We start from the raw sequence: 53,728 nt of genomic DNA, 5'->3' as shown, positions 1-53,728 counted from the left end.
ACATGCTGAACGGCGCCGAAGTCGTGCTGTCGGCCGGGCCGGTCGTCGATGCCGTGCAGGCGAGCGCCGCGATCCCCGGCGTGTTTCCGCCGGTGCGCATCGGCGGCCTGGAACTCGTCGACGGCGGTGTTGCGAACAACACGCCGATTTCGGTGGCGGTCGCGCTCGGCGTCAAGCGGATCGTCGTGCTGCCGGCCGGGTTTACGTGCGCGCTGCGCGCGCCGCCGCGCAGCGCGATCGCCCACGCGACGCATGCGTTGACGCTCGTGATCGCCCGGCAACTTGTGCGCGACCTGGAGCACTACGCGACCCGCGCGCAAATCCACGTCGTGCCGCCGCTGTGTCCGCTCGACGTGTCGCCCTACGATTACACGCAGTGCGCGCAACTGATCGACCAGGCCGCGCACGAGACGCGCGCGTGGATCGACCATGGAGGACTGTCGAAAAGCACGATCCCGGGCGCGCTGCGCGAGCACGATCACGCGCCCGCGCACTGACGGACCAGACGCTTCGATCCGGCATGCGGCCGCGCGGTCCGCCCGTTCCCGCGCCGGTGTTTCACGGCGCCGGCCAATTATCAAACTTGTACCACCGCTTTGCCGCGCATTTGAGTTTCTGTCCGATATCTCGCGCCCCGGCGGACTCATAGAATGTCGATTGAGCTATAAATAGCTTGATCGGGAACGCCGAACCCAACGGGCGGAGGGCGGCGCCGATGCAGCCTGCCGGATCCGCCGGAATCATTGGAAATACGTATGGGGAAATTCAGTGTCCGCACCGTCTTCGCCTATGACTTGCCGTTGACGCTGGCGGGGATGGAACATGTTGCAGGCAGCGCCTGCGCAATCGATCTGGTCGGCGTGTACCCGAGCGTCGACGAAGCGGTTGCATCGGTCGGCAACGTCGACTGCGACATCGCGCTCGTCGATTACTCGACGCGCGGCGATGGGCAGATGGACACGCTGAGCCTGCTCGACTTCCTGCGGCAAGCGTGTCCACGCGTCGGGATCGTCGTGCTGGTCACGCACGAGCGCCCGGTGGTCGTCCGATCGATCCTTGCGCGGGGCGCATCGAGCGTCGTCAGCAAGCTCGACGACGTCGGCCACATCGTCACCGCGATCCATTCGAGCTACAGCGGCGGCCGCTACCTGTCGCCCGCGGTCAGGCACACGCTCGAGTCGGTCGACGCAAGCGAGGGCGCGCCGAAGCTGTCGCCGCGCGAAATCGAAGTGATCCGCCTTTATCTGGCCGGCATCCCGATCAAGACGATCGCGCAGCGCCTGAACAAGGGCAAGCAGACGGTCAGCGCGCAGAAGATCAGCGCAATGAAGAAGCTCGGCGCGGCAAACGACGTCGAGCTGGTCAGGCGCGCCGCGTGTCTCGGGTTGCGCGGCGGTGTGAACGGCAGCGGCTCGGCGCCGGCGTAGGTGCCGGCGCAAGTGCTGGCGTAAGTGCTGGCGTAAGTGCCGGGCGAGGGCGGCGCGCTGCGGCGATCTGCGCCGCCGCCAGTGAAGCGGCGCGCCGCGTCAGGCCGGCAGCGCAAACCGCGTGACCGCGTCCCGCAGCGCTTCCGCCTGGTCGCGCAGCGAATGCGCGGCGGCCGCTGCCTGTTCGACAAGCGCCGCATTCTGCTGCGTGACCTGATCCATCTCGCCGACCGCGCGATTGACCTGCTCGATCCCCGCGCTCTGTTCGCGCGACGCGTGGCTGATCTCGTCGAGGATCTCGTTCACGCGCCGCACCGACTGCACGATCTCGGCCATCGTCCGGCCCGCGTGGGTGACGAGCGTCGCGCCGTGCTCGACGGTTTCGTTCGACGACACGATCAGCGACTTGATTTCCTTCGCCGCCGTTGCCGAGCGCTGCGCCAGCGAGCGCACCTCGGCCGCGACGACCGCGAAGCCGCGGCCCTGTTCACCCGCGCGCGCGGCTTCGACGGCCGCGTTCAGCGCGAGGATGTTGGTCTGGAACGCGATGCCGTCGATCACGCCGATGATGTCGCCGATCTTGTGCGAGCGGTCGGTGATCTCGGCCATCGTGCGCACGACGTCGTCGACGACCGCGCTGCCGCGCGTCGCGACTTGCGCGGCCTGGTCGGCAAGCGATGCCGCCTGCGCGGCGCTGTCCGCGTTCTGCTTCACGTTCGCAGTCATCTGGTCCATGCTCGACGCGGTCTGCACGAGCGCGGCTGCCTGTTCCTCGGTGCGCTGCGACAGGTCCGTATTGCCCGCGGCGATCTCGCTCGCGCCGACGTTGATGTTCTCGGTGCCGAGACGCACGCGCGACACCATGTCGATCAGTCCGCCCTGCATCGTGTGCAGCGCATGCAGCAGGCTGCCGCGGTCGTGCTGTTTCACGTCGACGCGCGCGGTCAGGTCGCCTTGCGCGATCCGCTGCGCGGTTTCGAGCGCGGTCTCGAGCTCGCCGCCGAGGTTCGCGCGCACGCTCTTCAGCACGAGCACCATCACGAGCGTCGCGATCGTGCCGAGCACGGTCGTCATCGCCAGCCAGCGGCCGACGCTCGCGATGACGGCCGTCTGCACGTCGTCCATGTACATGCCCGTCACCAGATACCAGCCCCACGGCGCAAAACGCTGCACGGCGCTCGTCTTGTCCTGCGGCTTGTCCGCGCCCGGCTTCGGCCACAGGTAGGCGACGAAGCCCTTGCCGCCGTCCTGGTTGCCGGCCTTCACGATCTCGACGAACAGATGCCTGCCGGTCGGGTCGGTGAAGCCTGACACGTCCTTGCCGTTCAGGTCGGTCTTGATCGGATGCATCACGATCACCGGCTTCGAATCGTTGATCGAGATGTAGCCGTCGGCGCCGTAGCGCATCGCGGCGATCGCGTCGAGCGCGCGCTGCTTCGCGTCGGCTTCGGACATCACGTTCTGCTGCGACAGCTTGTAGTAGTGATCGGCGACGCTCGTGGCCTGGGCGACCAGCGACGCGAGCTGGTCGCGGCGATCCTCGATCATCGATGCGCGCGTGTGCCATGCGCCGAGCCCGGCGATCACGAGCAGGCCGAGCCACAGGATGGCGATCATCGAAGCGAGTTTCTGGTTCAGGGTGAGATTGCGCATGGTCGGTCTGGTCGGTCGAATCGGAGAAGCGCGCCGTTTGCGGCGTGACGGGTTCACTGTTTGACGGCGCTCGGGGCGCGCGGGTGTATGCGGGAAATCCCTAGGTAGCGCGCATGGCGGCGTCGGGCGGGCGACGCATGTGACGTTCGCGGCCTCATGGTCGCGTTACGCGCGAGGTTTGCGGTCGAGACGGTCGCAGCGCGGGAGAGTGGTGGGAGGGGATGAACGGCGGGCGCGCGCACCTGCCCGGCACCAGGCTGGTGCGTGCGGCGACGCTGGCGGGCCGAGCGCGGAACGGCGCTTAGGGCTCGTTCGCGAGGCCGTTGTCAGTGTGAATAGCCCTAAATCGGATCCTTGCTGGGCGGGCCTTCCGGTTGCTGCGGATTGTCGTGATGGTGGCCCGGCGACGGCGGTGTCAGCGGATCGCCTTCCGGATCGCGGTTCGGGTCTGCCGGCGGCTCGGGCAGCGGCGTCGTATGGTCGGTCATGGCTGGCTCGCGGAAGGGGGGCGCGGCGGCTGCGCAGTGTGCCTGCGCCTCGTTCCGTTATAGGCAATCGGACACGCGATTGCACCGGGATTCGCGCGGCGGCCAGCGCAAGCCCGTCATGAGCGGGAACAGGCCCTTCCGTAGTATCTAACCGCGCCCGAGGTCGGCCGGCATGTCGACATCGCGCAGGATGCCGGGATCGTCGACGTCGAGCAGCGTGACGGGCTCGCGGGCGAACAGCACGCGGGCGCCGGTGTCGCCGTCGAGCGCGGCGAGCGCGTCGTAATGGTGCGGCCCGAATCCGACCGGATGGCCGCGCGTGCCGCGATGGACGGGTGCGACGATCGACGCGTCGTCGGTGTCGAGCACGCGGGTGACGGCTTCATAGGTGGCCGGCGCGATCCATGGCATGTCGCCGAGCGCGACGAGCCACCCGTTCGCGTCGGGGCTCGCGCGCACGCCGGCGGCGAGGCTCGCGCCCATCCCGCGCTCGGCGTCCGGCGCGAAGATGACGGTGCAGCCGGCTTCGTTCAGCAGAATCGCGAGTTTTTCGGCGCCCGGACGGACGACGGCCGTCACGTCCGCAGTGGCCGCCGCGAGCCGCCGGGCGGCAGCGACCGCGACCGGCGTGCCGTCGGGCAGCAGCGCGAGCAGCTTGCTTTGCAGGCCGCTCGGGTCGAAGCGCTGGCCGAGACCGGCCGCGAGGAGCACGCCGGTGGCGAGTGATGCATAGGTCATCGGCGCGGAGTGAGGAAAGCAGGTGCGTCGATTGTGCGTGAGCGGGCGGGGATGGGCAAGTGCGCATTGCGGCGCGCCGACGCCGGCGGTTGTTCGCGACGTCTTTGCTGCGTAACCGGGGCGGCGGAAGACGCTGCCCGCCTTGCTCGCGTGCTTGCGGTGATCTAGATTTTTTCTATCTGGGTGCTCAGGCGGGAGGGACTGCCATGGAACTGAGCGTAGAACGTGTCGATGTCTGGGCAGCGACCATCGAGGACAAGCCGGGCGGCCTCGCGACAGTATTAAGCGCCCTGCGGGATGCCGGCGCGGACTTGCAGTTCGTCGTCGCGCGCCGCGCGTCGGACACGCCGGGCAAGGGGATCGTGTTCGTCGCGCCGCTGCTGGGCGATGCGGTGATCCGCGCGGCCAGCCAGGTGGGGTTCAACGTCACCCCGAGCCTTCACTCCGTCCGCGTGATGGGTCTGGATCAAATGGGCATCATCGCGCAATTGACCCAGATGCTCGGTGACGGAGGGATCAATCTCCGTGGCGTCTCGGCTGCCGTGCTTGGCTCGCAGTTCATTGCCTATATCGCGGTCGATTCGCTGGGCGATGCCGAAAAGGCGATGGACATCCTGCAGAGGGCCTGAAGCGCTTCGTCCGGGCGGTGGGCTGGCTGGCCAGCCGCGGGGCACGCGTTTCTGGGCGTCGCGTGGCCCCGCCACTCGGCTCAGGTATCCGCCCACCGTCGCAACAGGTTGTGATAGATCCCGGTCAGCGCGATCACGCCCGGGTCGTGCGCGCCTTTGTCCGCAGAGAGCTGCTGGATCTGCGTATCGAGCTGGAACAGCAGCGTGCGATCGGCATCGTCGCGCACCATGCTCTGGATCCAGAAAAACGACGCGACGCGCGCGCCGCGCGTGACTGGCGTCACGTGGTGCAGGCTCGATGCCGGATAAAGGACGAGATCCCCGGCCGGCAGCTTCGCGCGATGCACGCCGAAGGTATCTTCCACACATAGCTCGCCGCCGTCATACGCGTGCGGCGCTTCGAGAAACAGCGTCGCCGACAGGTCGCTGCGCACGCGGAAATCCGTGCCGCGCAGCAGCCGGATCGCGTTGTCGACGTGCGTGCCGAACGCTTCGCCGCCTTCGTAGCGATTGAACAGCGGCGGAAACACCTTGAGCGGCAGCGCCGCGGAAAAGAACAGCGCATTGCGCGCGAGCGCATCCTGGATCGCGTCGCCGACCGCGCGTGCCGCGGGTGAGCCTTCCGGCAACTGGCGGTTGCGCTTCGCGAGCGCCGACTGCGCACCGGACGTCGCATTGCCGTCGGTCCATTCGGCATGGTCGAGGATTTCGCGGCATTGTGCGACCTGTGCTGGGGTCAGCACGCCGGGAATGTGCAGCATCATGATATGGATTCCGGATCGTTCGTCTGAAGTTTCGATGCCGCCGCGCGGAACGCGTCGAGCGGGGAGGCCGCGAGGTGTGCGACCATCTTCGCGACGAACGCGGGCGTCGCGGTTGCCGGCACGCGCGCGATCCACGCGAGCGCGTCGTCGATTCGGCCGCGCTCGGCGAGCAGCCGCGCGTAGTTGAACTGGCCGCGGAAATCGCCCGCAACGGCCGCGCGGCGATAGTGATCGAACGCGGCGTCGGCATCGGCCGCGACGATCCAGCCGTCCTCGTAGAATCCGCCGATCAGGTTGATCGACTTCGCGTGGCCGAGTGCGGCCGCGCGCCGGAACCAGTCGAGCGCTTCGGCGCGATTTTCGTCGACGCCATTGCCGAGCGCGAGTGCGGTCGCGTAGTTGTACATGCCCCAGTCGAGCCCTGCCTGCGCGGCGAGCCGGTACCAGTAGACGGCGACCGGCGCGCAGACGGCGGTGCCCCAGCCGAACTCGTAGCAGCGGCCGAGCATGTTCATCGCCATCGGGTGATTCGCCCGCGCGGCATGGCGGAACCACGTGAAGGCAGCCGCCGGATCGCGCGGCACGCCGTGGCCGTCGAGCAGGTATTGTCCGTAGACGGCCTGCGCTTCGACGATGCCGTTGTCGGCCGCCGCCGCGACCCACGCGGCGGCGCGCTCGGGCGGCCCGGCCAGAATCGCGGCGAACGCGCGCGGCGACACCGACGCGAGCGCCTTCAGCGACACGGTCTCCATCGATCAGTAACGCGCGTTCAGCGTGACGAATGCCGAGCGGCCCGGCGCGATCGACGCGTAGTGCGCCGGATACGCCTGATCGAAGTACGTGCGGTTGAACAGGTTGTTCACGTTCAGCTGCAGGTCGAGCTTCTTGTTGATCCGGTACTGCGCCATCGCATCGAAGCGCCAGTACGACGGCACGGCGCGCAGGTTCGCGGGGTCGCCGAACACTTCCGACATATAGAACGCGCCGCCGCCGACCGTGAACTTCGGCGTCATGTCGTAGTTGCTCCACATCGTGAAGCTGTGCTTCGGCGTGTTCGGGAAGCGGTGGCCGTCGTTGGCGGCGTCCTTGCCGTTGTCGCGTAGCTCGCTCTTCATGTACGTATAGCCGCCGAACACCTGCCACTGCTTCGTGATCTGGCCCGCGACGCCGAGCTCGAGACCCTGCACGCGCTTGTTGCCGACCATCGCGTACTGGTTGTTCGGCAGCGTCACGCGCGCGTTCGTCGTATCGATCTGGAACAGCGCGGCCGTCAGCGCGAGCTTGTCGTTCAGCACGTTCCACTTCGTGCCGAGCTCGATGCTGCGGTTCTTTTCCGGCGACATCTGGTCGGCGTTCGGGCCGACGCCGCCACGGCCCGGTGTCAGCGACTGCGACTCGCTGCCTTCGCCGAGCAGCATGCCGGCCGGCGTCGACGACGTCGCATACGACGCATAGATGCTGCCGTTCTGAGCGGGCTTGAACACCGCGCCGATCTGCCAGTTGAACAGCGTGTCGTCGCGCGTGTAGGTCTTGCCGCCGTTCTTCCGGGTGTCGGTGAAGCGGGTCGAGTAGTCGTCGACGCGCACGCCGGCGTTGATCTGCCAGCGCGGCGTCAGTTCGATCGTGTCGAAGCCGTAGATGGATTTCGTCGTGGTGCGCGCATGCGCGTAGTCGTTGTCGCGCGAGATCGAGCCGGCCCACGGATCGGCCGGGTTCGGCGACCACAGGCTCGTGCAGTTATAGCTCGACGGCGCACCGATGCCGTTCTGGCAGATCTTGCCGGTATCCGTTGCAACGGTGTACGAATCGCGCTTGCCCCATTCGCGCGACAGCTCGATGCCGGTCGTGAAGCTGTGCTTGAACGGGCCGGTGCGGAATTCGCCGAACAGCTCGGTCAGGTTCGCGATGCTGTTGATCGCGCTGTCGCGGTTGTTGTTGCGGCGCCAGACCTTGCCGTTGATCACGTTGCCCTGGCTGTCGTCCGGCTGCGTCCAGATGTAGTCCTGCGTCGATTCCGTATAGCGCGTCGTGTTGCGGATCGTCAGCGACGGCGTGATGTCGTGCTCGATCTTCAGCGTGCTGATGTCCGACGTCGTCTTGCGGAAGTCGCGGTCGATCAGGCCGTAGAAGTTGTGGCGGTCGACCGGCGCCGGATAAATCGTGCCGACGTTCGCGGGTTTGTTCGACGCCGTGTAGAAGTACGGGATGCCGCCGTCGGGCATGTCGTTGGTGGACAGGTGGTAGTAGCTCGCGGTGACGCGGGTCGCCGTGCCGAGGCCGAAGGCGATCGACGGTGCGATGCCCCAGCGCTCGTTGTTGACGGCGTCGCGGCCGGCGACGTCGTTGTTGTGGCTCATCAGGTTCAGTCGGAACGCGGCGTGATCGGCGAACTGCCAGTTGCCGTCGGCCGTGAAGCGGCGATAGCGGTCGGTACCGAAGCCCGCGCTCGCGGCGGCCGTCGTGCCGAGGTGCGGGGCCTTCGTGATGAGGTTGATGCTGCCGCCCGCGCCGCCGCGGCCGCCGTAAGCGCCGTCCGAGCCTTTCGTGATCTCGACGCGCTCGGTGTTGAAGATCTCGCGGGTGGTCGCGCCAGTGTCGCGCATCCCGTCGACGAAGATGCTGCCCTGCGTGTCGTAGCCGCGGATGAACGGCCGGTCGCCGAGCGGGTTGCCGCCTTCGCCGGCGCCGAACGTGATGCCGGGCGTGGTGCGCAGCGCTTCGGTCAGCGTCGACGCGCCGCTGTTCCGGATCAGTTCCTGCGGGATGACAGTGACGGATTTCGGCGTGTCGACGAGCGGCGCGGTGAATTTCGCCGACGCGGAGAAGTCGGCCTTGTAGCTTTGCTCGGCCTTACCCTTGATCTCGATCGGCGCGAGATGACCGTCGCTGCCGGCGGGTGGCGTACCGTCGGCGAACGCCGGGGTCGCGGCAAGCACGCTGCACAGGGTGGTGAACTTACCGAGCTTCAGCTCGTCAGGGCGGGACTTCATCAGCGCTTCGACCTCGTCTGGTGTGGCCCGGGCGCGATCGCTGCAAGAACGTTGACGCCGCCGGGAATTATTACGATTTGGTTTCAGGCGGCATTCTATGTAATTTTTTATTAAATGAGAAGCGTTCGTGTTCGCGTTTGAGCGGAAGTATTGAGGAATGTTGCGGATGAGTTGACGGGGCGGGGCGACTGAGGCGTCGGCCAATTGGCCGAGTGGGACGAGATCGGCAGAAGGGTTAGAGTGATCGAGTCATGGTGCCTACTCGATTGATAGCAAAATGCTAGAATGAATGCATTGAAAGCATTTCGATGGAGTGCATCATGCCGGTGATTACCGTCCGAAATTTGCCTGATGAAGTGCATCGCGCCCTCCGAATTCGTGCGGCCAAGCACGGGCGCAGTACGGAGGCGGAAGTGCGTGACATTCTCGAACAAGCGGTTCGTCCGGAAGGGCGTATCAAGCTGGGAACGCTGTTGGCGGAAATCGGGCGGGAGGCAGGGGGCGTCGAGCTCGACGTCCAGCGTGACAAGACGCCAACTGAGCCGATGAGCTTCGAATGATCCTTGTTGATACGAACGTTGTTTCCGAGCCACTGCGCCCTGAGCCGTGTGAAGCGGTGGTGGAATGGCTCGACGCCCAAAACGTCGAGACGTTATTTCTCGCGGCGATCAGTCTTGCTGAAATGAGATTTGGCGTCGCGGCGTTGCCTGAAGGGCGGAGGCGAGACTGGATGCATCAAAGCGTCGAGCATCGTGTTGTGTCGGTGTTTCGAGGCCGGATCCTGCCGTTCGATGAGGCGGCCAGTAAAGCGTATGCGAATATTCGTGCGCGTGCCCGTGCCGCAGGGAGCGCGATTGCGCCTGCCGACGGCTATATTGCCGCCACTGCAGAGGCGAATGGCTTGATCGTTGCGACGCGCGATACCGCTCCGTTTGAGGCGGCGGGTCTTCGGGTGATCAATCCGTGGGCCTTGTAGCCCGTAGTTGCAGACTGGCGGATCGTCGCCAAAACTAAAAGAGCGCCGTCCAGTCCGGCGCTCTGTCTGTCGAATGTGTGCGTCCGGCCTGAAGTGGCAGCAAGCCGGGCGCGATGTTCGTCGCTTCTCAATCAATCCCGTGAAACACCGCATCCTCCGGCCCGAGATACGCGGGCGGACGCCACGTCGCGTCGCGCATCGAGTGCTGCACGAGGTTCTCGACGCCGAGCAGCACCGCGAAGATCGCCATCCGCACCGGAATCCCGTTGTCGGTCTGCCGGAAGATCGCGAGGCGCGGGTCGCGGTTCAGGTCGACCGACAGGTCGTTCGCGCCCGGGCGGCTGTCGCGCGGCAGCGGGTGCATGATCAGCGTGTCCGGCCCGCAGACGGCATCGACGAGCGCCTGGTTGATCTGGAAATCGGGCGTATAGCCTTCGAACGACTCGTCGGTGAAGCGCTCCTTCTGGATCCGCGTCGCGTAGACGACATCCGCGCCCTTCAGCCCTGCGGCGAGGTCGTGCGTCTGTTCGATCACATGGCCGTTCGTCGAGATCTGGTCGACGATGTACGCAGGCATCTCGAGCGTCGGCGGCGATACGAGCGTGAACTTGAGCCCGCGATACAGCGCGAGCAGCTTGACGAGCGAATGCACGGTGCGGCCGTACTTGAGGTCGCCGACGAGCGCGATGTGCGCGCCGTCGACGATCTTGCCGAGCCGCGAGAATTCCCGCTGGATCGTGTACAGGTCGAGCAGCGCCTGGCTCGGATGCTCGCCGGGACCGTCGCCGCCGTTGATCACCGGCAGGTTGGTTGCGCGCGCGAATTCGGCGACCGAGCCTTTCTCGGGATGGCGGATCACCAGCGCATCGACATAGCCGGACATCACGCGGCTCGTGTCGTAGATCGATTCGCCCTTCGCCATCGACGAGAACGTGAAGCCGGTCGTGTCGCACACCGAGCCGCCGAGCCGGCAAAACGCCGCGCCGAACGACACACGGGTGCGCGTGCTGGCCTCGAAGAACAGGTTGCCGAGCACCGCGCCTTCCAGTACGCGCGAAATCTTGCGGCGGCGCGCGATCGGCTGCATCACGTCGGCGACGCGGAACAGCGCCTCGACCGAATCCCGCGAGAACTGGTCGACCGACAGCAGCTGCGGCTTGCCTTCGAACAGGAACTGCTTCGCCAGCCCTTGTTGATCTACGCTTTGCGTATAGTCGCCGCCGTCCGGCGCGGACCGATCGACGATCTCCGATACGAAGCGCTCGACGATCTCCGGCATCCCGCGCGACTCCTGCGAATCGTCGGGAAGCAGCCACGTATCCAGCGCGCGCCGGCTGACGCCGATACGGTTCGCGAAGGTTTCGCGGGTCATGTTGAGGCGGCGCATCGCGTCGCGGAGGAAGGCTTGCTGCGGAACGGTCATCGGCGGTACCTCGCGGGAAAATATACGCGGTGCGTATATTAGTTCGAAGCCGGACGAAGTCAAGGAAAACTTGCAGGGATCGTGGTGCGGTACCCGCGACACCCGTCCGGTCCGGACTGGCGCGCCACGGCGGTCTCCGTATAATCAGGTCAGGCCCCGTCGCCTGCCTACCGCAGGGCGCCATGTCGCCGATGATTCATGATTCGCCCGTTCGGGCTTACCGACTCGAAGGAGATGGAGAATGACGCGTACGATTGCTGCAATGCTGCTGGTGGTGACCGCCGCGCTTGCCGGTTGCAATACGATCGCCGGCGTGGGCCAGGATATTTCGAAGGGCGGGCAGGCGATCAGCGATACGGCGGAAAAGGCCAAGTAAGCCACCGACGTTAGCCGCGATCCTCGACGAGACGCGACGAGCGCCGTGCTGTTCCCCGGAGAGCGGGGCAGCGCGGCGCTTTTCTTTTGTGGCAAGTGAGGGGCATTCGTCCGGCCAGGCGGTGCTTATGCCGATCGCGTGCCCGGCGTGCGCGAAGGGGCGGCACGCCGTCGCGTGGCGCCGACCAGCATGCCGGCAATGACGAACGCGATGCCGGCAAGCCGTGTCGCGGTCAGTGTCTCGCCGAACAAGGCGACCGCAAACAACACGGCCGACACGGGCGCGACCGCGGTGAACAGTGCCGCCTCGGTGCCGCTCGTGCGCGCCGAACCGGCGTACCAGGCCAGGTAGCCGAGCACGGTCGGCACCAGCGCGTAGTATGCGATCGCCGCGGCCGCGTCGGTCGTCCAGCCTGCGGTGGCCACATGCCATTCGAATGCCGCCGGAACCAGCGCGAGCACGAAGCCGAGACCGGACATCGCCGTCGACAGCGTGAGCGGCGCGAGCGGCGCGGCGAGCCGTCGGTTGAGCAGGATGAACACGGCTTCGCATGCGACGGCGGCCAGCACCAGCACGTTGCCGGCGAGCGTCTGTAGCGACGGCAGCGCGTGGCCGGGCGTGAACGTGACGAACAACACGCCGGACGTCGCGAGCGCGGCGGCCGCCCAATCACGCGGCGTCTGCCGTTCGCGCAGCACGACCGCTGCAATCAGCGTCGACATCGCCGGCAGCGTGCCGAGCATCACGCCCGCTTCGAGCGGCGACGACAGCCGCGTGCCGCAGATCAGCAGCACGGTGTAACCGACGCCGCCGGCCGCGGCCTGCACGACGAGCAGCACCGCGTCACGCAGCGAGAGCCGCGGCCAGCGCAGCCGCTGCATGCGCATCAGGGCGAACAGCAGCGGCGTGGCGATCAGGAAACGCAGCGCGGTCGCCGTGAACGGCGGCAGACCGTCGGCGGCGATGCGGCTCGCGATGACGGTGCTGCCGACGCCGGTCATCGCGGCGGCGAGATAGAGGTAGCCGCTCAGTCGTGTCTTCATGCCGCGCATCGTCGCGCGGTGACGGGGCGTGCGTCTTGAAGGAAATTGCAGCTTGAGGGGGATGCAATCGGGGTGGTGCGGCGAAAGAAAAGGAAGCGAGGGAAGCGGACAGGCAAGGGAGGCGAAGGAACGAACCGGGGGGCGCTGTAGCGGCCGGATCCGGATCGCGGCCCGGCGGCTCCTTCGCCGGCTACCGCAGCGCCTGCGCGAACTGCCCGGGCGTGATGCCGAACTGCCGCGCAAACGCCCGCGTCAGGTGGCTCTGGTCGGCGAACCCCGCTTCGGCCGCCGCATCCGCGATCGGCCGGCCGCTCGCGAGCAGCGCGCGGGCGAGCCGCGTGCGCGACTGGATCAGGTACGCATGCGGCGTGATGCCGACTTCGCGCGCGAAGCCGCGCAGCAGCTGGAAGCGGCTCACGCCGCTCAAATCCGCGAGCTCGGCGAGCGACACCGGCGCGGCGGGCGCCGCATCGAGCCGTTCCCGCGCCGCGTGGACCGCGGGCGCGACGCCCGACTGCGGCAGCACGCGGCTCGCATGCCGCGCCAGCAGCCCCGCGACGAGCGTCACGAGCGCTTCGTCGCGCGCGAGTGGTGCTTCGTCGTCGCCACCGACGATGTGCGCGTACAGCCGGCTTACGGCCGCGGCCAGCCGCGCATCGCGCACGGCCGGATGCGCGAGCTCGACGCCGCCGAGCCCTTCGTCGGCCGCGACGCCGGCGACGAGCGCCGGCGCCAGGTACAGCATCCGCCAGCTCCGCTGCGCGTGCGTGCCGAGCGGCGCGCCGTCGTGCATTTCGCCCGGATTCACCATGATCGCGTCGCCGGCCAGCGCGTCGACCTGCCCGCGTCCGCTCCACGACCGGTGCGCGCCGCTGACGATCATGCCGACCCCGAATTCGTCGTGCGCATGACGCGGGAACGCGCGATCCGAATCGAGGCTGATCGCCTCGATGCCTTCGCTTGTACGGCGGTAGTGGGTGACACGATGCATGCGCGCTCCTCGCACGCCGGCCCTGGCGCGGAACTCACGCACTTTAGCGCGTTCCGGCGGCGCGCGCCCTTCATCCTTTTGGCCGATACCGCGCGCGGCGCGCTGCCCGCACCATGTGTGTGAGCAGCGTACATGGCCCGCCGGGCCTGAAGCTGCACGGGAGACGGCAGGTGGAACGACAGGATCCGGTATTCATTCAGGTGGGCGCGCTCGCGGACGGCTTTGCGCCGGACGCGAACATCCTCGCGCCGGTCGATTCGCTCGCGGGCCAGACGCTCACGCTCGACCACGCGTCCGGCGCATCGCGCATCCATACGTTCGAGCCGCGCGCGTTGCAATGGCGCGACGCGGCGACCGATGCGCATGGCCACGAGCCTTGCCGTGTGACGCGGCTGCGCAAGGGGCTGTACTTCGTCGACTACGTCGATTCGGCGGCGCGCGCGAGGTCGGTGAGCCTGGTGATCGACCTGGAGAACGGCGTGTGGACATCGGTGAGCGGCACGTTGCCGACCGAGGCGGACACGCACGTCGACGCGTTCACTCGCGTGGCGCGCGGGCTGCCGCTGACGGGCGTCGACGTCGCGTTCCGTCACGGCACGCTCGGCGGCCATGCGCGGCCGGGGCCGCTGCATGCGCCGACCCGCGAGCTGATCGGCAAGCGGACGATGTACCGCTACAGCCCGACCGAATGCTACGAGCACATCTACCTGAACGAAAACTTCTACGCGTGGCAATGCCTGGAAGGCGTCGAGCGCGGGCTGGCCGACGTGGACCGTTGTCACTACATCAAGCTCGCGGACGCGCTGTATCTGTTCGTGTGGCGCGAGAAGGTGATCCCGACGCTCGGCGTCGTGCTGATCGACCTCGCGCAGCGCAAGACGGACGGCAAGATCTTCGGCTATCAGGGCGGCGACTTCGGCTCGCTGTCGAATTTCCCGGTCGGCGCGCATGCGCACGTGCTGAACGAAACGCTTCATCCGCTCGACGGCGAGGCCGGGCAATGAGCGTCGTGCTCGGCAGCGGCCGCCTCCGCGCCGATTTCGCCGGGCGCGTCGTGCTCGTCACCGGGGCCGCGCAGGGCATCGGCGCGGCGATCGCGCGTCGGTTCGCGCAGGCGGGCGCGGTCGTCGCACTGGCCTGGCTGGCTCAGGCAGCGTTGCCGGCGGTCCTGCGCGCGGGCGCCGGCAATGAAGACGCCGGCGTCCGCGCTACAGCCAGCCGTTTCCGATGAACTCCATGATCGAGTAACGGCGGTTGTCGAGATCGTGGCGACGAACGGCGTCGACGATGCACGACACGCCGTCCGCATAAGGCGACGCCCCGTACACGCGGGATTCGAACTGCAGGCTGCATGCGCCGTCTTCGATCCGGATCTGGTGGTACGCATGACGCGCGAGTTCGTCAGCGGGGATGCGAAGCTCGTCACGCTGGACCGCCGGGTCCCGAACGGAGCGGATCGCGTCAGGCGGCACGCCGAGCGACTGGCCGATGCTGACGGCGGTTCCCGGCACCGAGGTCTTCGTCGCCTGATGCGACTCGACGACGCTGATCGCGCAATCGCGAAAGAGGTGGCCGCTCGCTTCGAGCATGCTCATGAACTTGAGCATCAGGATGTTCGTGTTCGGACACAGCACGACCGGGAAGTCGTGGGATCCGGTCTCGAGCCCGGAGCCCGTGGACAGCTCGATGAGCGGCGAGCACGTCGCCCGGCATGCGGCGATGACTGCGGGAAGGGCGCGGCCCGAGCCGGCGTGCACGACGATCGACCTGACGTCGATGTGACCGTCGGCGGGCCACGGTATGACTTGGTAGGTATTGTCCAGCTTGTGCGAGCGGAGCAACTCGGTCGCCAGCTTGCCGGATCCCACGACGAGCACTTGCATGAAATTGATCGGTTGAGGGTCGATGATTGATTCGGTGGGACCGTTGCGCGCCATCTGTTGAAACGGCGCGCGGCGCAAACGGCCCGACCGGTCCCGGCATTATGCCCGGACGCCGGCCATCACCGGCGTTACGCCGTATGCTTGCGTCTCGGGGCGCGTCACGCATGACGCTGCCGCATTGAAGCGACAAAGGAGATGGAATCGATGGAAACCGGCACGATTGACAAGGTGATTGCAATTACGGGCGGGTTCGGCCAGCTCGGCCTCGCGACGGGGGCGTGGCTGGGCATACGCGGTGCGCGCATCGCGCTGATCGGACGGGGCGCGGCGCCGGCGGCGGATGCGCTGCCCGCCGGCCTCGGCGGCGCGCGCTGTCTCGGCGGCGTGGATCTCGTCGACGCGCAGGCAGCCAGCCAGGCGCTTGATGCCGTGCATCGCGAATTCGGCCGGCTCGACGCGCTGCTCAATATCGCGGGCGCATTCGCGTGGGAAACGGTGGCCGACGGCAGCGCGGCAACCTGGGACCGGATGTATGAACTGAACGTCAAGACGGCACTGAATGCGTCGAAGGCGGCGCTGCCGCATCTGTTGAGCGGCCCGGCAGGACGGATCATCAACATCGGCGCAGGCGCGGCGCTCCACGCGGGGCCCGGCATGGGCGCTTATGCGGCCGCGAAGGCGGGCGTCGCGCGGCTGACAGAAGCGCTTGCGGCGGAATTGCGCGAGACGACCGTGACGGTCAACGCGATCGCGCCGAGCATCATCGACACGCCGCAGAACCGCAAGGACATGCCCGACGCGGATTTCACGCAGTGGGTTCAACCGCACGAGATTGCGGCGACGATCGCGTTCCTGCTGTCGGTTGACGCGCAGGCGATTCGAGGCGCGACAATTCCGGTGAGCGGGCAGGTCGCGTAGGCTGGTCTGGCGCCGCAATGACGCCCCGCCGTTCACGCAAGGTTGATTTTCAGGCGCCTGATCGGGGGCCGAAACGGCGCGTCAGCCGGGGTCGTATCCGCATGGGTGCAGCCGACAGAAAAATGTGAATTATTCGGTCCCGGCGTATACATTTCGATGGCTTTCCTCCGTCGTCACGACGGCGGCATGCAGCTTGCCGCCGCGTTTGCCCCAACCCGGACAGGAGATTCGCCATGTCGATTCAGAAGATCACGCCTTTTCTCTGGTACGCCACGCAAGCCGAGGAGGCCGCCGCTTTCTATGCGGGCATCTTTCCGGACTCGCGTGTGGTTCGGGTCACGCCGGTGCCGAGCGCCGGCTCCACGAAGCTCGTCGAGTTCGTGCTCTTCGGGCAGCCCTTCTTCGCGATGAGCGCTGAACGAGGCGAGTCGTTCAGCCACGCGATTTCCTTGTTGGTCAATTGTGCCGATCAGGCGGAACTCGACCGCTACTGGAGCGCCCTTCTCGAGGGCGGCGGTTCGGCCGACGGCTGCGGCTGGCTGAGAGACCGCTTCGGCGTTTCGTGGCAGATCGTTCCGGCCGATCTCATCCCGATGATGGCCGACCCCGATCCGGCGAAGGCGAAGCGCGTGGCCGAAGCGATGATGCAGATGACGAAGTTCGACGTCACCGCGCTGAAGGCTGCCTATGCGGGGGCAGCGGACTGACGGATACTCCTGTCCGTCGGTGTGCCGGTCGGCCGCGAGCCGATGCGTGCGTCCGATCTCGCGGAGATGGCCTGCATCCTCGGCGGCGTGTTCCTGCTGCAGTACCGCGGGCCGCTGAAGCCGGGGCTCCGGCTGCGGGCTTCGAATTCGGAGTAACGGGACGATGCGTGTGGGGCGGTTAGCGGTGCGTGATGGTTACGCCTACAGCGGCTGGCGATCAGCCTCCGAAGCGCCCGGCCGGATCGACCTATACTGACCGCTCTACGTCAGCGGATCACACAGTGCCGAAAAAACCCTCCGAGGATTCGCCTCCCGACGATCCGCGTCCGACACCGCCACAACAGCCGGAACTCGAGGATTGCTGCAACAGCGGATGCTCGCCCTGTGTGTTCGATCTGTACGAAGACGCGATGGAGCGCTACCGGGCCGAGCTGGCCGCGTGGGAAGCGCGCCACGCGAAACGCAAGCCGCGCGGATGAGCGGCGCGCGTTTGCCGTCGCGTGTTCAACAACGTCACATCTGCACATGCCGCCGCCGATGCCCGGAGAATGGGAGCAGTGACGCAGGCGCGCGAGGTGCTCGGAAGGCAGTTGCTGGTGTGACGCGGCATTCCTTGGGCGCCACCGTCATTCCGGCTCCCCGTCGACATACGCGCGCAACCCCCGCACCAGCGCATCGAACGTCGCACGGCAGCGCGGGCTCGTGCGCAGGTCCTCGTGCATGACGACCCACGTCTCCAGCGGCAGCGCGACCTGTGCAGGCAGCACGCGCACGAGCCGCGCATCGCGTTGCGCGAGCCCGCATTGGCAGATGCCGATCCCGTAACCGGCCCGGATCATCGCGAGCTGTGCGAGGTTGCTGTCCGAGCGCAGCGCGAATGCATCCCGGTTCCAGGCCGGTAGCGCTTTGCCTGCGGCGCGCAAGAACGGCGTCGTCTCATCGAACCCGATCAGCGCGTGCCGGGCAAGCTCGCCCAGCGTCGCCGGCATGCCATGCGCGGCCAGGTAGTCGTCTCGCGCATACATCCCCAATTCGATGCTGCCGATGCGCCGCGCGACGAGCGCGTCCTGCGCGGGCGGCGCCATGCGGACCGCGATGTCGGCTTCGCGCTTCAGCACGTCCTGGATGCGGTCGGTCGTCGCCAGTTCCACGACGAGTTCGGGATGATCGTGCCGCAGCCGCGTCAGCACGGGCGGCAGCACCTCGACGCCGATCACGTCGCTCGCCGAAATGCGCACCACGCCGCTGACGCCGTCCCCGCGACTGGCCGCTGCGCGCTCGAACGCGGCGGCGGCGCTGCGCAACGCTTCGGCATGGCCGCGCAACGCGAGTGCGGCCTCGGTCGGCAGCAGGCCGGACGGCGAGCGCGTGAACAGGGTCTGACCGAACGCGGCTTCGAGTGCGGCGACGTGGCGGCCGGCCGTTGGTTGCGTGATGCCGAGCGCGCGCGCCGCACCAGACAGCGACCCTTCGGTCAGCACCGCGAGGAAGGTTCGATACAGTTCCCAGTTGAGATCGGAGGCCATACGAAAATGTATAACAGATCCACTATGCTCGCCAATTCCTTGTGATCCCGATGCGCGCCAGAATGTGCCGTCGATGATTCATGCAAGGAGAGCGGCGATGGCAACGAACTTCCACGAAGCGGAGATGCGGGTATCCGACATGCGGGTATCCGACATGCGGGTAGCCGACATGCGGGTATCCGGTATGCCGGCATCCGACAGGCATGCGCTGGTGCTCGGCGCGACCGGTGGGATTGGCGGCGAGGTCGCGCGGCAGCTGCGCGACGCGGGCTGGCAGGTGCGCGCATTGCAGCGCGGGCTTGAGACCGCGACGTTACAGCGCGACGGCATGACGTGGATCCGCGGCGACGCGCTCGATCGCGAAGCGGTGATGCAGGCGGCGCGCGGCTGCAGCGTGATCGTCCATGCGGTCAATCCGCCGGGATACCGCCGCTGGTCCGAACTGGTGCTGCCGATGGTCGACAACACGATCGCGGCGGCCGCGTCGGCGGGCGCGACCGTCGTGCTGCCGGGCACGGTCTACAACTACGGCGCCGACGCGTTTCCTGTCTTGCGGGAGGACGCCCCGCAGCATCCGTCGACCCGCAAGGGCGCGATCCGCGTCGAACTCGAGCGCCGGCTGCAGGCCGCCACCGCACGGGGCGTCCGGACGATCGTTGTGCGCGCCGGCGACTTCTTCGGCCCGCGCTCGGCAAGCAACTGGTTTTCGCTGGGGCTCGTCAAGCCCGGCCGGCCCGTCGCGGCCGTCAGCGTGCCGGGGCGGCCCGGCGTCGGCCATCAATGGGCGTATGTGCCGGACGTCGCGCGCGCGATGGTCGAGCTGATCGAACGTCGCGACACGCTGGAGCCGTTCGCGCGCTTTCATCTCGGCGGGCACTGGGATGCGGACGGGACGCAGATGGCGCAGGCCGTGTGCCGCGTCGCGCAGCGGCACGGATTGCGGCCGGCGCTGCGGAATTTTCCGTGGTGGTTCGTGTGGGCCGCGTCGCCGTTCGTCACGACGCTGCGCGAATTGCTCGAAATGCGCTACCTGTGGCGCGAGCCGATCCGCATGGACAACGCGCGCGTGACGGCGGTGCTCGGCCGTGAGCCGGTGACGCCGCTCGATACGGCCGTCGAGGAGACGCTGGCAGGGCTCGGCTGTCTGCCGTGAATGACGTGCCGTCGCCGTGCGACGGGCGGGAACCGGCGAGCACGACGCCGGAGGGCGCTGTCACGTTAAAGCGTTTGCGACGCAATAGCGGACAGGCGCGCATTTGCTCAGAAAGCGGACGGATTTCTGGTGATCTCAGTGAAGCGATGCCAGGCGGCGAAGCGTGCGGCGAGTTGTTTGCGATAGAGCGAGGCGCGCAGTAGATGTCGCTTGAGCGCGAAGTACTGCCGGATCGGACCGAAGCTCGACAGGAAAGCCTGCGTGCGCTCACGATCGCGGAAACCACGCATGCGTCGCTCGCGTTCGCGCGTCAGTTGACGACTGCTGATGACCGCCATCGGAAAACGATGACCGTGGTAGCGCGATTTTGCATTCTTCATCACGCGATCTTACTCGACCATCTCGGCAACGTGACAGTGCCGTTGGCAACCGATAGCAGGCGGCGTGCGCCTGCTATCGCCTTAGCGCCACGTGTACCGCCGAATCCGGCACGTCAGAACTTGTGGCGAATCCCCACACGCCACAACGCTTGCCGGTTATTCGCCGACGCGGCGCTCACGTAGTCCATCTGCGCATGCGTGCCGCTGCTGCCGGTCAGGCATGCCGCCATCGCATACACGTCGGTGCGTTTCGACAGGAAGTAATCGAGCATCAGGTTTGCCTGCTGATAGCGTGGCTTGTTGCCGGTCGCATGTTCGTCGACGTCGCTGAGCGTATAGCCGCCGCCTACCTGCAGCACGGGCGTGATGTAGTAGCCGAGCCAGGCTTCATAGTTGTTGAAGTCGACGTTCGCGCCGTCGAGTCCGGAATGAAACACGGTGCGCGTCGCGTTCAGGCCGAACTTGAACGAACCGACCAGGTACGTCGCGCCGATACCGTAGATATCCTGACTGGTCGAACTGGACAGATAACGCGTATAGAGCGCGTTTTTCGGCAGTGAATCGAACACGGCCGCGTACGGGCTATTGATGTGCGTATAAGCGGCCGCGGCATACAACGATCCGTTGTTGCTGTAATTCGCGCCGATGCTCACGACGCTATAGGTGGCGAACGAACCCGGTTGTCCGCCGAACGAATAGAGCGCGCCAAGATGGAATCCACCGAGACTGGGGCTCTGGTACTTGACCGCGTTGTTCACGCGAAACGTGCCATTCAGATTATCGACGTCGCCTGCGTGCGCAAAGTAGATTCCCCACTGGCCCTGCGCGCTGACCGGTGAGACGTAGTCGGTCATGAACTCGTACTGACGGCCGAGCGTCAGCGTGCCCAAACGCGAATCGAGGCCGACATAGGCGTTGCGGCCGAACAGGCGGCGGTTCTGTCCGAGCGCGCCGGTCGACGGATCGAAGCCGTTTTCGAGCACGAAGATCGCGCGCATGCCGCCACCGAGATGTTCCGCGCCGCGCAGGCCCCAACGCGATCCTTGCGAGACGCCGCTTTGCATCTGCCAGTTGCTATGGCCGTTCTGATTGGTCGTATACGTCAGTCCTTCATCGACGATCCCGTACAGTGTCACGCTGCTTTGCGCGAACGCGTGGGGTGTCGCGGCGGCGCCGGCACAAGCCATTGCGGCCGCGGCTAGGGTCCTGGTTTTATTCATCCGCTTTCCTGATTATGATCGGCTCGCTTGAGCGTGGATGACGGGCAACATCGAGGTTGCCTTGCGGCCTGCTCCGGCAGGCTCGGGCGAAAAGCACTGAGAATCTAGAGCGAGCCGTGCGGAAAAAATAATGAAAAGACCCGCTGTGGGTAGTCGAAACGGTAATATCTGCGGCGATCGGCGCGTCGTCGTCGACACGCGGATCACGAACACTGGAGGAGATCGAACATGAACAAGGACGTACGCCGCCCGCTTGAACGCGTTCCGGAGCTGTCGCACGTCTCACTGTCGCGCAAGCTGAAACTGCAGCAGCTGATACTCGTCGCGAAGGTCATCGATACCGGTTCGCTGCTACGCGCGGCAAAGGAGCTGGGCATGACGCAGCCCGCGATCACCAAGGCCGTGCAGGAACTCGAAGCATTCTTCAGCGCGCCTCTATTCGAGCGCACGAATCGCGGCGTGGTGCCGACCGAGCTCGGCCGCCTGCTGGGCCGTCGCGCAAAATCGATGAATACCGAGCTGCGCTATCTGACCGACGAAATCAACGCGTTGCAGGGCGGTACGGCGGGGCATCTGATCGTCGGCACGCTGATCGTCGCATCGGCGCGACTGCTGCCGATGGCGATCCGGCTCCTGAAGGAGCAGGCGCCGGGCATGCTCGTCACGGTGCGCGAAGCGGGCACCGCCCAGCTGTTTCCCGCGCTCGCGACGGGCGATCTCGACATCGTGGTCGGCCGTTTGCCCGAGCGCGAGTTGCCGCTTGCGAACGCGTTTCCGTTGCAGCACGAGGTGCTGTTTCAGGAGTCGATCTGCGTGGTGGTCGGCGCGCGTCACACGCTCACACTGCCGAAGCGTCCGCGGCTCGCCGATCTAGCGAACCTGCCGTGGATCCTGCCGCTTGCCGATTCGCCGACGCGCATCCGCGCGGAACAGCTGTTCCAGGACGCCGGTCTGCCGCTGCCGGTGGACCGCGTCGAGTCGCTGTCGATGCTGACCAACATCGGCCTGCTGCTCGAGCGCGCATGCGTCGCGCTGATGCCGCGCGCGGCTGCGCAGCAGTTCGTCGACGCGGGGCTGCTCGCGATCGTGGATCTGCGCGAAGCCGCGGACTTTGGCGCGGTCGGCTTTTCGACACGCGCCGACCGGAAAGTCAGTCCTGCCTGCGAGCGTTTCATTGCGTGCCTGCGTGAGAGCGCGGCGCGTATCGCCGAATGAGCGTGCGCGCGCGGCTCGGCCCGGCCTGACGCATGCCGGCACTGGTATACTGGAATGGAATATCAGCGAACGAAATCGTTATTATTTTTTATGGAAACGGCCTTTTAGACTCAGTGCATCCGTTCTACGCAGGAACTATGCAGATGAGCTATCCGTTTTCGTTTCCTTCTTCGTCCGCCGCGGGTGCGCCGCCTTTGCTGCGCCACTATATCGGCGGCGAGTTCGTGGCGAGCGATGCGCGCTTCGAGAATCGCAGTCCGGTGACGGGCGAACTGCTCGCGTTCGTCAGCGAAGCACGCAAGGCCGAAGTGGACCGCGCGGTGACGGCGGCACGCGCCGCGCTCGAGGGCCCATGGGGCCGCTATGACATCCAGCAGCGCGCCGCGCTGCTGAACCGGATCGCCGACGGCATCGAGCGTCGCTTCGACGACTTCGTCACGGCCGAAGTCGCCGATACCGGGCGGCCGGTCCAGCAGGCACGCACGCTCGATATCGCGCGCGGCGTCGCCAACTTCCGCACCTTCGCGCAACTGATCTCGACCACCCCGAACGAGCTTTTCGAAAGCCGAGCGGCCGATGGTTCCGACCAGTTCAGCTACGTGGTGCGCAAGCCGCTCGGCGTGGTGGGCATCATCTCGCCGTGGAATCTGCCGATGCTGCTGCTCACGTGGAAGGTCGCGCCCGCCTTGGCGATGGGCAACTGCGTGGTTGTGAAGCCGTCGGAGGAGACGCCTTCGTCGGCGTCGCTGCTGGCGGAAGTGATGCACGAAGCAGGCGTGCCCGCGGGCGTCTTCAACCTCGTGCACGGCTTCGGGCCGGGCTCCGCGGGCGAGGCGCTGACGCATCACCAGGACGTGTCGGCCATCACCTTCACGGGTGAGTCGCGCACCGGCAGCGCGATCATGAAAGCGGTGGCCGACGACGTGAAGGAGATTTCGTTCGAACTCGGCGGCAAGAATGCAGCCGTCGTGTTCGCCGATGCCGATTTCGACGCCGCTGTCGAAGGCGTGCGCCGCTCGAGCTTCACGAACGCGGGCCAGGTGTGCCTGTGCTCGGAGCGCGTGTACGTCGAGCGGCCGATCTTCGAGCGTTTCGTCGCGGCATTGAAGGAGAAGACCGAGGCGATGAAGATCGGCTATCCGGACGAAGCGAACGTCGACATGGGGCCGGTCATCTCGCACGGTCATCGCGACAAGGTGCTGTCGTACTACCGCCTCGCCGTCGATGAAGGCGCTACCGTCGTGACCGGCGGCGGCGCGCCGAAGTTCGGCGACGTGCGCGATCACGGCGCCTATGTCGAACCGACCATCCTGATCGGCCTGCCCGACAGCGCGCGCTGCGTGCGCGAGGAAATCTTCGGGCCGGTATGTCATATCGCGCCCTTCGACGCGGAAGACGAAGTGGTACGCCGCGTCAACGACAGCGCGTACGGGCTCGCCGCCTGCATCTGGACCACGAACCTGTCGCGCGCGCATCGCGTGTCGCGGCAGATGCATACCGGCCTCGTCTGGGTCAATACCTGGTTCAGCCGCGATCTGCGCACGCCGTTCGGCGGCACGAAGCACTCGGGGCTGGGTCGCGAAGGCGGCCGTCATTCGCTCGACTTTTATTCCGAGCTGTCGACCATCTGCGTCAAATTGTGAGGACGTCGTGACCGCTTCTTCCCGACTGCTGCCCGAAAAAGCCCGTCCGCGTGGCGCCTATCCGCACCTGAAGCGCGCCGGCGACTTTCTGTTCGTATCGGGCACGAGCTCGCGTCGCGCCGATAACACCATCGCCGGCGCACAGGCCGACGCGATGGGCACGATGCTGCTCGACATCCGCGAGCAGACACGCGCGGTGCTCGACAACATCCGTGACATTCTCGCGACCGAAGGCGCGACGCTGAAGGATGTGGTCGAAATCTGCACGTATCTGGTCAACATGAACGACTTCGGCGGCTACAACGCGGTGTACGGCGAGTACTTCGACGTCGAGGGCCCGGCCCGCACGACGGTCGCCGTGCACCAGCTGCCGCATCCGCATCTGGCCATCGAAATCAAGGCGGTCGCCTACAAGCCGCGCCAAGTCAGCGTAGAGCGGCCTCGCACCTCATAACATCAGCTGTTTCAGGAGACGTCCAAATGCCCCGCTTCATGCCGCCGCTCAATCTGTCCCGCTGGATCGACGAGCACGCGCATCTGCTCCGGCCGCCGGTCGGGAATCAGCAGATCTGGCAGGATCAGGACTTCATCGTGACGATCGTTGGAGGTCCGAATCATCGAACCGACTATCATGACGATCCGAGCGAGGAGTTCTTCTATCAACTGCGCGGCAACGCGTATCTGAATCTGTGGATCGACGGCAAGAAGGAACGCGTCGATCTGCGCGAGGGCGACGTGATGCTGCTGCCTCCGCACGTGCGGCATTCGCCGCAACGTCCGGAGGCCGACAGCGCGTGCCTCGTGATCGAGCGGCAGCGTCCGGCGGGGCAGATCGACGGCTTCGAATGGTATTGCGACAGCGACGACGGTTGCGGCGGGCTCGTGCATCGCGCGGAAGTCCAGTTGCTGAACATCGTGACCGATCTGCCGCCGCTGTTCGACGCTTTCTATAACGACGAGAAGCTGCACACCTGTCCGCATTGCGGACGCGTACATCGCGGCAAGGGCAATTGAATGCCATGAAGAAAATCGACATGCACTCGCATTTCTTCCCGCGCATTGGCCGGGAAGACGCGAGCCGGCTGGATGCGTCCAGCGCGCCGTGGCTCCAGATCGACGCGAGCGGCGTGACCGGTAACATCATGGTCGGCGAGCGCAGTTTCCGTCCGGTACGCGAAGCGCTGTGGAATCCGGCCGCGCGAATCGAGGAACTGGATCGCGTCGGCGTCGCCGCGCAGATCATCTGCGCGACGCCGATCATGTTCGGCTACCGCTACGAGGCACGTGCCGCGGCCGACTGGGCCGCGCGCATGAACGACCTCGCGCTCGAACACTGCGCGTACCAGCCGAAGCGCCTGAAGGCGCTCGCCCAGGTGCCCCTGCAGGATGTCGAGCTCGCTTGCCGCGAAGCGAGCCGCGCGAAGGCGGCCGGTCACGTCGGCGTGCAGATCGGCAATCATCTCGGCCGGCGCGATCTCGACGACGAGCATCTCGTCAGCTTTCTCACGCATTGCGCGCTCGAGAACATTCCGGTGCTCGTGCATCCGTGGGACATGTTGACCGACGGCCGCATGAAGCAATGGATGCTGCCGTGGCTCGTCGCGATGCCGGCGGAAACGCAGCTCGGCATTCTGTCGCTGATCCTCTCGGGCGCGTTCGAGCGCATTCCGCGTTCGCTGAAGCTCGCGTTCGCGCATGGCGGCGGCAGCTTTGCATTCCTGCTCGGCCGCGTCGATAACGCGTGGCGTTGCCGCGACATCGTGCGCAAGGATTGCCCGCGTCCGCCGTCGGAGTACGTCGATCGCTTTTACGTCGACAGCGCGGTGTTTGATCCGCGCGCGCTGCGTCTGCTCGTCGAAGTGATGGGCGCCGAGCGCGTGATGCTCGGCTCGGACCATCCGTTCCCGCTCGGCGAGCAGCAGATCGGCGCGCTCGTGACCAGTAGCGAATGGCTCGACGAACAACAGTGCGCGAGCATCTGCGCGGGCAATGCCGAGCGCTTCTTTGGTATCGACATCGAGCGTGGTGTTTGATTCTCGATTGACGCGCCAGCCTTTCCGTACGACCCGCCCCACACCTCTATCGCTTGCCAGGACCTTGTCATGACCGTTACGTCCGTTCGTCGTTCGTTGCGCCGCCGCGGTGTCCCACAACAGTTGCTGGGCGCGCTGTGCGCCGCCGCGTTATTGCCGGCGCTGGCTTTCGCAGCCGACTCCTCCCCGCTGAAAATTGGCTTTATCGGCACCCTGTCGGGTCCGGGCGGCGCTCTCGGTCAGGACCAGTACGACGCGTTCATGCTCGCGGTCGAGCAGAAAGGCGGCAAGCTCGGCGGAGTGCCGGTGCAGGTGCTGCGTCAGGACGATCAGCTCAAGCCCGACCTCGCGTTGCAGGAAGCGCAGCAGCTGATTGGCCGCGATGGCGTGAAGATCATCACGGGCGTGACGTTTTCGAACGTGATGATGGCGATCCACAAGCCCGTGACGAGCGCGGGCGTGGTACTGATCGGCTCGAACGCGGGGCCGACACAATTGGCCGGCGCCGGTTGCTCGCCGCTGTTCTTCTCGACCTCGTGGAACAACGACGAGCTGCACGAAGCAGGTGGCCAGCTCGTGACGAATCTCGGCTATAAGCGCGTGTACGTGATGGCGCCGAATTACCAGGCGGGCCGCGATGCGGTGTCCGGCTTCAAGCGCGACTATCGCGGCTCGATCGTCGACGAGGTCTATACGCAGGTCAATCAGCCCGACTATTCGGCCGAGCTGTCGCAATTGCAGGCCGCGCAACCGGATGCTGTGTACGTGTTCTACCCTGGCGGCATGGGTGTGAACTTCGTCAAGCAGTATCGGCAGGCGGGCCTGCTCGGCAAGATTCCGCTGATCTCGGTGTCGACGATCGACGGCACCACGCTGCCCGCGCTGAAGGAGCTCGCGGTGGGTGCGATTACGAGTTCGGCGTATTCGCCGGATCTGCAGAATCCGCAGAACGCACAGTTCGTCGCGGCCTACACGAAGAAATACGGCCGCGTGCCGTCGATGTACGCAGCCCAATCCTACGATGCGGCCACGCTGCTCGACACCGCGCTCACGTCGGTCAAGGGCAATGTTTCGGATAGTCAGGCATTGCGCCGGGCATTGGCCGCCGCCAAGTTCCAATCGGTGCGCGGTCCGTTCAGCTTCGACGCGAACCAGTTCCCGCGCGCGGGGTTCTATCGCGTCGATGTGGTGCGCACGGCCAACGGCGCGTCGTTCGAAACGAAAGGCCCGATCGTGCCGAAGGTCAACAACCCCGTTGCACAGCAGTGCAAGATGAACTGAGCGGACGCCAGCGATGAATCTCACGTTGCTCGTCATGCAATGCCTGAACGGCTTGCAGCTCGGCGTGCTGCTGTTTCTGATGGCGGCTGGGCTGACGCTCGTCTTCGGCATTCTGAACTTCGTCAATCTCGCGCACGGTTCCTTGTACATGACGGGCGCGTTCGTCGGCGCGGTGGTCTATAACGCGAGCGGCTCGTTTGCGCTCGCCGCGCTCGCGGTCGTGGCCGCATTGATCTTGCTCGGCATGTTGCTCGAATCGGTGGTGTTCCGGCGGCTATACCAGCGGCATCACCTCGACCAGGTGCTCGCGACGTTCGGGCTGATCCTGTTCTTCAACGAACTGGCGCGCACGATCTGGGGACCGTCGCCTTACTATATGGAAGTGCCCGATGCGCTGTCAGGCGCGGTCGATCTGTTCGGCCTGCACTATCCGGCGTACCGGCTGCTGATCGTCGTCGTCGGGCTGGCGGTCGCGGCCGGGTGCTACGTCGTGATTCATCGCACGCGCATTGGCATGCTGATCCGCGCGGGCGCCACGCATCGCGACATGGTCGCCGCGCTTGGCGTGAACGTCGTGCTGCTCAGCGCGGTGCTGTTCGGCGTCGCGGCGGCGCTGGCCGGCATCGCGGGTCTGCTCGCCGGACCGATCCTGTCGGTGCAGCCGGGCATGGGCGAGCCGGTGCTCATTCTGACCATGGTCGTCATCGTGATTGGCGGCATCGGTTCGATTCGTGGCGCGTTTCTAGGCGCGCTGCTGGTTGGCGTCATCGATACGCTCGGACGCACCTTGCTGCCCGCGCTGCTGCGCATGGTGCTCGAACGCAGCAGTGCTGATACGGCCGGCCCCGCGCTCGCCTCGATGCTGATTTACATCCTGATGGCGCTCGTGCTCGCGTGGCGTCCGCAGGGTCTCTTTCCCGTCAAACATTCCTGAGCCCGAGATGATGCCTTCTTCTGTTTCCGCGAGCCGCGCAACGCGCGCGCCTGGCACGGCGGGCGGCGGCGTGCGCGGTCGCGCGAGTTACGTTGACCGGTTCGGCTGGTTGCTCGCCGTGCTGCTGCTTGCATTGCCGGCTTGTGCGGCGTTGACCGCCCAGCCGTTTCTTGTCGTGCTGTTCGCTCGCATCGCGGTGCTGGCGATCGCGGCGCTGTCGCTCGATCTGATGCTTGGCGTCGGCGGTCTCGTCAGCTTTGGACACGCGCTGTTTTTCGGGCTCGGCGCTTACGCGACCGGCATGCTCGCGCAGCACGGCATCGCGAGCGGCTGGATGCATCTGGCGACGACGCTCGCCGCCTGCGCGCTGCTCGCCCTGGTGACCGGCGCGATCGCACTGCGCACGAGCGGCATCGCCTTCATCATGATCACGCTAGCGTTTGCGCAGATGTTCTACTTCTTCGCAGTGAGCCTGCGCGAATACGGCGGCGACGACGGTTTCGCACTCGCGACGGCGAGTCGCTTTGGCGGCGTCTCGCTCGGCGACTCGGTGACGCTCTACTACGTGGCCGTGGGTCTGCTGGTCGCAATGCTGCTATTCGGTCGACGCTTCCTGAAGAGCGCCGCGGGCATGACGCTCGGCGGCATCCGCATCAACGAGCGCCGCATGCGCGCGCTCGGCGTACCGACCGTGCGCGTGAAGCTCGCGGTGTACGTGGCCGCGGCGATGCTGTGCGGTGTCGCAGGCATGCTATTCGCGAACCTCACGCAGTTCGTCGCACCTTCCTATATGGCGTGGACGATGTCGGGCGATCTGATCGTGATGGTCGTGATCGGCGGCGCGGGCAGCTTCGTCGGGCCGCTGATCGGCACGCTCGTGATGGTGCTGCTCGAAGAAGGACTGAAGAGCGTCACCGAGCACTGGATGCTGGTGATGGGTCCGCTGATCGTCATCGCGGTGCTGCTGAGCCGGCGCGGTTTGATCGGTCTCGTGGATGCGTTCGATGCACGTCGCGAGCGCCGTGAGCGCAATCGTGCGGCGCAGGGAGGTGCGCGATGAGCCTGTTGCAGGTGCAAGGACTGGTGAAGCGCTACGGCGGCTTCACGGCGACCGATCACTTCAGCGTGACGGTCGAGCCCGGCGAAATCCACGCGGTGATCGGGCCGAACGGCGCGGGCAAAAGCACGCTGATCGGTCAACTGGCCGGCGAGTTGATGCCCGACGCAGGCACGATCCGTTTCGCGGGCGAGGACCTCACGCATTTGAGTGTCGAGCGACGCGCGCGGCTCGGACTCGCACGCTCGTATCAGATCACGTCAGTGCTGCCCGAATACACGGCGCTCGAGAACGTGCTGCTCGCGGTCAATGCTCAACGCGCGTCGCGTTTCAACTGCTGGGGCCGGCTTGCCGCGCGGCGCGAGGTACTCGAGGATGCACTCGCACTGCTCGAACAGACGGGACTCGCCGCACAGGCGCAGCTCTGCGTGGCCGAGATGGCGCATGGCGAGCACCGCCAGCTCGAACTCGCGATGGCGCTCGCGAGCCGACCGCAATTACTGCTGCTCGACGAACCAATGGCCGGCATGAGCCAGGCCGAAACGGTGCAGATGACCGCGCAATTGCAGGCGCTGAAGGGCACGCACGCGATGCTGCTGGTCGAGCACGACATGGACGCGGTGTTCGCTCTCGCCGATCGCATCACGGTGCTGGTCTACGGCAAGGCGCTCGCGACCGGCACGCCCGACGAAATTCGCGCGAACTCCGCGGTGCGCGCGGCCTACCTCGGCGACGAGCAATCGCAGTCAAATCTGTCAGGGAGCATTGCATGAGCCGCCTGCTCGAAGTCGCTTCGCTCGAAGCGTTTTATGGCCGCAGCCAGGCGCTGTTCGGCGTCGAGCTGAATATCGACGATGGCCAGTTCGTCACGATGCTCGGGCGCAACGGCATGGGCAAGTCGACCACGGTCAAATCGATCGCTGGTCTGCTGAAGTCGCGGCGCGGCTCGATCCGCATGGCGGGCCAGCCGATCGACGGCGCGCCCGCATACCGGATCGCGCGCACGGGCATCGGCCTCGTACCCGAAGGGCGACATATCTTCCCGACGCTGACCGTGCGCGAGAATCTCGTTGCGACCGCGCGCCACGTCGCGCGGCCCGGCGGCGCGTGGACGCTCGAACTTGTCTATCGGCTGTTTCCGCGTCTCGAGGAACGCGCGCGCAATCTGGGCTCGGCATTATCGGGCGGCGAACAGCAGATGCTCGCGATCGGCCGCGCGCTGATGACGAACCCGCGCCTGCTGATTCTCGACGAAGCGACCGAAGGACTTGCGCCGCTGATTCGCGAGGAGATCTGGAAATGTCTTGCCGAGCTGAAGAAAACCGGGCTCGCAATTTTGTGCATCGATAAAAACCTGGCGTCGCAACTGGCGATCGCGGATTACCACTACGTGATGTCGAAAGGCGCGGTGGTATGGCAGGGTACCTCCGCCCAGTTGAGCGCCGAGGCCGATACGTTGCATTTGCATTTGAGTATTTGAAAGGACGTCCCGGCTGGCTCTTGTCCGACCGGCCGCCTGGTATTCAGCGCTTTCGTTGCCGCACCTGGAGCATTCGCTGCATGTGCGGCTTTTTTCACAAGGACTATTCATGCCGTTCGATCTGACTTTCGCCGATCTCGCCGAACGCGCGGTGCAGTACAACGCGCGCGCATCGGTGAGCGATTTCGATGCCGAGATGCGGACCTATGCGTCGCTCGCGCTGGCTTCGCGGCAACGCTGCGCGGGCATACTCGATCTGCAGTACGGCATGGGGCAGGCCGAGCGCATCGATATTTTTCCGGCGGCCGCGGCCGTGCAACCGGCGCCTGTGTTCGTCTACATTCACGGCGGCTACTGGCGCTCGCAACGCAAGGAGGACGCCTGCTCGATGGCAGCCGCGCTCACACAGGCGGGCATCTCCGTCGCGATGGTCGAATACACGCTGCTGCCCGAGGCGACGCTCGCCGAAGTGGTGCGAGAGGTGCGCAGCGCGATTGCCTGGTTGTATCGGCACGGTGGCGCGTATGGGATCGATCCGCAGCGGATCCACGTGTGCGGCAGTTCGGCGGGCGGGCATCTGGTCGGGATGCTGTATGCGGACGACTGGCAAGCGCGTTTCAATCTGCCGCGCGATGTGATCAAGGGCGTCGTCGCGCTGAGCGGGTTATTCGATATCCGGCCGCTGTGCGATATCAATGTCAATGAATGGCTGCGGCTATATCCGGATCAGGCGGCGTTGTTGAGCCCCGCGTTGTGTCTGCCGGAAACGGCGCCGCCGTTGGTACTATCGGTGGGCGGGCTCGAAACGACCGGGTTCAGGAATCAGACGCTACAGTTGCATGAGGACGTCAGTCGACGGGGATTGCCGGTATCGCTCGTGGCGAACGCGCATTCGAATCACTTCAATATCGTGAACGAGTTGGCGGAGCGGGGGAGCGCGTTGTTTGAGGCGGTGGTGGCGTTGATCAACAACGCCGAGTGATGCGACGCGGCTTTCACGAGGAAAGCCGCGTTCCATTCAGCTACATCAACCTGCCTCACTCATCGTCGGCTCGACCCGCGCCTCTTCATGCGCATTGCGCTTCAACAGATCCAGCGCAACGTCGACGATCATATCCTCCTGCCCACCGACCATCTTGCGCCGTCCCAGTTCGACCAGAATATCGACGGTCTTGAGCCCATACTTGCTCGCCGCAATCTCCGCATGGCGCAGGAAGCTCGAGTACACACCGGCGTAACCCAGCGCAAGCGTCTCGCGATCGACGCGCACCGGCCGATCCTGCAGTGGCCGCACGAGATCATCGGCAGCATCCATCAGCCGATACAGATCGCAGCCGTGCATCCAACCCTGTCGCTCGGCGGCCGCGATGAACACCTCGAGCGGCGCATTGCCCGCACCGGCGCCCATACCCGCCAGCGATGCATCGATGCGATCGCAGCCTTCCTCGACCGCGACCAGCGAATTCGCAACGCCAAGACTCAGATTGTGATGCGCATGCATGCCGGTCTGCGTCTCGGGCTTCAACACGTCCTTGAACGAGCGAAAGCGGTCGCGAATATCGTTCATGCCGAGCGCGCCACCCGAGTCGACCACATACACGCAGCTCGCTCCATAGCTCTCCATCAGCTTCGCCTGCTCAGCGAGTTTTTGCGGCGTCGTCATATGGCTCATCATCAGGAAGCCGACCGGGTCCATGCCGAGTTCGCGCGCGAACTCGAGATGCTGACGCGACACGTCCGCTTCAGTGCAATGCGTGGCGACCCGCACGACGCGTGCGCCGGCATCGTATGCATTGCGCAGATCGTGCATCGTACCGATGCCGGGAATCAGCAGCGTCGCGATCTTCGCGGTCTTCACGCTTTCGGCCGCGGCGGCTATCCACTCGACGTCGCTATGCGCGCCGAAGCCGTAGTTGAAGCTCGACCCCTCGACGCCATCACCGTGCGCGACCTCGATGCTGTCGACGCCCGCCCGGTCGAGCGCCGCTGCAATCGCCTTGACGTGGGCGATGCTGTATTGATGGCGAATTGCGTGGCTGCCGTCACGCAGCGTGACGTCGGAGATATAGAGCTTCTTGTCGATCGTTGTCATTACACAGCCTCCTTGTGTCCACGCGCAATACCGGCCGCGATGCGGCGGCGCGCCATCATGTCCGCGCATGCGAGCGCGGCCGACGTCATGATGTCGAGATTGCCCGCGTACGCAGGCAGATAATGAGCGGCGCCTTCCACTTCGAGCAACACCGAGGTTTTCAGGCCATGCTTCGGACCGAGGCTCGGCACGTTCAACGGCTGTTCGGGCGAGATCACATCGAACTGCACCTTCTGCTTCATGCGGTAGCCCGGCACATAGGCCTGCACGCTCGCGACCATCCGCGCGATGCTGTCCTCGATCGCCTGCTGATCCGCAAGATCGGACAGCACGAACACGGTGTCGCGCATGATCAGCGGCGGCTCGGCGGGGTTCAGCACGATGATCGCCTTGCCGCGTGTGGCACCGCCGAGCGTTTCGATCGCGCTGCGCGTGGTCTCGGTGAATTCGTCGATGTTAGCGCGCGTGCCGGGCCCCGCCGACTTGCTCGCGATTGACGCGACGATCTCCGCATAATGCACCTTTGCGACGCGCGACACCGCCGCGACGATCGGAATCGTCGCCTGGCCGCCGCAGGTGACCATGTTCATGTTGGTCGCGTTCTCGGCTTCGAGGTTGATCGCCGGGATCACGTACGGCCCGATCGCCGCGGGCGTCAAGTCGATCACCTGCACGCCGTGCCGCTGCAGCACGTCGTTATGACGCTTGTGTGCGCCCGCCGACGTCGCGTCGAAAACAATGTCGATGTCGTCGAACAGATCGAGTTTCAGCAGCCCGTCCAGACCCTCGGCGGTCGTCGTCACGCCGAGCCGGCTCGCGCGAGCGAGCCCGTCCGATTGCGGATCGACGCCTACCATCGCGCTCATTTCGAGGTGCCGGCTATTGCGTATCACCTTGATCATCAGGTCGGTGCCGATATTGCCGGACCCGATGATCGCCACTTTTACCTTACCAGTCATATTCACTCCGGAATCGTCCTTGATGCTTCGGATTGCGTGCCCGAGGTCGAGCCCTTGCGTCAGCCTTTGACGTGAAAGCCCGCGCTGCCGAGCCGCTCCATCTCGACCGACACGTACTGCCCCGGCTTGATCCATTCGGCCGGGGTCGCGCCCCCGGCCATCACGATCCAGCCGGCCTGCAACGGCTCGCCGGCCTGCGCGGACAGACGCGCGGCCGCCACCAGCGAGCGCAGCGGATGACCGAGCAGCGCGGCGGTCGAGCCGACCTGCGCGGTACGTCCGTCGATGTTCAGCGTGATGCCGAGGTTGGCGAAGTCGGTGCGCGGATCGCGCCACGCGCCGATCACGAAGCCGCTCGACGAGGCGTTGTCGGCAATCACCTCGGGCAGCGTAAACTTGAAGTCCCGGTAGCGGGAATCGATGATTTCGAGCGCGGGCGCAATCGCTTCGACAGCGGCAAGCGCCTGCGGTCCGGTCACGTCGCCTTCGAGCGAATGCCTGAGCACGAAGGCGATTTCCGGCTCAACGCGCGGATGTACGAAACGCGAGAAATCGACCGACGAGCCTTCTTCGATCTGCATGCCCGCGGTGAGGCGACCCCAGATCACGTCCGAGAGACCCATCTGCACCATCTTCACGCGGCTCGTGAAGCCCATCTTCACGCCGACGCGACGTTCGCCGCGCGCGACGCGTCGTTCGATCGACGCGGATTGAATCTGGTAGGCCTGATCAAGTGATAGACGGCCTTCGGGATCGAACTGCGAGACTGCGGTGGCGGTGCGTGCTGCGTCATCGAGCAGCGTCGCGTATCCGTTGATCTGGCTCATTGAACTGCCTCGTTCGCGATAGGGGTGGGGGCATCGAAGACGGCTCGCACCGAGCCCAGTCCGTTGATGCGCGCCTCGAAGACGTCGCCGGGCGTGACCGCGACCATCGGGCCGAGCGCACCGGAGAGCACAAGGTCGCCCGCTTTGAGCGGCGTGCCGAGCGCGGCCATCGTGCGCGCGAGCCACACCACCGCGTTGATCGGATGACCGAGGCAGGCTGCGCCCGCGCCGACCGAGACCGGCTCGCCGCGCCGCTCCATCACCATGCCGCACAGGCGCAGGTCGAAGTCCGCGAGCTTGCGCGGGCTGTTGCCGAGCACATAGGCCGATGATGACGCGTTGTCCGCGATCGTGTCAGTGATGCGAATGTTCCAGTTGGCGATGCGGCTGCCGACGATTTCGAGCGCGGGCAGTGCGTAGTCGATCGCGTTCAGCACGTCGAGCTGGCCGGGGTTCCGCATGCTCAGGTCGCGGCCGATCACGAATGCGATCTCCGCCTCGATTTTCGGCTGCGTGAGGATCGACGCGGGAATCGGTTCGCCGTCGCCGTAGCCCATGTCGTCGAACAACATGCCGAAATCGGGCCGGTCGACGCCGAGTTGCTTCTGCACCGCGACCGACGTCAGACCGATCTTGCAGCCGACGATGCGCCGTCCGCTGGCCACGCGCCGTTCGGTGTTCACGCGCTGGATCGCGTAGGCGTCTTCGATGCTCATCTGTTCGTAGCGCTCGCGCAGCGGCGCGATAAACTCTCCGCTACGTTCGGCGTTGACTAGCGCGTGGGCCGCGGCTTCGATCTGTTGCGGCGTCATTGGGCTTTCTCCTGTGCGGCGGCGATTTCGTCCTTGGTCTGATCGCCGACGGCCCAGTGCGTGGCCGGTGTGACTGTCGCGTAGACGCGGATGGAACTGAGCGGCGCACCGAGCGTTTCGTGCACCGTGCGCGCGACCGCTTTGACGCATGCCTTGATCGCGGCGTCGTCGCGTCCTTCGACGAGGGAAATGTGGATGATCGGCATGATGGGTCCTTTTGCGTAAGCAGGGAGGAAGCGGCGGCGCGACGCGCAGGCAATGAGACAACGTGACGCCGCCGTATGAATCCTCCATGATGGTGGCCGCTTGCAGGGCATACCGTCCAATACCGATTTTTGAAATTCTGATACCGTTTCGGTATGGCGCGAATCCGGCTCGCGCGCACTGGAATGAACCGATGGAACTCAAGCAGATGCGTTATTTCCTCGCGTTGGCCGAGGAACTGAATTTCGGGCGCGCGGCCGAGCGGCTGCATATTGCACAGCCACCGCTCACGCGCAGCATCCGCGCATTGGAAGAGGAACTCGGCACGCAGCTCTTCATTCGCACGAGCAAGGGTGCGGAGTTGACGGAAGCGGGGCGCGCGCTGTTGGAGGAGGTGCCGAACATTCTGGCGCTGTCGCGGCGCGCCGAAGAGCAGACGCAACTGGCCGGCAACGGTTTCATGGGGCGGCTCGATGTCGGAATTTTCAGTTCTGGAATACTGAACGTGATTCCGCGTCTGCTTGCCGACTTTCACACCGAGCGCCCGGCCGTGAAGATCGGCTTGCACAACATGTCGAAGGCCGAGCAGATCGCGGCGTTACGCGAGCGGCGCATCACGATCGGCTTCAACCGGCTAGTACCGACTGAAGCCGATATCGCCGTGGATTGGGTGCAGCGCGAATCGTTTCTGATCGCGCTTTATGAAGGGCATCCATTGTGTGCGAAGAAAACCATCACGCTGCGCGATCTTGACGACGAACCCATGATCCTGTACCCGAACGCTCCGGTGCATGGCCTTGCCCAGGAGGTCGCGGCGGCATTTCGCGCCGAAGGAGTGCGCTTGCGCGTCGAGCAGGAAGTCGAGGACGTGGTGACGTGCATTGCGCTGGTGGCGAGCCGCTTCGGTGCATCCGTGACGACCGAGTCGGCCGTCAACCTGCGGTTGCCCGGCGTCGTGTACCGGCCGCTGAGGTCGACGCAGTTGCGCGAGATCGAACTGAGCTGCCTGTATCGACGTGACGACAGCTCGCCGATTTTGCAGGCGTTCCTGAAACTGATCCGGGCATCGCGCGCGAAAGGGGGAGGGGCACGGCGGGCTGCCACATGGTCGGAATCACACTCGGTGATTCGAGGTGGCTCTCCACGCCCTTGATACCAGGCACGTTTTCCGAGGCGACGCGGATCGCGCGCCTCCCCTCTTCGAATTCGACGATGCGCCACAGACGCGCCACGCCGTCCTTGACGAACACGCCGTGTTTCGCCGGTTCTGTCGCAGTAAGGCTCGGGGAGTAGAGTTGATCGATATGCCAAGTACTGCTTATGTCGCCAGTTCGTAGGATTGGTCAGCGGTGGACGGACGGGTCCCGCGAGCACATTTCATCTGTCCTTTGGCGATCATGTGCATAATCTCGATGGCGGCCAGAAAGATTCGGGCACAGCGAAAGGTTTTCAATCCCGGCAGGGGCCTCGTTCGTTGCTTGTATCGAGGAACTGTTGTTCGAGCGCGGGGTTGTCGTCAGTTACGAAACTGTCCGACGCTGTTGCGATGAATTCGGCACGTGCTTCGCGCACCGTGTCAAGGCGGCTCGTCGCAAGCCCGGCACGACCTGGCACCTTGACGAAGGTTTCCAGAAACCGGATGTTCATCGAATCCAGAACGGTGTGGCTGCGCCGGGCGTGCGGCGGGTCGGGTCGATGTTAGCGGATTTTCGCTCCTTCACGCGAACGTCGCTCGCCCCACCGCGTCACAGCCCGGCAAACGCCAGCGTCGGCACGTCGACCGTCATCGCGCCGCCATCGGCGACGAGCGTCGCGCCCGTCACGAACGACGCATCCGGCGACGCGAGGAACGCGCATACTGCCGCGATTTCATCCGGATCGGCCGCGCGCCGCAGCGGTACGTCCGCGCTGACGCGCGCATACGCGCCGTCGAGCGTGTCGCCATGCGCGTCCATCAGTGGCTGCATTTCCGCGTCGGCCATCGGCGTGCGCACCCATCCCGGACACACCGCGTTCGCGCGCACGCCGTGCGGCCCGTAATCCCGCGCGAGCGAACGCGTGAGCCCGAGCAGCGCATGCTTGCCGACCGTATAGCCGCACACGCCAGGCCCGGCCGCGAGCGCCGCGATCGACGCGACCAGCACGATGCTGCCGCGCTGCGCGATCAGGTCCGGCAGGCACGCGCGCGTGCTGACGAATGCGGTGTCGAGGTTTGCATGCATCGCGTCGCGCCACTGCGTGTCGCCGGTTTCGTCCGCGCGGCCGAGGCCATGCCCGCCCGCGCACGCGACGAGCGCGTCGATGCGCCCGAAGCGTTCGGCGATCCGCGGCATGAAGCGGATCCAGTCGGCCGTGCTCGCGGCGTCGCCGGCCAGCGCGAGGCCGCCCGTTTCGGCGGCCAGCGCGTCGAGCGGCGCCTGGCGCCGCCCGATCAGCACGACGCGGTCTCCCAGGCCGGCGAAGCGGCGCGCGCAGGCGGCGCCGATGCCGGTGCCTGCGCCGGTGATCACGATCGTGTGGGGATGCGGGTGCGTCATGTCGTTCTCCGGAAGCGTGTCGATCCCGATCACTGTAGATGGCGGGCGGCCGCGCGGGTATCAGCCGAATGGCTGAACGCGAACGGCTGCCGGCAATGACGCGACGCCACACCACGTCGCGAAGTCGCTTGCATTGCCGTCGTGCCGAATCCGGGCGACGAACGCGCGATCGCCCGTCCGGCGAACCGACCGATATTCGGACGCCGAACCAGTCCGGAATCCGTCCATCCGCCGGTGCGCCGCCTACCCGCAGAAACCCGCTCCAACCAACGAGCGCCCCGCCTGGCGTGGCTTTGCCGCGACGACTCGGCCCGATCCACCGCTTGGCATGCTTGTTGCGCCCTTGCAGATGAGCCGACGCCCGGGATCGAACGATGACCCCGCTCGAACCGGAACTCGGCTCATCACGACTTCAATCATTGGAGACATCACCATGGAAGGACTTTCGCAAGTCCAGGTCTTGGGCATCGACGCGGGCGGCACGATGACCGACACCTTCTTCGTGCGCGAGGACGGACGGTTCGTCGTCGGCAAGGCGCAAAGCAATCCGGAGGATGAGTCACTCGCGATCTTCAACTCGTCGCAGGACGCGCTCGCGCATTGGCGGCGCAATGTCGACGACGTCTATCCGGAACTCGTCACCTGCGTGTACTCCGGCACGGCAATGCTCAACCGCGTCGTCCAGCGCAAGGGGCTCGACGTCGGGCTGCTCGTCAACAAGGGTTTCGAGCACGTGCACCTGATGGGGCGCGCGATCCAGAGCTACCTCGGCTATGCGCTCGAAGAGCGCATCCACCTGAATACGCACCGCTACGACGAGCCGCTCGTGCCGCTGTCGCGCACGCGCGGCGTCACCGAGCGCACGGACGTGCAGGGCGAGATCGTCATTCCGCTGCGCGAAAACGAAGTGCGGCAGGCGACGCGGGAGCTCGTCGCCGCCGGTGCGAAAGCGATCGTCATCTGCTTTCTGCAGTCGCACAAGAACGCGACGAGCGAGCGCGAGGCGCGGGACATCGTGCGCGACGAACTGGCGGCGCGCGGCGTCGATCTCCCGGTGTTCGCATCGGTCGACTACTACCCGCAGCGCAAGGAAAGCCACCGGATGAACACGACGGTGCTCGAAGCGTATGCGGCCGAGCCGTCGCGGCAGACGCTAAGGAAGGTCAGCGACCGCTTCCGCAAGCACGGCGCGAAGTTCGACCTGCGCGTGATGGCGACGCACGGCGGCACGATCAGCTGGAAAGCGAAGGAACTGGCGCGCACCATCGTGTCGGGTCCGATCGGCGGCGTGATCGGCTCGAAGCTTCTCGGCGAGGCGCTCGGCTACGACAACATCGCGTGCTCGGACATCGGCGGCACGTCGTTCGACATGGCGCTCATCACGAAGGGCAATTTCGCGATCGCGTCCGACCCGGACATGGCGCGCCTCGTGCTGTCGCTGCCGCTCGTCACGATGGATTCGGTCGGCGCGGGCGCCGGCAGCTTCGTGCGGCTCGATCCGTACAGCGGGGCCATCAAGCTCGGGCCGGACAGCGCCGGCTATCGCGTCGGCACGTGCTGGCCCGACAGCGGGCTGACGACGGTGTCCGTGTCCGATTGCCACGTCGTGCTCGGCTACCTGAACCCGGACAACTTCCTCGGCGGCCAGATCAAGCTCGACGTGAATCGCGCCCGCGAGCACATCAAGGCACAGATCGCAGATCCGCTCGGGCTCTCCGTCGAGGACGCGGCGGCCGGCGTGATCGAGCTGCTCGACCTGCAGCTGCGCGAATACCTGCGCTCGAACGTCAGCGCAAAGGGCTACAACCCGACCGAGTTCGTCTGCTTCTCGTATGGCGGCGCGGGGCCGGTTCACACGTACGGCTACACCGAAGGTCTCGGCTTCAAGGATGTCGTCGTGCCCGCGTGGGCGGCCGGCTTCTCGGCATTCGGCTGCGCGTGCGCGGATTTCGAGTACCGCTACGACAAGAGCGTCGACCTCGCGCTGCCGCAGTTCGCGCCCGACGCCGACAAGGCGCAGGCCGCGCAGACGATCCAGAAGGCGTGGTCCGAACTGGCAGCCAAGGTGATCGACGAGTTCCGCATCAACGGCTTCAGCGAGCAGGACGTGATTCTGCGGCCGGGCTTCCGGATGCAGTACATGGGCCAGCTCAACGACCTCGAAATCGAATCGCCGATCGCAAGCGCATCCGGCGCGGACGACTGGGACAAGATCGTGACGGCCTTCGAAGACACCTACGGCCGCGTGTACGCCAGTTCGGCGCGCTCGCCGGAGCTGGGCTTCTCGGTCACGGGCGCGATCATGCGCGGCATGGTCGTCACGCAGAAGCCGGTATTGCCGGAAGACCCTGTTGCCGGCCCCACGCCGCCCGCGGACGCGCGTATCGGCACGCGGCGCCTGTATCGGCACAAGCAGTGGCATGACGCGGTGATCTGGCGCATGGAGTCGCTCAAGCCGGGCAACGAGATCGCGGGGCCCGCGATCATCGAATCCGACGCGACGACGTTCGTCGTCCCGAAGGGCTTCGCCACCACGCTCGACAAGCACCGCCTCTTCCATCTCAGGGAAGTCCAGTAAGGAGACATGCGATGAACATGATGTCCAGCCAGGAAGTCGGTTTTGCCGATCTGCTGAAGAACGGCCAGACGCTCAAGCAGTTTCGCGACGCCATTCTCGAGCGCACCGCGCAAACCGGTCATTACAACGGACTCGAGCGGCTCGAGCTGCGCGAGCGCGATCCGATCCGCTACGAGAAGATGTTCTCGAAGCTGCGCGGCGGCCTCGTCCATGCGCGCGAAACGGCGAAGAAGATCGCCGCGAGCCCGATCGTCGAGCAGGAAGGGGAGCTGTGCTTCACGCTCTACAACGCGGCGGGCGACTGCGTGCTCACGTCGACGGGGATCATCATCCACGTCGGCACGATGGGCGCGGCGATCAAGTACATGATCGAGAACAACTGGGAAGCCAATCCGGGCATTCAGCCCGGCGACATGTTCACCAACAACGACTGCTCGATCGGCAACGTCCACCCGTGCGACATCGCGACGATCGTGCCGATCTTCGCGCACGGCAAGCTGGTCGGCTGGGTCGGCGGCGTCACGCACGTGATCGATACGGGCGCGGTGACGCCGGGCTCGATGTCGACGGGCCAGGTGCAGCGTTTCGGCGACGGCTACATGATCACGTGCCGCAAGACGGGGGTGAACGACACGCCGCTGCGCGACTGGCTGCACGAGAGCCAGCGCTCGGTTCGCACGCCGAAGTACTGGATTCTCGACGAGCGCACGCGTATCGCCGGGTGCCACATGATCCGCGACCTGATCGCGGATGTGATCGAGGAGGAAGGGCTCGACGCGTATGAGAAATTCAGCTTCGAGGTGATCGAGGAAGGGCGGCGCGGCCTGCAGACGCGCATCAAGGCGATGACGCTGCCCGGCAAGTATCGCAAGGTCGCGTTCGTCGACGTGCCGTACAACCATCCGGACGTGCAGACGTCATCGGCGTTCGCGAAGCTCGACTCGATCATGCATTCGCCGGTCGAGATGGAGATCCGCAAGGACGGCTCGTGGCGTCTCGATTTCGAAGGCGCGAGCCGCTGGGGCTGGCACTCGTACAACGCGCACCAGGTCGCGTTCACGAGCGGCATCTGGGTGATGATGACGCAGACGCTGGTGCCGACGCAGCGCATCAACGACGGCGCGTATTTCGGCACGGAATTCCACCTGCCCAAGGGCGCGTGGATGAACCCGGACGACCGCCGCACCGGGCATGCGTATGCGTGGCACTTCCTGGTGTCGGGCTGGAGCGCGATGTGGCGCGGCCTGTCGCAGGCGTACTTCAGCCGCGGCTATCTCGAGGAAGTCAACGCGGGGAACGCCAACACGTCGAACTGGCTGCAGGGCGGCGGGATCAACCAGGACGGCGATATCCATGCGGTCAACAGCTTCGAGGCGTCGTCGTGCGGCACCGGCGCGTGCGCGATCAAGGACGGTCTGAACCACGCGGCCGCGATCTGGAACCCCGAAGGCGACATGGGTGACATCGAGATCTGGGAGATGGCCGAACCGCTGCTGTACCTCGGCCGCAACGTGAAATCGAACTCGGGCGGCTACGGCAAGTACCGCGGCGGTTGCGGTTTCGAGACGCTGCGGATGGTCTGGAAGGCGCAGGACTGGACCATGTTCTTCATGGGCAACGGCTACATGAACAGCGACTGGGGCCTGATGGGCGGCTACCCGCCTGCCACCGGCTATCGCTTCGAAGCGCATCGCACGGGCATCAAGGAGCGCATCGCGCTCGGCGAAAGCCTGCCGCTCGGCGGCGATACGAATCCGGACCTGCCGGACTACGAGAACCATCTGAACGCCGGTGCGGTCGTCAAGCGCGACCAGCAATGCATGACCACGGAGGATTGCTACAGCAACTACGATCTGTACCTGAACTACCTGCGCGGCGGCCCGGGCTTCGGCGATCCGCTCGACCGCGAGATCGACGCGATCGAACGCGATCTCAACAACGCGGTGCTGCTGCCCGAATATGCGCAGAAGGTCTACGGGGCGGTCGCGACGCGGGACGCCAACGGCATCTGGACGGTCGATGCGCAAGCAACCGCATTGCGGCGCATCGAGATCCGCAACGAGCGTCTCGCGCGCTCGCAGCCGACCCGCGAGTGGATGAAGGGCGAGCGCGAGCGGATCCTGCTCAAGCATGCATCGACGCAGGTTCAGCACATGTTCGCGACGAGCTTTGGCCTGTCGACGAAATTCGAGCAGCAGTTCCGCAAGTTCTGGGATCTGCCGGATACGTGGACGCTCACCGAAGACGAGCTCGACGTGCCGACCTACGGCTCGAAGTTCCGCATGGACCTGTCGAAGATGCCCGACGTCAATACGGTGGTGCTGGTCGAGGAGTGACCCGGCCCATTCGCTATCACCCACATGGAGAACTGGAGATGTCTACCTACACCAAGGAACAGATCAGGAACATGGTCGACGGCAAGCTCGACTGGGACACGACGTTGCGCATGCTGTCGATGCCGAAGGACGGCGAGCGCTTCCGGATGTATGTCGACGCGCTGCAGCAGAAGCTCGGCTGGAAGGACCGCATCGTGCTGCCGCTCGGCCCGCACCTGTACATCGTGCAGCAATGGGCGACGAAGCACTGGGTCACGCAGTGCGACTGCGGCCACGTGTTCTGCGATTACCGCGACAACTGGAAGCTGCACGCGAACATCTTCGTGCGCGAATCCGAAGAGGCGATGGACGAGGTCTACCCACGCCTGATGGCGCCCGACACGCAATGGCAGGTCTACCGCGAATACTACTGCCCGACCTGCGGCGCGATGCACGACGTCGAGGCGCCGACGCCGTGGTACCCGGTCATTCACGATTTCGAACCCGATATCGATGCGTTCTACGCGGAATGGGTGAAATTGCCGGTTCCGGAGCGCGCGCAATGATCTGATGTTTGACGCTGATGGCGGGGCTCGGCGTTCGCCGGCCTCGCCCCTTGTTCGCGGGAAGCGTTCGATTTCCGGCCGTTCGATTTTCGAACGGCCGGTTTCTTTTCGGTCGTCGATTCTCGCCGGCGGGCGGGACTGGACGACGGTTTGCGGGAGGCCGCTTGCTGGCGCGCGGATTGCTTGTGATGGTTGACGCCGGACGGCCGTCGCCGTGCCGGAACGGAGTACGATAGTCGCCACGCTCGCCGCCGGCTGCGGCCGGGCGCCCCACACAGTCGACAAAAAGGCCGCTGCGACGGCCGTGCGGTTCGTGGCGTCGCGAAACCGTCAGGAGACAGACATGCAACAGAGAGGCACGCCGATGGACTGGTTTCCCAGTCCGCGTCATGACGCGAGCATCATGGCCGCCTGGGAGCATCTGGTGACGGGCAGCGAGTGGCATTCGCCCGACGTACGCGGCGTGATCGACGATTCGTGGCAGCGCTGTCTCGTCGGCCATGTCGATCCCGGCGTCGACCGTGCACCGCCGCCGCTCGATGACGACGGGCTCGTGCAGTGGCGCACGTCGAACGTTCGCCTGGTCGATGCCAGTCTGCAGCTGATGCAGCAGACCCGGGATTTCCTTTCGCAGACGGGCACGGTGATGCTGCTGGCCGATCCCAGCGGGATGATCCTCCAGCAGGAAGGCGACATGCGGATCGTCGAGCCTGCGCGAGAGGTCGGCCTCGTTCCGGGCTGCGAGTGGACCGAGCTGAATTGCGGCACCAACGCGATCGGCACCGCGCTCGCGCTCAGGCAGCCGGTCCAGATCCACGGCGCGGAGCACTTCTGCGCGGGCATCAAGCGCTGGACCTGCTCGGCGACCGTCATCCAGGATCCGCGCGACGGGCACGTCCTGGGCGTGATCGACATCTCGGGGCTTGCGGAGACCTACAACCAGTACAGCCTTGCGCTCGCGGTATCGCTTGCGGGCCGTATCGAAAGCCGGCTCGCGAAGGAGGGCATGGCGCGCCGCCTGAGCCTGCTCGACCGCTGCGCGTCGCGCTTCGGTGCGTCTTCCGCCGATGCGGTGCTCGTCGTCGACGAACGCGGCCGGCTCGTCAAGGCCAACGCGCAGGTCGTTCCCGTGTTGCGGCGGCTCGGATTCGACATCCGGTGCGACGCGGCGTTCGCGCTGCCGGAACTGGAGCACTATGCGGGCGACGGCCGCCTGCCGGCGAGTGCGCCGGCCTGGCTGGAGCGCAGCCACATCGAAACGGTGCGTGACGGCGCGGACGTGCTTGGCTACATGATCGTGACACCCGGCATCGCGAATCCCCGCGGCGCCGTCCCGATCGCGCGGGGACGGGAACGGCAGGGCGGTGTGCAGCGAGGGTTCGAGCGCATCGTCGGCGATAGCGCCGCATTGCGGGAGGCCGTGAATCGTGCGCGCCAGCTCGCGCCGTCCAAAGTGCCGGTGCTGCTGCTCGGCGAGACCGGCGTCGGCAAGGAGCTGTTCGCGCAGGGTATCCACCAGGCGAGCGATCGCGCCGACGGTCCGTTCGTCGCGCTCAATTGCGGCGGGTTGTCGAGAGACCTGCTCGCGAGCGAACTGTTCGGCTACGCGGAGGGCGCTTTTACCGGCGCACGCAAGTCCGGTGCGGCGGGCAAGATCGAGGCGGCTGACGGCGGCACGCTGTTTCTCGACGAGATCGGGGAAATGCCGCTCGACATCCAGCCGCATCTGCTGCGCGTGCTGGAGGAGAACGAAATCTATCGGCTTGGCGAGAACACGCCGCGCAGGGTGAATTTCCGGCTGGTCGCGGCGACGCACCGCGATCTGAAGGACGCCGTGGCGAAAGGCCAGTTCCGGATGGATCTGTACTACCGGATCGCGGTCACGACCGTGTCGATTCCGAACCTGCGCGAGCGTGGCGAGGACCTGCCCGCGCTGATCGCGCATTGGCTCGGGCACCTGTGCGAGTGCTACGGCCTCTCCCCGAGGTCGTTCGACGACGATGCGTATGCGCGCCTGTTGCGCTATTCGTGGCCCGGCAACGTCCGTGAACTGCGCAACGCGATCGAAGGCTCGCTGCTGCTGTCGGACGGCCCCGTGATCAAGGCGGACAAGCTGCCTGCGGAGATCGGGGCGGCGGTGTCGATCGATACGAGCACCGTGCGGGCCACCGACGCGCTCGTGCCGAATGCCGACGATTCGTTGAGGAAGGCCGAGGCGGAATCGATCCGCCGCGCGCTTGCGCGTCATGCCGGCAACCTGACGAAGACTGCGGGCCAGCTCGGCATTGCGAAGAGCACGCTCTACGAAAAGATCCGAAAGTATCGCCTGCTCGACGCGGTGAGCGACGTTCGCAGGGGGCGCGCGAAGTAAACCGCAGCGGCGTGACCATGTGGCGGGCGCGCAAGCCCGCTTCGTCTTCTCGATGACAGGACAAGTAACCGAAACGGGCTTGCGCCTGTCCTCTCGTCGTCTCATCCTCCCGGGCCGCACGTGCCGTCATTTTGCAAAGAATGACGATGTCGCCGGCTCGATCGCTCTATGCTCCGTATTTTTTTGCGATAAGCCGCCAAGGGCGGCAAAATGGCGGCGGCCACGCGCGCCGTTGCGGGACGCGCCGGTCTGTCATTCGGGCGCCCCGATTGTCGTGTATCGACATGTCTGCGAGGTGGTCACGCGTGACTGGCCGGGTGGTGCCGCGGTTGCGTGGTTGCCGGGCTTCGGCGCCACCGCGCGATGGCGAGCCGGACGCTTTCCGTCGCAATGGGAATCTGTCGCCTGCCGGGGTCTGTCCGGCCGGCAAACGACAACGAAGGGAGGAGCCGGCCATGAGGCTGGACGACGAAACCGAAAGCCAGAACGTCGAGGACCGCCGCGGTGCGGGTGGTGGTTTGGGCGGCGGGCGGGGCGCGACGATCGGCATCGGCACGCTCGTCGTCGCGTTCGCCGCATCGTATTTCTTCGGCATCGATCCGCGCGTGATTCTCGAAGGCGCGTCTGCGCTGCAAGGCGCGCAACAACATGCGCAGCCTGCGCCGGCGCAGCGCCAGGGGCCGCCTGCGACCGACGCCGGCGCGGTGTTCACCCGCAAGGTGCTCGGCAACATCGAACGGACCTGGACGACCATCTTCACGATGCAGCTGCACGAGCAGTACCAGCCGCCGAAGCTCGTGATGTTCACGAACGCGACGCCGACGGCGTGCGGCACCGGGCAGACCGCGATGGGGCCGTTCTACTGTCCGGGCGACCGCAAGGTGTATATCGATCTCGGCTTCTACGACGAACTGCGCCGGCGCTTCGGCGGGGGCGGCGATTTTGCGCAGGCGTATGTGATCGCGCACGAGGTCGGCCATCACGTGCAGAACCTGCTCGGCATTTCCGGGAAGGTCGACGCCGCGCGCCGGCGATCGAGCCAAGCGCACTCGAACGCGCTGTCGGTGCGAATGGAACTGCAGGCTGATTGCTTCGCCGGCGTGTGGGCGAACAACGCGCAGCGCGCGAATCAGCGGCTCATCGAGCCCGGCGATTTCGAGCAGGGGTTGAAGGCGGCTGCGGCGATCGGCGACGATCGCCTGCAGCAGCAAGGGCAGGGTTATGTAGTGCCGGAGAGCTTTACGCACGGCACCAGCCAACAGCGTGTGTACTGGCTGCGGCGCGGGCTCGAGTCGGGTGAGTTGAGCGCGTGCGATACGTTCGCGGCGCGGTGACGAAGATGGCCGGCAAGTCGGTGGCCCCAGATGCAATGAGGGGTTCTGCGCATGACGCAGGTATCGGGAAATAGCGTCTCAAGCCGCCTAAAATTCAGTCATGGTCGCGTTCGGTGTGGAGGCTGCCATGACTCAGTCGATGATCGGTGTGGTGGTTGGATGTGCGGTGGTCGCGGTTGTCGCAGTCGCGCTGGTTCGCCGTTATTGGAGTGAGCATTCTGGCGCGAATATGACTTTGTGGCTGGATTCCCACCACATGGGCTGGATGCATCGCAAACATTGACGTCTGCCCACAGGTGGCGACAACACCGGCCTGTCGAAAATTAATGGGGGGCGGAATCCGCGGCCGCGGGTGGGGGCGATTGCGTGAAATTCTTGCAGAGGGTGCTTGCAAGGAAACCATCGTGGATGACGAAGTCCGTGCAACTCACACGTACGTGGCCCGCCTTCGAGGGATGTACACCAAGTCCGGACGCTATCGCGGAATCGTATACCTCCCCCGCGCTTCGACGGAATTCGGGATCTCATTCCGGTCTATTGAAGGCACCCGCTTCGAGATCTTTCCTGAAGTGCTGTAGCCAGTCGCTTTCGTCGCCGATCACGTATTCCTTCGCAATCTGCGTCGAGAGCCGGGTTATGGTGACATAGCCCTGTAGTCCGAGGTTCTCGTCACCCTTCGGGTCCGTCGTATCCGTTTCCTGAAGATCGAAATCGCCTTCTGCCAAACCACGGCGCGCCAGGGTCGCCAGAAAGTTTCGGTGTTCATCCGGTTCGATCAGCCGCATGTTCGGCCCCCTCGTGTTCAGCGGAGATGTCGCTGGCTCGGTGCTCGGTGCCTCGGGGGCGACGCCACCCGTTCAAGCGTTGAAATCATGCGCAGCGTACCCATGACGCATGCCTCACGATCCCCCGCATGAGGCGCTGCCAGGAAGCAAGCATCATTGCCCGCGGTTTTATCGTCTGGGGCCTTTCATGCTTTCCGACTCCATGGCCGCATTTCGCTCCTCACTCGCCTCGATCGGATCCATCGCTTCGTCAACCGAGGCCGTTGCGCGCTCAGCAGCCGCTTTTGTTTCGTCTTCCAGGGTGTCGGCATTGTCGTCGCCGTCACCGTCACTGTCACCCGGGGGTAGCAGCATGTCCTTGAGCATCGCGCTCAGCTCCGGCGTGTCCCACGGCAGGCCACGCCTGATTTGGACCTTTATGTAGTGCCTGACTTCCGCGTCCTGCTCCGCGGTAAGCGGCAGCCCCCTGAAGGTGCTTTGGGGGTCAGAATTTGTCATCACTTTCCCCTCCAGATATTACTTTTTCAGTGTAGTCCCATTGCGACCATGAGCGCCGTGACTGCAGCGCTCGTGTGTCAATTCAAATGCCACGTGCGCAAAGCATGCTGCTTCTCCATGACCACCCGTCCGACCATGCGACTCGCATCGTCGGTGCAGGCGTGGCGGGAACTGATCCGAACGCGACATCGGATGCCACACCCGGGATCAAAGCGAACAACGCCTTCTTGCCGCACCAGAATGCTGGCGCCCGCAACAGCCGCGATCAACCAGCGTCAGCGCACCGGCTCGCGAGCAGTGATGCGCGCCCATGCCGCCCGGAGGCGTCGCGCGCGGTCTTCAAAGAGATATGACGCAATCAACGTCAACAGGCCGGAAATCACCCCCGTCACGACGTGCTCGACAAAGGGTATGCGGTAGTGGCTTGCATGCGAGTAGGCATCGCCCAAGGTTGTCAGCAAGCCGACGATCAGCGCATTGCCGTATCGATGCGAGTAGAGTTTCGCTGCAGGCGTGAACGTCAAAAGTACGGCCAGAACGCCGGTGAGCAGACCGGTCTGGAGTGCTATCGTCCAGTGCACAAGGCTCGTCACATTGCCCCAGCTTCCCGGCATGCAGGTCATGCACGCGCTGGTCGGCTGCCAGAAGCGCTGGATAAACAGCCGGAAACGACGCTTCCACTCGCTTGACATGACATGAACCCGATGAATGCCGTTGTCACGGCCGACGCCACGAACGTTTCATTGGCGTTGCTGGCAAGCCCAACCGGCTTGACGTTCTTGCCGCGGCCAAGGATGCGCTCAATCTGCGCGCCGTCGAACCCGAACGACAACGTGAACATGAGGGGAATACTACACCCCGATGGCCCGGCTGCCGTTTCGATCGCCACCACGAACCTGCGAAGGCGCGAGATCGAACCACTGCCGGCACGCGCGCGACAGCGCGGACTGCGCCGGCGCTTCGGCGCGGGCGGGGGCGGGGCGATTTTGCGCAGGCATACGTGATCGCGCACGAGGTCGACCATCACGTGCAGAACCTGCCCGGCATTTCCGGGAAGGTCGACGCCCGCGCGCCGGCGGTCGAGCGAAGCGCACGCGAACGCGCTGTCGGTGCGCATGGAACTGCAGGCCGACTGCTTCGCCGGCGTGTGGGCGAATCATCTACAGCGTGGCAATCGACTGGCCGTTAGGGATACAAGCGAACAGCCGGAACATTGCCGGCGAACGGTTCGTGTCGCCCCGCGATCGGATCGTCGCCATGTATTTCCCGAGCGATTCAAAGGTGCATTACTGGCGCTCTGCAAACTTGGTATTCTTTGAACGATGGTCTTCGGCTTCAACCTTTGCGTTGGGAGGTCAAGATGATGTTCGATCCGGAACGGTTCATCGCAGACTGCCGCCTTGCTCTGGCTGAGGACCCATCGCACAAGTCGGTCCATGAAGTGGTCGCTCGCGCGGTTGCGGATCCTGCGAGTGTTCTCAAGGGATTGGGGGAGCCAAGGCGCGCCGAGGTTCAGAAGCTCTACCATTCAGAGGACCTGACGATTCTCAACGTCATCTGGGGCCCTCGAATGATGTTCTTGCCCCATAACCATCAAATGTGGGCAGTCGTTGGCGTGTACACCGGCCGCGAGGACAATATTTTCTGGCGTCGCATCCCGGGCAGTGCGAACGGCAGGGTGGAGGCCGCTGGTGCCAAGGCGCTATGCGAGAAGGACGCAGAACCACTTGGGCTCAACGTCATTCATTCAGTGACCAACCCGATTTCTCGTTTGACGGGCGCGATCCACGTTTACGGTGGCGACTTTTTTGGTGTCGTGCGCAGTGAGTGGGACCCGGAGACCCTCCTCGAGCAACGCTACGATCTGGAGAAGAACATGCGGCTGTTCGAAGAAGCCAATGCCGCCCTGGCCGGCAGCAAATCTTAGGCCGAACGCCGCGTTGCGATGCGAATCAATTGAGCGGCCGTTGTACTGTGGAAGCTGCCGTCCAGGTAACGGTCGGTTGACGGGCCGAAGTAGGTCGCATCGGCCGCCAGCGTCAGGCAGTTGTCGCTCGTGATGCGTCATGCGCGTCACCGTGGCATGTCGCTCGAGGCCTGATCCTCAGCCTCTTTCTCGAACCCGCTGAAATCCCGCCGATCGCCACCACGAACCTGCGAAGGCGTGAGATCGAACCACTGCCGGCACGCGCGCGACAACGCGGACTGCGCCGGAAAGCCGAGCATCAGCGCAATCTGGCCGATCGTCAGTCGGGTGTTGCGGAGGTAATGCACCGCGAGGTGCTGGCGAACCTCATCCTTGAGGATCTCGAAACTTGTGTTCTCTTCCGACAGACGGCGTTGCAGCGTCCTCGGATGCATCGCGAGCAGCGACGCGACACTGGATTTGTCGCAGCTCGACGCCCCCAGCGTCTGCCGCAGCACCTGGCGGACGCGATCGGACGTGCTCCCCTGAGCCTCGCCGAAGTTGCGGAAAATATAGTCTTCCGCGATCTGGCGAAGGGTTGCGCTCGCGCCCTGGACGCCGATGGCAAACGTATCGCGACCGATGTGCAGGGTTGCTCTGGCGGGCTCCTCCAATAATCGCGCGCCGAAGAATCGCTCGTATACGCCGCGGCTGACGACCGGATCGTGCGGGATCGACACGGCGCGCAGATCGTATTTGTCTCCCGCAAACAACCGCAGGAAATTGTGCGCGTCCGCGAGGCAGAGATCGATGTTCTGGCGCATGTTGACGTGACCGGACAGGCGAAGCTCGACGGACACCTCCACCGTGTCCTTCACGGTCGGGTTGCGCTCGTTGACCGTCAGGACGATGCCCGGACTGTGCACGAACAGGTAACGGACCACGTCGTTCAGCGCGTCCCTGAGGGTGGGCGCGTTGCGCATCACGATGCTGACCGGGCCGAGCACGTCGATGCTCTGGTGCAGCGACATGCGCAGGCCGAAATCGCCGCATCCGGTGACGTCGGCGCTGGCTTCCAGCAGATGCGTCGCGGAACGCAGCGAAATCATCGCGTTGTCCGTGTCGAGCGACGCCTCCGCGATGTGATAACGGCGCATCAGCGGCGCGGGATCGTATCCCAGGTCGCGCATCAAGGCCGGGTAGCCACGCAGGCCGCTCGCTCTCACCAAGGCATCCATGGCTCAAAATGTAAAACAATCGTCTCGTGACGTCAAACTTCGGCGCGTCGCCGTCGCTAGAGTGTGCTCATCAATCAAAGCGAGCGAGGAGACCTTCGATGAACGCCGACTACGACGTATTGATCATTGGCGCCGGCATTTCCGGTATCGGCATAGCGTGCCATCTGGCAAGGGAGTGCCCGGGGAAGCGCGTCGGGATTCTCGAGCGGCGCAACGCGATCGGCGGTACGTGGGACCTGTTCCGTTATCCGGGGATCCGCTCCGATTCGGACATGTTCAGCTTCGGCTATCGGTTCCGGCCGTGGCACGACTACAAGGTTCTCGCCGACGGCCCGTCGATCCGGCGCTATATTGCCGACACCGCGCGCGAGCATGGCGTCGACCGGCTCATCCATTTCGGCGTCAGGATCGACGACGCGTCGTGGTCGACCGAGCAGCGCCGCTGGACGGTCAGCGCCCGGCATGAAGGCACGGGGCAGACGTCGACCTTCACCTGCAAGACCCTCGTTCCGTGCACCGGCTACTACAACCATGACCAGGGCTTTCTGCCGGATTTTCCGGGGCAGGCGCGCTTCAAGGGGCTGCGCATTCACCCGCAGCACTGGCCCGACGATCTCGACTATCGCGGCAAGCGCGTCGTCGTGATCGGCAGCGGCGCCACGGCCGTCACGCTCGTGCCCGCGATGGCCGACAAGGCGGCCCATGTCACCATGCTGCAGCGCTCGCCGAGCTACATCTTTTCGGTGCCGGCCTACGACAAGCTTTCCGCCGCGCTGGATCGCGTGCTGCCGACCCGCTGGGTATACGGCATCGCGCGCTGGCGGAATATCCGGCTGCAGCGCTTCCTCTACAAGGCCGCCAAGCGGTGGCCGCGCCGGATCCGGTCCTGGCTGCTGTCCCATGTCGAGAAGCAGCTCGGCGGCGGCGTGGACATGCGTCACTTCACGCCGAACTACAACCCCTGGGACGAGCGTCTGTGCGCGGTTCCGGACGGCGATCTGTTCAAGGTTCTCCGCGACGGCCGGGCGTCCGTCGTGACCGACCACATCGACACGTTCACGGAAAACGGGATCCTGCTGAAATCCGGCCAGACGCTCGAAGCGGACGTCATCGTCACGGCGACCGGGCTGCAACTGCAATCGCTCGGCGGCATGAACGTGCATGTCGACGGACGGCGGATCGAGGTCAGCAACGTGATGACGTACAAGGGTGTGCTGGTGCAGGACGTTCCGAATTTCGCCTACCTGTTCGGCTATACCAACGCGCCGTGGACACTCAAGGTCGACATGGCCGCGGCCTACGTGTGCCGCCTGTTGAAGCACATGGATGAGGAAGGCCTCGACATGGTGACGGCACGCGCGCCGAACGACGAAATGCTCGACGAATCGATCCTCGGTTCGTTGCAGTCCGGCTACGTGCAGCGCGGCCAGAGCGTGCTGCCGCGCCAGGGGCGGGCGTTGCCGTGGCGCGTGCTCCACAGCCTCGAGGCCGATCGCGAGATGCTGCTGAAGGACGCGATTGCCGATCCCGCGCTCGAATTCCGCCGCGCAGTGACCGGTGCGGACGCATCCATCGCTCGTCTGGCCAACCGGCAGGCCGCGTCCGCGTGACCGGAGACGACCATGCTCAGCTTCGATTCCCGATTTCCGAGCCACGGCGAGTATTGCGCCGGGACGCTGATGCTGCCGCATGCCGGCGCGAACCCGCCTGTCATCGTGATGGCGCACGGCTTCGGCGCGACACGCGCGGCGGGGTTGCACGCGTTTGCGCGGCGCTTC

The 53,728-nt window shown here is 65.4% G+C and carries 55 protein-coding genes and 5 pseudogenes (2 of these 60 running past the window's edge); 36 read left to right on the top strand and 24 right to left on the bottom strand.

Annotation, left to right across the window (positions count from 1 at the left end; translation table 11 throughout):
- Together ACV22Z_RS02300 and ACV22Z_RS02295 are read left to right on the top strand one after the other, a co-directional pair.
- Positions 1–497: the 3' portion of a patatin-like phospholipase family protein gene (locus ACV22Z_RS02300; protein WP_448074694.1), read on the top strand. 307 nt of this gene lie to the left of the window's left edge; the window shows 497 of its 804 coding nt (coding positions 308–804); its start codon lies beyond the left edge, outside the window; its stop codon occupies positions 495–497.
- 258 nt (positions 498–755) lie between these two features.
- Positions 756–1,427 (top strand): LuxR C-terminal-related transcriptional regulator, encoded by a 672-nt coding sequence (locus tag ACV22Z_RS02295; RefSeq protein WP_448074693.1) that lies wholly within the window; start codon positions 756–758, stop codon positions 1,425–1,427.
- A gap of 99 nt (positions 1,428–1,526) precedes the next feature.
- Here ACV22Z_RS02295 and ACV22Z_RS02290 read toward each other — a convergent pair whose 3' ends face one another.
- The 3 genes from ACV22Z_RS02290 to ACV22Z_RS02280 form a co-directional block, all read right to left on the bottom strand.
- Positions 1,527–3,080 (bottom strand): methyl-accepting chemotaxis protein, encoded by a 1,554-nt coding sequence (locus ACV22Z_RS02290; RefSeq protein WP_448074692.1) that lies wholly within the window; start codon positions 3,078–3,080, stop codon positions 1,527–1,529.
- Positions 3,081–3,421: 341 nt separating this feature from the next.
- The gene (locus tag ACV22Z_RS02285) at positions 3,422–3,568 is read right to left on the bottom strand and encodes a hypothetical protein (RefSeq protein WP_448074691.1); all 147 of its coding nucleotides are present in this window, start codon (positions 3,566–3,568) and stop codon (positions 3,422–3,424) included.
- 147 nt (positions 3,569–3,715) lie between these two features.
- Complete coding sequence (locus ACV22Z_RS02280) at positions 3,716–4,306, bottom strand: nucleotidyltransferase family protein (protein ID WP_448074690.1); 591 nt, start codon at positions 4,304–4,306, stop codon at positions 3,716–3,718.
- Between the two features lie 206 nt (positions 4,307–4,512).
- On the opposite strand from ACV22Z_RS02280, the gene ACV22Z_RS02275 reads away from it, so the two are divergent.
- On the top strand, positions 4,513–4,935 hold the full coding sequence (locus tag ACV22Z_RS02275) for an ACT domain-containing protein (protein ID WP_448074689.1): 423 nt from the start codon (positions 4,513–4,515) through the stop codon (positions 4,933–4,935).
- An 80-nt stretch (positions 4,936–5,015) separates the two neighbouring features.
- Here ACV22Z_RS02275 and ACV22Z_RS02270 read toward each other — a convergent pair whose 3' ends face one another.
- The 3 genes from ACV22Z_RS02270 to ACV22Z_RS02260 are packed head-to-tail and all read right to left on the bottom strand — an operon-like array spanning position 5,016 to position 8,689.
- Positions 5,016–5,699, bottom strand: coding sequence for a Fe2+-dependent dioxygenase (locus ACV22Z_RS02270; RefSeq protein ID WP_448074688.1), 684 nt, complete (start codon positions 5,697–5,699; stop codon positions 5,016–5,018).
- Positions 5,696–6,451: a tetratricopeptide repeat protein gene (locus ACV22Z_RS02265; protein WP_448074687.1), complete on the bottom strand. Its 756-nt coding sequence runs from the start codon at positions 6,449–6,451 to the stop codon at positions 5,696–5,698. Before ACV22Z_RS02265 ends, ACV22Z_RS02270 begins: the two co-directional genes overlap by 4 nt.
- A gap of 3 nt (positions 6,452–6,454) precedes the next feature.
- The gene (locus ACV22Z_RS02260; protein ID WP_448074686.1) at positions 6,455–8,689 is read right to left on the bottom strand and encodes a TonB-dependent receptor; all 2,235 of its coding nucleotides are present in this window, start codon (positions 8,687–8,689) and stop codon (positions 6,455–6,457) included.
- 320 nt (positions 8,690–9,009) lie between these two features.
- Between ACV22Z_RS02260 and ACV22Z_RS02255 the strand changes: the two genes are divergently transcribed.
- On the top strand, positions 9,010–9,249 hold the full coding sequence (locus ACV22Z_RS02255) for a FitA-like ribbon-helix-helix domain-containing protein (protein WP_448074685.1): 240 nt from the start codon (positions 9,010–9,012) through the stop codon (positions 9,247–9,249).
- Positions 9,246–9,665 carry a PIN domain-containing protein gene (locus ACV22Z_RS02250; RefSeq protein WP_448074684.1) on the top strand — a complete coding sequence of 140 codons (420 nt, stop codon included), beginning with the start codon at positions 9,246–9,248 and terminating at the stop codon, positions 9,663–9,665. The genes ACV22Z_RS02255 and ACV22Z_RS02250 overlap by 4 nt, the downstream gene beginning before the upstream one ends.
- Before the next feature lie 127 nt (positions 9,666–9,792).
- Here the strand turns inward: ACV22Z_RS02250 and ACV22Z_RS02245 are convergent, their stop codons facing one another.
- Positions 9,793–11,088 (bottom strand): aspartate carbamoyltransferase, encoded by a 1,296-nt coding sequence (locus ACV22Z_RS02245; protein WP_448074683.1) that lies wholly within the window; start codon positions 11,086–11,088, stop codon positions 9,793–9,795.
- Between the two features lie 241 nt (positions 11,089–11,329).
- On the opposite strand from ACV22Z_RS02245, the gene ACV22Z_RS02240 reads away from it, so the two are divergent.
- Positions 11,330–11,464 carry an entericidin A/B family lipoprotein gene (locus tag ACV22Z_RS02240; protein ID WP_029226154.1) on the top strand — a complete coding sequence of 45 codons (135 nt, stop codon included), beginning with the start codon at positions 11,330–11,332 and terminating at the stop codon, positions 11,462–11,464.
- A 125-nt stretch (positions 11,465–11,589) separates the two neighbouring features.
- On the opposite strand, the gene ACV22Z_RS02235 is transcribed toward ACV22Z_RS02240, so the two are convergent.
- Together ACV22Z_RS02235 and ACV22Z_RS02230 are read right to left on the bottom strand one after the other, a co-directional pair.
- Positions 11,590–12,507 (bottom strand): DMT family transporter, encoded by a 918-nt coding sequence (locus ACV22Z_RS02235; protein WP_448074682.1) that lies wholly within the window; start codon positions 12,505–12,507, stop codon positions 11,590–11,592.
- A 190-nt stretch (positions 12,508–12,697) separates the two neighbouring features.
- A complete protein-coding gene (locus ACV22Z_RS02230; RefSeq protein ID WP_448074681.1) occupies positions 12,698–13,498 on the bottom strand; it encodes an AraC family transcriptional regulator in 801 nt (266 codons plus the stop codon).
- A gap of 170 nt (positions 13,499–13,668) precedes the next feature.
- Here ACV22Z_RS02230 and ACV22Z_RS02225 point away from each other — a divergent pair, with 170 nt between their 5' ends.
- Complete coding sequence (locus ACV22Z_RS02225) at positions 13,669–14,502, top strand: molybdenum cofactor biosynthesis F family protein (protein ID WP_448074680.1); 834 nt, start codon at positions 13,669–13,671, stop codon at positions 14,500–14,502.
- A pseudogene (locus ACV22Z_RS02220) lies at positions 14,499–14,705 on the top strand (SDR family NAD(P)-dependent oxidoreductase); the annotation flags it as partial. The gene ACV22Z_RS02225 and the pseudogene ACV22Z_RS02220, both read left to right, overlap by 4 nt.
- 1 nt (position 14,706) lies before the next feature.
- Here ACV22Z_RS02220 and ACV22Z_RS02215 read toward each other — a convergent pair.
- Entirely contained in the window at positions 14,707–15,381 is a 675-nt protein-coding gene (locus tag ACV22Z_RS02215; protein ID WP_448074679.1) for a dihydrodipicolinate reductase, read from the bottom strand.
- Positions 15,382–15,585: 204 nt separating this feature from the next.
- Here ACV22Z_RS02215 and ACV22Z_RS02210 point away from each other — a divergent pair, with 204 nt between their 5' ends.
- The 3 genes from ACV22Z_RS02210 to ACV22Z_RS02200 all read left to right on the top strand — a co-directional run bounded on the left by ACV22Z_RS02210 (position 15,586) and on the right by ACV22Z_RS02200 (position 17,485).
- Positions 15,586–16,299: an SDR family NAD(P)-dependent oxidoreductase gene (locus ACV22Z_RS02210; RefSeq protein ID WP_448074678.1), complete on the top strand. Its 714-nt coding sequence runs from the start codon at positions 15,586–15,588 to the stop codon at positions 16,297–16,299.
- A gap of 233 nt (positions 16,300–16,532) precedes the next feature.
- Positions 16,533–17,006 (top strand): VOC family protein, encoded by a 474-nt coding sequence (locus ACV22Z_RS02205; RefSeq protein ID WP_448074677.1) that lies wholly within the window; start codon positions 16,533–16,535, stop codon positions 17,004–17,006.
- A gap of 281 nt (positions 17,007–17,287) precedes the next feature.
- Positions 17,288–17,485 carry an oxidoreductase-like domain-containing protein gene (locus ACV22Z_RS02200; RefSeq protein ID WP_448074676.1) on the top strand — a complete coding sequence of 66 codons (198 nt, stop codon included), beginning with the start codon at positions 17,288–17,290 and terminating at the stop codon, positions 17,483–17,485.
- 147 nt (positions 17,486–17,632) lie between these two features.
- Here ACV22Z_RS02200 and ACV22Z_RS02195 read toward each other — a convergent pair whose 3' ends face one another.
- Positions 17,633–18,532, bottom strand: coding sequence for a LysR family transcriptional regulator (locus tag ACV22Z_RS02195; protein WP_448074675.1), 900 nt, complete (start codon positions 18,530–18,532; stop codon positions 17,633–17,635).
- A gap of 184 nt (positions 18,533–18,716) precedes the next feature.
- On the opposite strand from ACV22Z_RS02195, the gene ACV22Z_RS02190 reads away from it, so the two are divergent.
- Entirely contained in the window at positions 18,717–19,685 is a 969-nt protein-coding gene (locus tag ACV22Z_RS02190) for an NAD-dependent epimerase/dehydratase family protein (RefSeq protein ID WP_448075144.1), read from the top strand.
- 107 nt (positions 19,686–19,792) lie between these two features.
- Here ACV22Z_RS02190 and ACV22Z_RS02185 read toward each other — a convergent pair.
- A pseudogene (locus ACV22Z_RS02185) lies at positions 19,793–20,011 on the bottom strand (IS6 family transposase); the annotation flags it as partial.
- A 167-nt stretch (positions 20,012–20,178) separates the two neighbouring features.
- Positions 20,179–21,285: a porin gene (locus tag ACV22Z_RS02180; protein WP_448074674.1), complete on the bottom strand. Its 1,107-nt coding sequence runs from the start codon at positions 21,283–21,285 to the stop codon at positions 20,179–20,181.
- Positions 21,286–21,513: 228 nt separating this feature from the next.
- Here ACV22Z_RS02180 and ACV22Z_RS02175 point away from each other — a divergent pair, with 228 nt between their 5' ends.
- The 11 genes from ACV22Z_RS02175 (at position 21,514) to ACV22Z_RS02125 (ending at position 31,910) form a co-directional block, all read left to right on the top strand.
- Complete coding sequence (locus tag ACV22Z_RS02175) at positions 21,514–22,500, top strand: LysR substrate-binding domain-containing protein (RefSeq protein WP_448074673.1); 987 nt, start codon at positions 21,514–21,516, stop codon at positions 22,498–22,500.
- A 143-nt stretch (positions 22,501–22,643) separates the two neighbouring features.
- Complete coding sequence (locus tag ACV22Z_RS02170; RefSeq protein WP_448075143.1) at positions 22,644–24,143, top strand: 2-hydroxymuconic semialdehyde dehydrogenase; 1,500 nt, start codon at positions 22,644–22,646, stop codon at positions 24,141–24,143.
- Positions 24,144–24,150: 7 nt separating this feature from the next.
- Complete coding sequence (locus ACV22Z_RS02165) at positions 24,151–24,597, top strand: RidA family protein (RefSeq protein WP_448074672.1); 447 nt, start codon at positions 24,151–24,153, stop codon at positions 24,595–24,597.
- Positions 24,598–24,623: 26 nt separating this feature from the next.
- Positions 24,624–25,157 (top strand): 3-hydroxyanthranilate 3,4-dioxygenase, encoded by a 534-nt coding sequence (locus ACV22Z_RS02160; protein ID WP_448074671.1) that lies wholly within the window; start codon positions 24,624–24,626, stop codon positions 25,155–25,157.
- 5 nt (positions 25,158–25,162) lie between these two features.
- Positions 25,163–26,176: an amidohydrolase family protein gene (locus ACV22Z_RS02155; RefSeq protein ID WP_448074670.1), complete on the top strand. Its 1,014-nt coding sequence runs from the start codon at positions 25,163–25,165 to the stop codon at positions 26,174–26,176.
- Between the two features lie 69 nt (positions 26,177–26,245).
- The gene (locus ACV22Z_RS02150) at positions 26,246–27,457 is read left to right on the top strand and encodes an ABC transporter substrate-binding protein (RefSeq protein ID WP_448074669.1); all 1,212 of its coding nucleotides are present in this window, start codon (positions 26,246–26,248) and stop codon (positions 27,455–27,457) included.
- 13 nt (positions 27,458–27,470) lie between these two features.
- Positions 27,471–28,391, top strand: a complete 921-nt coding sequence (locus ACV22Z_RS02145; RefSeq protein WP_448074668.1) for a branched-chain amino acid ABC transporter permease — start codon at positions 27,471–27,473, stop codon at positions 28,389–28,391.
- 7 nt (positions 28,392–28,398) lie between these two features.
- A complete protein-coding gene (locus tag ACV22Z_RS02140) occupies positions 28,399–29,451 on the top strand; it encodes a branched-chain amino acid ABC transporter permease (RefSeq protein ID WP_448074667.1) in 1,053 nt (350 codons plus the stop codon).
- Positions 29,448–30,221: an ABC transporter ATP-binding protein gene (locus ACV22Z_RS02135; RefSeq protein WP_448074666.1), complete on the top strand. Its 774-nt coding sequence runs from the start codon at positions 29,448–29,450 to the stop codon at positions 30,219–30,221. Before ACV22Z_RS02140 ends, ACV22Z_RS02135 begins: the two co-directional genes overlap by 4 nt.
- On the top strand, positions 30,218–30,928 hold the full coding sequence (locus ACV22Z_RS02130) for an ABC transporter ATP-binding protein (RefSeq protein WP_448074665.1): 711 nt from the start codon (positions 30,218–30,220) through the stop codon (positions 30,926–30,928). The genes ACV22Z_RS02135 and ACV22Z_RS02130 overlap by 4 nt, the downstream gene beginning before the upstream one ends.
- A gap of 109 nt (positions 30,929–31,037) precedes the next feature.
- Entirely contained in the window at positions 31,038–31,910 is an 873-nt protein-coding gene (locus ACV22Z_RS02125; RefSeq protein WP_448074664.1) for an alpha/beta hydrolase, read from the top strand.
- Between the two features lie 45 nt (positions 31,911–31,955).
- Here the strand turns inward: ACV22Z_RS02125 and dmpG are convergent, their stop codons facing one another.
- From dmpG to ACV22Z_RS02100, 5 genes are read right to left on the bottom strand one after another with little or no spacing between them, the layout of a single operon-like run.
- Complete coding sequence (gene dmpG, locus ACV22Z_RS02120; protein WP_448074663.1) at positions 31,956–33,020, bottom strand: 4-hydroxy-2-oxovalerate aldolase; 1,065 nt, start codon at positions 33,018–33,020, stop codon at positions 31,956–31,958.
- Positions 33,020–33,979: an acetaldehyde dehydrogenase (acetylating) gene (locus tag ACV22Z_RS02115; RefSeq protein ID WP_448074662.1), complete on the bottom strand. Its 960-nt coding sequence runs from the start codon at positions 33,977–33,979 to the stop codon at positions 33,020–33,022. The genes dmpG and ACV22Z_RS02115 overlap by 1 nt, the downstream gene beginning before the upstream one ends.
- 59 nt (positions 33,980–34,038) lie before the next feature.
- Positions 34,039–34,806 carry a 2-keto-4-pentenoate hydratase gene (locus ACV22Z_RS02110; RefSeq protein WP_448074661.1) on the bottom strand — a complete coding sequence of 256 codons (768 nt, stop codon included), beginning with the start codon at positions 34,804–34,806 and terminating at the stop codon, positions 34,039–34,041.
- Positions 34,803–35,618 carry a 2-keto-4-pentenoate hydratase gene (gene mhpD, locus ACV22Z_RS02105; RefSeq protein WP_448074660.1) on the bottom strand — a complete coding sequence of 272 codons (816 nt, stop codon included), beginning with the start codon at positions 35,616–35,618 and terminating at the stop codon, positions 34,803–34,805. Before mhpD ends, ACV22Z_RS02110 begins: the two co-directional genes overlap by 4 nt.
- Positions 35,615–35,824, bottom strand: coding sequence for a tautomerase family protein (locus ACV22Z_RS02100; protein ID WP_448074659.1), 210 nt, complete (start codon positions 35,822–35,824; stop codon positions 35,615–35,617). Before ACV22Z_RS02100 ends, mhpD begins: the two co-directional genes overlap by 4 nt.
- Positions 35,825–36,015: 191 nt before the next feature.
- On the opposite strand from ACV22Z_RS02100, the gene ACV22Z_RS02095 reads away from it, so the two are divergent.
- Positions 36,016–36,975, top strand: a complete 960-nt coding sequence (locus ACV22Z_RS02095) for a LysR substrate-binding domain-containing protein (protein ID WP_448074658.1) — start codon at positions 36,016–36,018, stop codon at positions 36,973–36,975.
- Between the two features lie 165 nt (positions 36,976–37,140).
- Here the strand turns inward: ACV22Z_RS02095 and ACV22Z_RS02090 are convergent.
- Positions 37,141–37,302: pseudogene (locus tag ACV22Z_RS02090) on the bottom strand (IS6 family transposase); the annotation flags it as partial.
- Positions 37,303–37,304: 2 nt separating this feature from the next.
- Here ACV22Z_RS02090 and ACV22Z_RS02085 point away from each other — a divergent pair.
- A pseudogene (locus ACV22Z_RS02085) lies at positions 37,305–37,451 on the top strand (IS6 family transposase); the annotation flags it as partial.
- Between the two features lie 116 nt (positions 37,452–37,567).
- On the opposite strand, the gene ACV22Z_RS02080 reads toward ACV22Z_RS02085, so the two are convergent.
- Entirely contained in the window at positions 37,568–38,359 is a 792-nt protein-coding gene (locus ACV22Z_RS02080; RefSeq protein WP_448074657.1) for an SDR family NAD(P)-dependent oxidoreductase, read from the bottom strand.
- Between the two features lie 433 nt (positions 38,360–38,792).
- On the opposite strand from ACV22Z_RS02080, the gene ACV22Z_RS02075 reads away from it, so the two are divergent.
- The 6 genes from ACV22Z_RS02075 (at position 38,793) to ACV22Z_RS02050 (ending at position 47,806) form a co-directional block, all read left to right on the top strand.
- The gene (locus tag ACV22Z_RS02075) at positions 38,793–40,937 is read left to right on the top strand and encodes a hydantoinase/oxoprolinase family protein (RefSeq protein WP_448074656.1); all 2,145 of its coding nucleotides are present in this window, start codon (positions 38,793–38,795) and stop codon (positions 40,935–40,937) included.
- Positions 40,938–40,948: 11 nt separating this feature from the next.
- The gene (locus ACV22Z_RS02070; RefSeq protein ID WP_448074655.1) at positions 40,949–43,273 is read left to right on the top strand and encodes a hydantoinase B/oxoprolinase family protein; all 2,325 of its coding nucleotides are present in this window, start codon (positions 40,949–40,951) and stop codon (positions 43,271–43,273) included.
- A 38-nt stretch (positions 43,274–43,311) separates the two neighbouring features.
- Positions 43,312–43,818: an acetone carboxylase subunit gamma gene (locus ACV22Z_RS02065; RefSeq protein ID WP_448074654.1), complete on the top strand. Its 507-nt coding sequence runs from the start codon at positions 43,312–43,314 to the stop codon at positions 43,816–43,818.
- 343 nt (positions 43,819–44,161) lie between these two features.
- On the top strand, positions 44,162–46,189 hold the full coding sequence (locus tag ACV22Z_RS02060; RefSeq protein ID WP_448074653.1) for a sigma-54-dependent Fis family transcriptional regulator: 2,028 nt from the start codon (positions 44,162–44,164) through the stop codon (positions 46,187–46,189).
- 455 nt (positions 46,190–46,644) lie between these two features.
- Entirely contained in the window at positions 46,645–47,523 is an 879-nt protein-coding gene (gene ypfJ / locus ACV22Z_RS02055; protein WP_448074652.1) for a KPN_02809 family neutral zinc metallopeptidase, read from the top strand.
- A 127-nt stretch (positions 47,524–47,650) separates the two neighbouring features.
- The gene (locus ACV22Z_RS02050) at positions 47,651–47,806 is read left to right on the top strand and encodes a hypothetical protein (RefSeq protein WP_448074651.1); all 156 of its coding nucleotides are present in this window, start codon (positions 47,651–47,653) and stop codon (positions 47,804–47,806) included.
- A 241-nt stretch (positions 47,807–48,047) separates the two neighbouring features.
- Here ACV22Z_RS02050 and ACV22Z_RS02045 read toward each other — a convergent pair whose 3' ends face one another.
- From ACV22Z_RS02045 to ACV22Z_RS02035, 3 genes are all read right to left on the bottom strand, one after another.
- Complete coding sequence (locus ACV22Z_RS02045; protein ID WP_448074650.1) at positions 48,048–48,308, bottom strand: transcriptional regulator; 261 nt, start codon at positions 48,306–48,308, stop codon at positions 48,048–48,050.
- A gap of 168 nt (positions 48,309–48,476) precedes the next feature.
- Entirely contained in the window at positions 48,477–48,806 is a 330-nt protein-coding gene (locus ACV22Z_RS02040) for a hypothetical protein (RefSeq protein ID WP_448074649.1), read from the bottom strand.
- Positions 48,807–49,081: 275 nt separating this feature from the next.
- Positions 49,082–49,498: a hypothetical protein gene (locus tag ACV22Z_RS02035; RefSeq protein ID WP_448074648.1), complete on the bottom strand. Its 417-nt coding sequence runs from the start codon at positions 49,496–49,498 to the stop codon at positions 49,082–49,084.
- Between the two features lie 3 nt (positions 49,499–49,501).
- On the opposite strand from ACV22Z_RS02035, the gene ACV22Z_RS02030 reads away from it, so the two are divergent.
- The 3 genes and pseudogenes from ACV22Z_RS02030 to ACV22Z_RS02020 all read left to right on the top strand — a co-directional run bounded on the left by ACV22Z_RS02030 (position 49,502) and on the right by ACV22Z_RS02020 (position 50,733).
- Complete coding sequence (locus ACV22Z_RS02030) at positions 49,502–49,810, top strand: hypothetical protein (protein ID WP_448074647.1); 309 nt, start codon at positions 49,502–49,504, stop codon at positions 49,808–49,810.
- Positions 49,786–49,982 (top strand): annotated as a pseudogene (locus ACV22Z_RS02025) (neutral zinc metallopeptidase); the annotation flags it as partial. The gene ACV22Z_RS02030 and the pseudogene ACV22Z_RS02025, both read left to right, overlap by 25 nt.
- A gap of 184 nt (positions 49,983–50,166) precedes the next feature.
- The gene (locus ACV22Z_RS02020) at positions 50,167–50,733 is read left to right on the top strand and encodes a hypothetical protein (RefSeq protein ID WP_448074646.1); all 567 of its coding nucleotides are present in this window, start codon (positions 50,167–50,169) and stop codon (positions 50,731–50,733) included.
- 146 nt (positions 50,734–50,879) lie between these two features.
- Here the strand turns inward: ACV22Z_RS02020 and ACV22Z_RS02015 are convergent, their stop codons facing one another.
- Positions 50,880–51,950: an AraC family transcriptional regulator gene (locus ACV22Z_RS02015; RefSeq protein WP_448074645.1), complete on the bottom strand. Its 1,071-nt coding sequence runs from the start codon at positions 51,948–51,950 to the stop codon at positions 50,880–50,882.
- A gap of 98 nt (positions 51,951–52,048) precedes the next feature.
- On the opposite strand from ACV22Z_RS02015, the gene ACV22Z_RS02010 reads away from it, so the two are divergent.
- Together ACV22Z_RS02010 and ACV22Z_RS02005 are read left to right on the top strand one after the other, a co-directional pair.
- Positions 52,049–53,560, top strand: coding sequence for a flavin-containing monooxygenase (locus ACV22Z_RS02010; RefSeq protein WP_448074644.1), 1,512 nt, complete (start codon positions 52,049–52,051; stop codon positions 53,558–53,560).
- A 12-nt stretch (positions 53,561–53,572) separates the two neighbouring features.
- Positions 53,573–53,728 carry the 5' end (the start) of an alpha/beta hydrolase gene (locus ACV22Z_RS02005; protein WP_448074643.1) on the top strand. 804 nt of this gene lie beyond the right edge of the window, so 156 of the gene's 960 nt are visible here — the first part of the coding sequence; its start codon is at positions 53,573–53,575; the stop codon falls past the right edge of the window.

Source organism: Burkholderia sp. PU8-34 (genome assembly GCF_053427725.1).
This window is presented reverse-complemented; position numbering and strand designations above follow the sequence as displayed.

Excerpts from the sequence above, each read along its gene's own strand:
- ACV22Z_RS02295 (WP_448074693.1), top strand. The coding sequence starts at position 756 with ATGGGGAAATTCAGTGTCCGCACCGTCTTCGCCTATGACTTGCCGTTG.
- ACV22Z_RS02290 (WP_448074692.1), bottom strand. The coding sequence starts at position 3,080 with ATGCGCAATCTCACCCTGAACCAGAAACTCGCTTCGATGATCGCCATC.
- ACV22Z_RS02285 (WP_448074691.1), bottom strand. The coding sequence starts at position 3,568 with ATGACCGACCATACGACGCCGCTGCCCGAGCCGCCGGCAGACCCGAAC.
- ACV22Z_RS02280 (WP_448074690.1), bottom strand. The coding sequence starts at position 4,306 with ATGACCTATGCATCACTCGCCACCGGCGTGCTCCTCGCGGCCGGTCTC.
- ACV22Z_RS02275 (WP_448074689.1), top strand. The coding sequence starts at position 4,513 with ATGGAACTGAGCGTAGAACGTGTCGATGTCTGGGCAGCGACCATCGAG.
- ACV22Z_RS02270 (WP_448074688.1), bottom strand. The coding sequence starts at position 5,699 with ATGATGCTGCACATTCCCGGCGTGCTGACCCCAGCACAGGTCGCACAA.
- ACV22Z_RS02265 (WP_448074687.1), bottom strand. The coding sequence starts at position 6,451 with ATGGAGACCGTGTCGCTGAAGGCGCTCGCGTCGGTGTCGCCGCGCGCG.
- ACV22Z_RS02260 (WP_448074686.1), bottom strand. The coding sequence starts at position 8,689 with ATGAAGTCCCGCCCTGACGAGCTGAAGCTCGGTAAGTTCACCACCCTG.
- ACV22Z_RS02255 (WP_448074685.1), top strand. The coding sequence starts at position 9,010 with ATGCCGGTGATTACCGTCCGAAATTTGCCTGATGAAGTGCATCGCGCC.
- ACV22Z_RS02250 (WP_448074684.1), top strand. The coding sequence starts at position 9,246 with ATGATCCTTGTTGATACGAACGTTGTTTCCGAGCCACTGCGCCCTGAG.
- ACV22Z_RS02245 (WP_448074683.1), bottom strand. The coding sequence starts at position 11,088 with ATGACCGTTCCGCAGCAAGCCTTCCTCCGCGACGCGATGCGCCGCCTC.
- ACV22Z_RS02240 (WP_029226154.1), top strand. The coding sequence starts at position 11,330 with ATGACGCGTACGATTGCTGCAATGCTGCTGGTGGTGACCGCCGCGCTT.
- ACV22Z_RS02235 (WP_448074682.1), bottom strand. The coding sequence starts at position 12,507 with ATGAAGACACGACTGAGCGGCTACCTCTATCTCGCCGCCGCGATGACC.
- ACV22Z_RS02230 (WP_448074681.1), bottom strand. The coding sequence starts at position 13,498 with ATGCATCGTGTCACCCACTACCGCCGTACAAGCGAAGGCATCGAGGCG.
- ACV22Z_RS02215 (WP_448074679.1), bottom strand. The coding sequence starts at position 15,381 with ATGCAAGTGCTCGTCGTGGGATCCGGCAAGCTGGCGACCGAGTTGCTC.
- ACV22Z_RS02210 (WP_448074678.1), top strand. The coding sequence starts at position 15,586 with ATGGAAACCGGCACGATTGACAAGGTGATTGCAATTACGGGCGGGTTC.
- ACV22Z_RS02205 (WP_448074677.1), top strand. The coding sequence starts at position 16,533 with ATGTCGATTCAGAAGATCACGCCTTTTCTCTGGTACGCCACGCAAGCC.
- ACV22Z_RS02195 (WP_448074675.1), bottom strand. The coding sequence starts at position 18,532 with ATGGCCTCCGATCTCAACTGGGAACTGTATCGAACCTTCCTCGCGGTG.
- ACV22Z_RS02190 (WP_448075144.1), top strand. The coding sequence starts at position 18,717 with ATGCCGGCATCCGACAGGCATGCGCTGGTGCTCGGCGCGACCGGTGGG.
- ACV22Z_RS02180 (WP_448074674.1), bottom strand. The coding sequence starts at position 21,285 with ATGAATAAAACCAGGACCCTAGCCGCGGCCGCAATGGCTTGTGCCGGC.
- ACV22Z_RS02175 (WP_448074673.1), top strand. The coding sequence starts at position 21,514 with ATGAACAAGGACGTACGCCGCCCGCTTGAACGCGTTCCGGAGCTGTCG.
- ACV22Z_RS02170 (WP_448075143.1), top strand. The coding sequence starts at position 22,644 with ATGAGCTATCCGTTTTCGTTTCCTTCTTCGTCCGCCGCGGGTGCGCCG.
- ACV22Z_RS02160 (WP_448074671.1), top strand. The coding sequence starts at position 24,624 with ATGCCCCGCTTCATGCCGCCGCTCAATCTGTCCCGCTGGATCGACGAG.
- ACV22Z_RS02155 (WP_448074670.1), top strand. The coding sequence starts at position 25,163 with ATGAAGAAAATCGACATGCACTCGCATTTCTTCCCGCGCATTGGCCGG.
- ACV22Z_RS02150 (WP_448074669.1), top strand. The coding sequence starts at position 26,246 with ATGACCGTTACGTCCGTTCGTCGTTCGTTGCGCCGCCGCGGTGTCCCA.
- ACV22Z_RS02145 (WP_448074668.1), top strand. The coding sequence starts at position 27,471 with ATGAATCTCACGTTGCTCGTCATGCAATGCCTGAACGGCTTGCAGCTC.
- ACV22Z_RS02140 (WP_448074667.1), top strand. The coding sequence starts at position 28,399 with ATGATGCCTTCTTCTGTTTCCGCGAGCCGCGCAACGCGCGCGCCTGGC.
- ACV22Z_RS02135 (WP_448074666.1), top strand. The coding sequence starts at position 29,448 with ATGAGCCTGTTGCAGGTGCAAGGACTGGTGAAGCGCTACGGCGGCTTC.
- ACV22Z_RS02130 (WP_448074665.1), top strand. The coding sequence starts at position 30,218 with ATGAGCCGCCTGCTCGAAGTCGCTTCGCTCGAAGCGTTTTATGGCCGC.
- ACV22Z_RS02125 (WP_448074664.1), top strand. The coding sequence starts at position 31,038 with ATGCCGTTCGATCTGACTTTCGCCGATCTCGCCGAACGCGCGGTGCAG.
- dmpG (WP_448074663.1), bottom strand. The coding sequence starts at position 33,020 with ATGACAACGATCGACAAGAAGCTCTATATCTCCGACGTCACGCTGCGT.
- ACV22Z_RS02115 (WP_448074662.1), bottom strand. The coding sequence starts at position 33,979 with ATGACTGGTAAGGTAAAAGTGGCGATCATCGGGTCCGGCAATATCGGC.
- ACV22Z_RS02110 (WP_448074661.1), bottom strand. The coding sequence starts at position 34,806 with ATGAGCCAGATCAACGGATACGCGACGCTGCTCGATGACGCAGCACGC.
- mhpD (WP_448074660.1), bottom strand. The coding sequence starts at position 35,618 with ATGACGCCGCAACAGATCGAAGCCGCGGCCCACGCGCTAGTCAACGCC.
- ACV22Z_RS02100 (WP_448074659.1), bottom strand. The coding sequence starts at position 35,824 with ATGCCGATCATCCACATTTCCCTCGTCGAAGGACGCGACGACGCCGCG.
- ACV22Z_RS02095 (WP_448074658.1), top strand. The coding sequence starts at position 36,016 with ATGGAACTCAAGCAGATGCGTTATTTCCTCGCGTTGGCCGAGGAACTG.
- ACV22Z_RS02080 (WP_448074657.1), bottom strand. The coding sequence starts at position 38,359 with ATGACGCACCCGCATCCCCACACGATCGTGATCACCGGCGCAGGCACC.
- ACV22Z_RS02075 (WP_448074656.1), top strand. The coding sequence starts at position 38,793 with ATGGAAGGACTTTCGCAAGTCCAGGTCTTGGGCATCGACGCGGGCGGC.
- ACV22Z_RS02070 (WP_448074655.1), top strand. The coding sequence starts at position 40,949 with ATGAACATGATGTCCAGCCAGGAAGTCGGTTTTGCCGATCTGCTGAAG.
- ACV22Z_RS02065 (WP_448074654.1), top strand. The coding sequence starts at position 43,312 with ATGTCTACCTACACCAAGGAACAGATCAGGAACATGGTCGACGGCAAG.
- ACV22Z_RS02060 (WP_448074653.1), top strand. The coding sequence starts at position 44,162 with ATGCAACAGAGAGGCACGCCGATGGACTGGTTTCCCAGTCCGCGTCAT.
- ypfJ (WP_448074652.1), top strand. The coding sequence starts at position 46,645 with ATGAGGCTGGACGACGAAACCGAAAGCCAGAACGTCGAGGACCGCCGC.
- ACV22Z_RS02050 (WP_448074651.1), top strand. The coding sequence starts at position 47,651 with ATGACTCAGTCGATGATCGGTGTGGTGGTTGGATGTGCGGTGGTCGCG.
- ACV22Z_RS02045 (WP_448074650.1), bottom strand. The coding sequence starts at position 48,308 with ATGCGGCTGATCGAACCGGATGAACACCGAAACTTTCTGGCGACCCTG.
- ACV22Z_RS02040 (WP_448074649.1), bottom strand. The coding sequence starts at position 48,806 with ATGACAAATTCTGACCCCCAAAGCACCTTCAGGGGGCTGCCGCTTACC.
- ACV22Z_RS02035 (WP_448074648.1), bottom strand. The coding sequence starts at position 49,498 with ATGTCAAGCGAGTGGAAGCGTCGTTTCCGGCTGTTTATCCAGCGCTTC.
- ACV22Z_RS02030 (WP_448074647.1), top strand. The coding sequence starts at position 49,502 with ATGAACCCGATGAATGCCGTTGTCACGGCCGACGCCACGAACGTTTCA.
- ACV22Z_RS02020 (WP_448074646.1), top strand. The coding sequence starts at position 50,167 with ATGATGTTCGATCCGGAACGGTTCATCGCAGACTGCCGCCTTGCTCTG.
- ACV22Z_RS02015 (WP_448074645.1), bottom strand. The coding sequence starts at position 51,950 with ATGGATGCCTTGGTGAGAGCGAGCGGCCTGCGTGGCTACCCGGCCTTG.
- ACV22Z_RS02010 (WP_448074644.1), top strand. The coding sequence starts at position 52,049 with ATGAACGCCGACTACGACGTATTGATCATTGGCGCCGGCATTTCCGGT.